The following is a 57,671-nucleotide window of genomic DNA, read 5'->3' as shown; positions in this document are numbered from 1 at the left end:
TCCCTAATCAGCTTCCCATGGGAGGTGATTTTACCCTCCGAAATGGCTCCTAATTCTTCCAACAATTCCCTGGCTTGGTTTAGTGCTCCTTGGGGAGGGGGGGTTAGCCAAGTCATTTTATTTATATCATCAATTCCCCATTGAACCAGGTCCAAAAATAAAGAGGCTAAATCTGCCTCAAGGATTTCCGGAACTCTAAATGGTTTCATCCTGTCTTCAGTAGCCCTGGTCCAAAGCCTATAGCAAGTGCCTGGTCCCAAACGCCCCGCTCTCCCAGCTCTTTGGTCTGCAGCATCTTTGGTTATGGGAGTTGTTACCAACCTTGAAAGTCCTGAACGAGGATCAAAAAGGGAGGAACGGCCAAATCCGGAATCCACCACCGTATGGATACCTTCAATGGTCAAACTGGTTTCTGCAATAGAGGTAGCCAGGACCACTTTCCTTTTACCCTTTGGGTGGGGAAATATGGCTTTTTGTTGTTGATAAAGGGGAAGTTGGCCAAACAAGGGACAAATTTCCATTTGGGGCAATTTGGTTTTCAGGATGTCCTCACATTTTTTGATTTCACCCTGCCCTGGTAAAAATGCCAATATATCACCATGCTGTTCCGTGCAAGCAGTCTGAATTATACTTGCCGTGGATTCAGGAATTGACCATTCATCCGTTTCATGGGTATGGATAATATTAACAGGATACTGCTTTCCTTTACTTTCTACTATAGGTGCCTCTAATAACTGGGACAATAGGGGCAAATCTAAGGTGGCCGACATAACCAATATCCTTAGGTCAGGTCTAAGTATTTGTTGGACTTCTCTACACAAGGCCATAGCAACATCCGCATGGATATTTCGCTCATGAAATTCATCAAAAATAACCAAACCAACATCCTCCAATGCGTTGTCATTATGGATCATCCTTGTAAGAATACCTTCCGTAAGCACCTCAATACGGGTTTGACTTGTAGTTTGATTTTCAAATCGAATCCGAAAACCTACATTTTTTCCAATGTCTTCTCCCAATAAGTCCGCCATCCTCTTTGCAATGGATTTTGCGGCTAACCTTCTAGGTTCCAACATTAAAATTTTTTTTCCTGCCAACCATAATTCCTCTAATAAGGCCAAAGGAACGACCGTACTTTTCCCTGCTCCAGGAGGTGCATTTAAAATCAAGGTATTATGGTCTGATAGTTTTTCCCGGGCCTGGGGTAAAATTTCTACTACAGGTAGGTCAATTGTTTTTGGATGAAAAGCCAAGTGTATTCAGGATTTTTGCTCAAAGGTACTCTTTGAAAAATTGGAATTCAATAGGCCTGAAGTATAATCCTAAATTGAAAAGTAAAAGAAAGAGGAGGGATATAAAAAAAAATCCGACCAGCTTTGGGTCGGATTTTAAATACTGATTTAATGTATGCTTATTCTATGATTGCTTTGAATTTGGTATGATTCCATTTTACTTCAATCCCATCATCAACAATTTTATAAACTAACATTTCTTCCATTTCATCCATTTCTTCCACAGGAACAGTTACCCTTAATGCATCTTTGGATTCATCATAATCATATGCTCCCCATTGTTTGGCAACGGTATTAAAGATAAAAACTGACTCTTCCTCACCAGGGAGTATGAAAAAGCTATATTTACCGGCAGGTAAGGTTTCCCCTTGGATTTTAAGGTCCTTATCAGTTTCAAATGTAGTTGCGTTATTCGCACCGGCTCTCCAAACTTTTCCATAGGGTACCAAACCACCAAAAATTTCCCTTCCTTTTACAGATGGGCTATGGTAATGGATTGAAATTTTTGCCCCATTGATTTCACCTTCAACAGATTCCGGAGGACTGGCCATTTTCTTTTCTTCTTGGGCCATCACGCTCATGCATATAAATAAGCCGAAGATGGTTGACATCATTAGCTTTGCAACTGATAATTTTTTCATGGTTTATTTTTTTTTAGGTTTTCGACAATATACCTAAAATTCAATTGAAATCATTAGAGATATAAATGGGGAATCGGCAAAATTTTATTCCCATTTTCATTAGGAAGGTTAATGGTCTTATTTGATTTTAAATGGATATTACCACTTAAGCATAACACCTTTTCTTATAAGGATATGGGTATTCTTAAATAGATAGTCATAAAAAAAGAAGGTGACCATTTGGTCACCTTCTTTTTTTTCCTTTTGACTATGCTATCACTCCAGATCCAATACTTTCTTCACCATCATACCAAGCAACAAACTGCCCTGAAGCTATTCCTTTTTGAGGCTTTTCGAAAAGTACATATAAACCATTTTTCTTCATGATCAGGGTAGCCCAGCTCAATGGCTGCCTGTAACGGATCCTTGCCAAATACCTTTTGCTTTGACCTGGAGTCAACTCCAGGTCTTTCCTGATCCAATGGATATCCTTAGCAGGAACGAAAAGGCCATTTCTCATCAACCCAGGATGGTCTTCTCCAAGACCGGTATAAATTACGTTTTCCTGAGTATCCGTACCAATGACAAATAAGGGTTTCCCAGTTCCTCCAACATTCAGGCCTTTCCTTTGACCCACTGTAAAATAATGGGCTCCATTATGTTCAGCTATTTTTTTTCCCTGATCTTTTTGATAGTGGACCGGCAAACATATTTGCTCAAGGGCTTCCTGGTCCAAATCTTCAGGAGCCATCCCAGCAGGAACTTTTTGATGTTGATAAATTGGCAAATCTTCTGGTACAACCACAATTGGCCCTTTTTTGGGCTTTAATTGTTGCTGAAGGAATTCGGGTAACCTTACCTTTCCAACAAAGCAAAGGCCCTGGCTATCCTTTTTATCAGCCGTTACTAATTCTTGTTCCTTGGCAATTTGTCTGACTTCAAATTTTTGAAGATGGCCAATAGGAAACAACGCCTTTGCCAATTGATCTTGGGTCAATTGGCAAAGAAAATAACTTTGATCTTTGTTGGGGTCTGCACCTGCAAGAAGTTGGAATACTTTATGTCCATTTACTTCAATTTCACCTTTTTGGCAATAATGCCCGGTGGCCACATAATTGGCCTTTAACTTTTGGGCTGCTTTTAAAAAAATATCAAACTTAATTTCCCGGTTACAAAGAACATCCGGATTAGGAGTCCTGCCTGCTTCATATTCAGCAAACATATAATCCACAATTCTTTCCCGGTATTCCTCACTTAAATCAATAGCTTGAAAGGGAATTCCTAATTTTTCGGCTACCAACATGGCATCAGTACTATCTTCCATCCAAGGACATTCGTTGGAAATAGTTACGGATTCATCATGCCAGTTTTTCATAAACATCCCAATGACTTCATATCCTTGTTGTTGAAGCAAGTAGGCTGTCACGGAACTGTCCACGCCACCTGAGAGGCCAACTACGACCCTGGTCTTTTTATTCATACTTTAATCTATTTTCATGGATTAAAGGTCCATGAGGTTTTAATTATTTTCTAGCAACGAAAATTACTGTGTTTTAAGTTCAACAATCCCGTTTTTCTTTAGCAGGCAAAGTTAATTAAAATCATCAAGAGAGGGAATGGCCAGATTAATTCCTTAACAGGAAAGAAATATTTAGGATCAATATATTTCCCAATGAATCCGGTTTTAATTTTTATGAATCCCAAATTATACCTATATTAATATAAATACTTAGAAAAATATAAGTATTGAAAAATAAAGAAAAGATAAAAATAAATTAAGATTTTATAGATTCTTCGAAAGAATCTTTCCCATTGGGCCTCAATAATTTTATTGTTCTAACTAATTGAAATTGAAAAAGAAAAACTTATGAACATGCGACAACTAATTAAAGATGCCATTAAAATAATAAAAGAAAACAAGGAAAAATTTATCTATGTAGATAGTAAAGGCAAAGTGCTCAAATTGGAAGAAGCAGCAAAAAAAGGAATTCCGGTAACCCCAGTAGATGTGAGGCACAAAGCCTTGGGAAAATTGAAAGAAAAGGGGATAGACCTATTGGATGGCCCATTTAGAAAAGACCTTCAAGAGTTAATTGACCTTGTAGGGGGAACAAATCATAGCCATAAACCCATTGCCCTAAATGCTGAAGGCCTACCCAAAAAAGTTTATAATAAAGATGAAATTTTGGAAAAATGGTTTGAGTATGCCATGGAAGAAGAGAATGCCAGTGCGGAAGAATTTGCTGATCACCATCATATAGGTTACCAAACTTTGGCCAAATGGATTAACGATGTCAAACCCAGGTAAATAAATTAGTGGTTAAATGTTATGAAGGAGCCCTGGAGGGTTCCTTTTTTTATTTTAGATATTTTAGAAGAATAGATCTTTTAATTACTGGTTATCCATTTAATAAATTGCAGGGAAAATTTATCAGGAAAACCTGTGAAAAAAATGGAGTTCAACAATTCCTTTCAATCTGCGTTTATCTGCCCACCAGAGCAGATTCGTTGATCCTGTTCTAATTATTAGTGTTTGCAGACAGAGATTCGGGTTTACATATTTGATTTTACAAATCAAATAAATCCAACAAATCACCTAATTTTGTCAAATGATAGATTTTAAAGAAAAAGGAAAGGTAATGGTTACCTGTAAGGACCGGTTTGCTCCTTATTTAGAAGAGGAATTAATTGGTTTAGGCTTTAAACCAATCTTAGTTCATCGCACGGGAGTTGAAATTAAAGCAAGTTTAAATGATTGTATTTTTTTAAACCTGCACCTAAGGACCGCTAGCCATGTACTTTTTGAGATCAAATCTTTTTATCTACATCATGCTAAGGATATTTACAGAAGGGTTAAAGTGATTCCCTGGGAAAATTATATCAAAAAGGATGATTATTTTTCGGTGGTATCTCATGTAGAACATGAAAGTGTGGACAATCCTTTATTTGTTAATGTTAAAATCAAAGATGCCATTGTTGATCGGTTTAGGGAAATAACTGGTCAAAGGCCGGATTCAGGCTCAGAATTCAATGGGGCTGTATTTCAAATGTTTTGGAGGGAAACGCAAGCCTCTCTTTATATCAATACCAATGGAGATACACTTGCAAAAAGAGGCTATCGAAAAATCCCGGGAAAAGCTCCCATGGCCGAAAATCTTGCTGCTTCAACCATATTAGCAGGAGGATGGAATCCAGAATCACCCTTTGTGAATCCAATGTGTGGGGTAGGTACTTTAGTAATTGAGGCGGCTTTGATGGCTACCAACCGATTTCCTGGTTTATTTAGAGATCACTACTCATTTATGCATATTTTGGGCTTTGATAAAGAAATTTACCAACATATGCTTGATGAACTAAGGGCAAAGGTAAATGATAATATCACGGCCAATTTTATTGCTTCTGACATCAGCGAAAGGGCCATATATGCCAGTAAGGAAAATGCCAAAACGGCAGAGGTGGCCGACCATATTCAATTTGAGGAGGGAGACTTTGAAGAAACCTCTGTCCCGGAAGCTGATGAAGGGGTAGTGTTTTTCAATCCAGAATATGGGGAAAGGCTGGGAGAGGAGGATGCTTTGCTGGAAACTTATAGGAGGATTGGTGATTTTATGAAACAAAAATGTCCTGGATATACAGGGCTGATTTTTACAGGAAATAAAAATTTAGCCAAAAGAATAGGCCTTAAGCCCAAAAGAAAAATAGAATTTTACAACGGAACTATTGACTGCCGGTTGTTGAAATTTGAACTTTATAAGGGAAGTAAAAAAATAAAGTCCTAAAATTTCCTAATTAAATAAAAGTTTCATCCTTAATATTGAAAATTGAGATAATAGGGAGAGGTAATTTTGTTTTGAGCAAAAACTTAAGAATTTCATTAAAAAGTTTTTTCGTCCTATTAGTTAGAGGTATTTGGTGTGGTAGGATTTAAGGATTAACTCTAATTCCCTAATTTTCAGAAAGACTAGGAAATCTGCCTGTCGAGAGAAATATTGGATTTCACTAAACTTTATCAATAAAAAGCCCTTTTCCTAAATCAGGAAAAGGGCTTTAATCCAAAAAAATTGAATTAAGGTATGACGAGCAACGTTTTCTTTTTCAGACCTTTAAGCGATTCTTTTTCTTGTTATTTAAACGCTGTATACCCCTGAATTATTTCCTCATTTTATATCTTTTTCAAATTGACCCGGGGAAAATTATATTCCTATTTCTTGTACATTTTGGATACCCTTACTTGGTGAATTTCGATACCTTTTGGTTTTCAAATAACGGTTAAGTTCCTTTTCATCAAATAGAGGGCTTTTGGGGTCAAAGCTGCTTATCCTAACTCGTCCCCTGGAATGAATAAATGATTGATTACCAATCCACATTCCTACATGAACCACCTTTTCTTTTGAGGTTTCGGTAGCCGGTTGGCCAAAGAATAATAAATCTCCAACTTCAAGATTCTCCCAGTTCTTTAGCGTATCCACCAATGAACCTTCCCGAACTTGCTGAGATGCATCTCTTGGAATAATTTTTCCATTTAAATAATATATGGTCTTTGTAAAACCACTACAGTCCACCCCCTTAATGGATGTGCCTCCCCAAAGGTATGGGGTCCCCATCATAGTTTTGGCCGTTGAAATTAATTTTTCATCGGTAAGCTCTCCTCCCTTAATCCAATTTTGAAATAACATACCTTCAGATTTAGGAATAAACCCGGTCCTTCCATCAGGAAATACTATTTCGAAATGATCCTGGCTTATTTTTGCCAATTGCAAAATATTACCGGCTACTAGATCACTGATTTTTTCGCTTTCTTCTTTATCATTAAAAGCAAAGCCAGTTGTAGTGGTATAAATTACTTTTTCAGATTCTTTCCAATTATTCATTTTTAAAGAATCGCAAAGGGCAATTCCAGCTTCATCAACCCAAGCAAGGTATTGATCTGGTGTTTGTACCAAATACCACCCTTCTTTTTCTTTTAAAACTTTTAGGGGAGTACCCAATGTTGCTTGGGTGGACAACTCAGCGGAATGGTGTGGCTCGCTCCGAAGATTGGCAACTGATAGGGTGATTAAAGCTTGGGTTTGGTTTCCAAGACCCTGAGAAGGAAGAATACGAACCTTATCGGTAAACTTTATACCCTCATTTCCCAATTTGGCTTTTAGTTCTTGAAGGCCTTTCAGCTGGTCCGTTTCTCCTTTAAGGATTCCATTTTCGAATTTCAAGTCAAAAATAGCCACTCGTTTGTCCGGAGCATATTCATTTTTTAACTCTTCTATTATTGGGGAAACCTGTTCCTCTTTTGAAGAGGAACAGGAGCCCAATACAAGGAGTCCAATAATCAAATAAACGAAACTGATATTATGGTTTTTCATTTTTTATTCACGTTCAAATAATCCCTAAATATAACCAATAGGTAAATGCCGGACAGCTTATTCAACCAATCCAGGTTGTCTTTCCAAAAACTCCTGATACAATCTTATTTGTCTATTGGTCATAGGGATTTTATATCCTTCTATAAAAACATGTTTGATTTTGGTTTGGGGTTCAAATGGGTCTCCATTTGAAATAAAGAGGGTAGCGGATTTCCCAGGTTCAATCGACCCTAACTGATCATCCACTCCAAAAATTTCAGCAGGAACTATGGTAATAGCCTTTAAGGCACTTTCTTTCCCCATTCCATAATTTGCTGCAAAGCCTGCGTTAAAAGGTAGGTTTCTCACATTTTCTGCGTCAGAAGTCCTCAAAGCAACTTTTACACCTGCTTTTACCAGCTCACCGGGGTTAGTATAAGCAGCATCATAGCGATCAGATTGCCTTGGAGGTAGGGATAGGACAGGCCCGATAATAACTGGAATCTCAGCAGTTGCAATTTTTTCAGCCACTCTCCAGCCTTCTGCAACCCCCATAAAAATAGCTTTAACTTTTTTGTCTTTAACCCATTTGATGGCTCTGATAATGTCAGAAGCCTTGTTTACTTCAATAAGCAAGGGAAATTCTCCATTCACTACTTTTGCCAAATGACTCATCTCAGGGTAATATTGGAGTTTCGCTTTTTTGGCTGAAAGATCTTGGTAAAGCATGGCTTTTTCCCAGATTTCATTCAAGCTTTTCATCTCCTTTTCCAATTCTTTTTTGATTTCCTCTTCAGTTCTTCTGTCCCATCGGTTCTTTCTTTCAGAAGAAGGAAATTCCAGGACCACCCCCTTAAATCCAGCAAACATTTGTTCAGGGGTATATCCATTTAGATTAATAAGGGAAGCTGTACCTGGAAAAAGGCCTCCTGAAGGGAATGTCAATACCGTCGTTACTCCACTCACCCGGGTGATGGGAATAGATACCGAATTAGGGTTTATGGCATTTAAAGCCTCCATTTGGGGCGTAATTTTTCCAATTTCCTTATAATCCCTGGTTTCTGATAATGATCCTATTTCCACCAAACCCAATCTGGTCCCTGCATCTATAAAGCCAGGATAGATATATTGGCCTTCGCAAGGGATAATCTCCACATCATCAGTAGGAATTTCTTTTCCAATTTCTAATATTTTCCCATCTTTCAATAAAACGGAAGTATTTTCAAAGGTCCCTTGGGTTACTGTAATTACCGTTCCTCCTCTTAACAAGAACTTTCCTTTTTTAGCCTTAATAATTTCTCCTTCAATTTGTCCCCAGGAATGACCAGGGAAAAGCAAATAGAGAAAGCAGCCAAGGATAAAGTAAATTCTTAACATATTGTTTTAAATATCTTATAATCAGCAATATATGATCTTATTTTTTATGAGTTGAAAGATTGAATTTGTTAAAAATGTTCAGTTCCATACATGCAGCTTTTGCTTGAATTGTCTTTATAAACAGGCTCAATCAATTGTTCGGGATCTACTTTTAAACGTTGGTCATTTTTGTCATCCTGGATATCAAAATATTTAATTCCATCCACAAAAGTCATTTGAGGAATGGCATAAATGGATAGGGGATGTCCTTTAAAAATAACCAGGTCAGCCTGTTTTCCTTCCTCCAAGGAACCAACAAAATCATCTATTCCCAACTGTTTTGCTGGGTTGATGGTAATTAAAGCAAGGGCTTGTTGATCTGAAAGTCCTCCATAACGCTGGGTTTTGGCAGCCTCATGGTATAAATGACGGATTAATTCTCCAGAGTCTGAATTGATAGAAGTACTCACGCCATTCTCCGTTAAGATGGCTGCATTGTAAGCTGTGGAATAATATACCTCAAACTTATAGGCCCACCAATCACTGAAAACGGAGGCTCCCATGGAAAATTTGGCTAGCTCAGGGGCCACCTTAAAACCTTCGTTGGCATGTGAAAAAACAATTTTTTCCACTCCAAATTCCTGGCAAACTTTGATGAGCATATAGATTTCATCAGCTCTGTAGGAATGGCAGTGGATAATAATTTCCTCATCTAAAATATCCGCTAGGGTTTCCAATCTTAAACTGTAATCAGGAGGAGTTACTTTCCTATCATTTTTATTTTCCCGGTAGTGCTCCCATTCATTTTGGTATTGCAGGGCCTCCTGAAATCCATTTCTAATAACCTCTGCCACTCCCATTCTGGTATTGGGCTGGATATTTTGTCGGCTTCCATGAACCCTGATAGGGTTTTCTCCAAGAGCAAACTTTATAGTCCTGGGTGCATCCTCCATGATTAATTCTGAGGGTTTTCTGTGGCCCCACCTGTGTTTTAGGGTTACATTTTGGCCCCCAATGGCATTTGCAGATCCATGCATGGCATGGGAAATAGTAGTTCCTCCTGCCAAAGCCCTATAAATGCTGATATCATAAGGGTTTACCACATCCTTCATTTGAACTTCTGCAGTAATCGGATTGGTAGCTTCATTTATGTCATCCAGGGCAATATGTGAATGCGCATCAATAATTCCGGGCATTACATACATTCCATCAGCATCAATTGTTTCAATATTTTTAATCTTGATATCTTTCCCTATTTTGTGAATTAGACCATCTTTTACCCAAAGGTCCGTATTTTCCAATTCCCCTTGGGTAATGGTCAACAAATGGGCATTTTTGATCAATACATTCCCTTTTGGGATTTGTGCAAATCCTTCAAATAAGCTCAAAAACACAAGAATTGTCATCAGTAAGCTTCCCTGCTTTTTCATAATTTCCATGATTTAGCAGATGTTTCTGGTTTTTTCTTTGCTTTTATGGGGAAATTCCCAAAATCCTTCACTTTCATTTCACCTTCTATTTTTTCCGCTGACCATTTTCCTTCAATCTTAACCACCAGAAATTGCCCTTTCACCATAACTTTAAAAGAAAAATTCACCATTTCCCCATCCACTTCGATATCATCCAGCATTTTAGTGATTTTTCCACTTCCCTCCGGATCATCTATGGTAATAGTTCCCTTCCAATCATCTGTTTCTTTCCGAAGGGTAATGATTCCTGAAGATTTCCCTCCTGGCGTTTCTGATGTATATTCCCATTTTCCCTCTAGTGCTTTGGTTTTTGCAGATTTTGCTTCGCTATCTTCTAATTCAAAAACATAACCATCGGCCACAACAAATTTTATCTCGGAGTTTTCTTTAAAAAGACTATCGGTAGTGACCACCAAATTGGCCCATTTCCCCTTTTCAATGCTTCCACAGTATTCTGATATTCCTAAAATATTGGCTGCATTAAGGGTCAAAGCGGCAAGGGCCCCTGATTCACTTAGGCCTTGATTTATCATTAACCGAATATTTTTTATAAAATCCCCTTTATCTAGTCGCTGGGTGCTGAAACCAAAGGGAATTTTGGCACTTTCAAATGATCCAGCCAATTGAAGTGCATCTTTATAGGCTGCTTGAACCCGTAAAAGATTGGCTTTTTGGGTAGGAGTAGGATCTTCCAATTCTTTTTGGGAAGGTTTATCTTCCGGCAGCTTGAGGGAAAGTGCAACATGTGCACCCGATTGTTTAATTTCAGGAATTAAATGTTTTCCTTCATGTACATCAGTCAGTAGTAAAGAAAAGCCAAGTTCTTTCTTTAGCTTTAAGGCTCTTAACATTTCCAATTCATTGTCCACCTCAAATACCACTGGTGATTTTTTGTCAATAACTGGATATAAAGCTTCTAATACTGGATCCCTATTGGGTCTGGTTACTCCGGAAATTTCATTAATAAAGGTTTTGTCCCTTTCCAAGGCCAATTGAGCTTTTTGGTAAAGTTCTCTCCATTTGGCCATCATGCCCAAAGTGGTACCAGGATAAGTTCTGCGCCGGGTCCTAAATTGACTGAATAAACCGGAGTCTTTGATGACATAATTTGAATTGGAATTATCACCATGGATTACTAGGGCTGTTTTTCCAGGTAACAATTCCCCATAAGGAAGTATTTGTGCCATCGTAAAACCTAATCCCCTCCATTGGCTGATTTCCTCACTTTTCGGGTTCCAATAATCGATAGCATTTCGGTAGGGGGTGATTCCCCCGTAATCACTGGGAGGATTAATAGGGTCAAAATCATCAGGCTTTTTAATTTTCTCAGGTTCACATACAGCAATATTGGCTGCAAGGGAAATAAAACCAGGGTATACATATAAGGAATCCCCTTTAATTTCCTTGGCATCAATTGGGATATTGGGGTTTTTTCCTACTTCAATGATTAATCCATCCTTAAAAACCAAGGTGGCATTGGAAATTATTTTACCCGGAGAAGGAATAATAGTGGCATTGGTAATTGCATAAGTTCCTGTAATCCTTTTTTTGCCAGTATTATCACTTTGAGCTAAAGAAAGGCTGGACTGGAGGAAAAAGAACCAAACCAACAATTGAATTAAGGCATTTAATCGCTTCAACATACCTAATGTATTAGCTTGATTTATCAAACAGAAATGTCCTGCAAGCTAAACAAAAGATTTATTTTCTAATAAATGAAATTTTCTTATCGGTCGATTTCCCTATACAAAAGCAAAAATATAGATGTGAAATATTATTACAGGTATATGAAAAAAATAAGTTAGAGTTCCTTTTGTGACAAGTGGTATATTAGGTTAAGAAATGTTAATAAAAGTATCTATTTTTAAAGTGAAAAGAGGAATAAAATTGGTATATGAAAAATATTTTAGTAATTGAGGATGATCAGTTGATCTTAAAAATGGTGGAATTTCGCCTTAAAAAAGATGGGCATAATATCAAATTGGCTGATAATGGGAATGCAGGAATAGAGGCTATTGATGATATTAATCCCGATCTGATCATCACTGATATTATGGTTCCTTTTAAAAGCGGAATTGAAATCATTGAATATGCCAGAAACAAAAGACCAGACACCCCAATTATTGTTTTAAGTTCATTGGGTGAGGAGGAAGGCACTGTCATGGAAGCTTTTAACCTGGGGGTATCCGATTTTGTTCCTAAACCCTTTAACCCCAATGAATTAGCTATTAGGGTAAAAAGGCTTTTTAAGAATTAAATGATGCATGATTAGATTTAATGCATTTATTATTATAACAGTTTTCCTTGTTTTCGCCGGGATGAAACATAACAATGCTGCCCAGGCATTGCAGGATTCTGTTCAGACCTTGGATTATTTAAGGGCATACAGTCCCTTACAGGGATTAAGGTTTCAAGTAGTAAAGCCTGAATCTGAGGGGAAGGGTCAACCAGTAATAAAAGCAACCAAAAATTATAGGGAGGCAATTCGAGTTTTAGATTCCTTAAATGATTTTTCACAAAAGAAAGGCTCCATACAATTTTACATTTTTAACCAAATATCAAGTTTTCCAGAAGTTCAGGAATATGTGAATTTGCTGAGGAAAAATGAATTGGTTACGGAGAAGGCGGATCAAAATTTTGACAATTCACTTATTTTAGAAGCCAATAGGATTCCTTTTCAGCCTTTTTATAAATTAAAGTCCAAGATTTTTAATGATATCAAATTTGTGTTTTTAATAGGGATAATGGCCCTGTTTTTTGTAACATTTATTGTGCTATTATTTTTCCTGGTGGTGGTCAGGGCAAAAAATGTCCGGAAAAATACCCAGACCAAAAAATTCCAAAGAATGTGCCAGTCCCCATTGTCCTTTTTATTGATGGAAAGCAGCATGGAAGAAATGGAAGAAATGGATTTTTTGAACATGAGTAAATTATTTCCTGCTCAACATTTCCCAAAAAAATTATTCAAGGAAACATTACTTAAGGAAATCATCAGCTTAAACAAGAACTTGAAGGGAGAGTTCAAGGACCGGTTAAAGTTAATTTATAACTGTTTAAACCTTAATCATTTAACCATAAATAAGTTAAAAAGCAGGAAATGGGATACCCTAAGTTCCGGAATTGTGGAATCTAATGAAATGGATGTTATAGCTGCAATTCCTTATATAGAACCCTTGGCATCAAACAAAAACCATATCGTAAGGACCAATGCTGTTATTGCATTACTTAATCTTTCCCCGAATAAGGATTTACAATTTTTAGCTAAACAAAAATACCCTCTTTCCAAATGGCAGCAAATGTCCATTTATCGGGTGATTAAATATATTGCCACTGAGGAAAAAATTGACCTGATCCCCTTATTGGAATCCAAAAACAACACTGTTAGGGTTTTTGGGATTAGGTTGGTCAGGTATTTGGGGAAATTTGAAATTATTCCCCACTTATCCAGAATGTTTTTCCAATCCACTGAAGAGGAAAAGCAGGAGATACTTTCAACCATTAAATCTTTGTCTGCCTTCACCGAGGTGGAATTGGTCAATGAGGCTTTTTTAACCCAATCCAAAGAAATTGCCATTATTGCTGCAGATGTATTAAAAGATATTGGAAATGAGGATTCAGTACAATTAATGGTAAATCGACTAAAAGAAGGAAACCTAGGTTTTGAACTGACAAAAACCATTTTAACCGGCTTATTGGCCTTGGCCCCGGATAAATTTGAAGAATTTACGGAAAATATGCCTTTCAAAGAGGTTATTGCCATCAGAGACCACCTGAAAGACCCCATGTTTGATTATGTATAATTTATTATTTGATTGGATCCTCCATTTTATGGGGATATTTTTCTTGCTGTACAGTTTTGCGGTCATCTTGATTTATATGGTGATTACAGGACTATCAGGCTGGGAATTAATGGAACAAATCAAGAAAAATAAATTTGTCGATTATAAAGATGTCATCACAACCCCGGTTGGCCCTGGGGTAAGTATCATCGCTCCTGCCTATAACGAGGGTAAAACAATAGTACAAAATGTAAGAAGTCTTTTATCCCTTCACTATAGCAAATTTGAAGTGATTGTTGTAAATGATGGGAGTAAGGATAATTCCATGGACATTTTGATCGAGCATTTTGACCTTAAGAAAACAGCTTATGCTTTTGAAAAGGTTATTTCCACCAAACCCATTAAAGCCATTTACAGATCCTCCAACCCTTCTTTTAGTAAGCTAACCATAGTTGATAAAGAAAATGGAGGGAAAGCGGATGCCTTAAATGCAGGTATCAATATATCTTCCAAAGAGTTAATTGCCAGTATAGATGTGGATTGTATTCTAGCCAATGATTCCATTGCCAGGATGATCCGGCCTTTTTTGGAGGAAACCAGAAAAAAGGTAATAGCCGTGGGAGGAGGAATTGGCATTGCTAATAATTGCGATATTAAGGATGGAACCGTGGTTCGGTACAGGGTTCCGGAAACTACCTTGGGAAGGTTTCAGGTAGTGGAATATTTCAGGTCATTTTTATTAGGTAGAATGGCATGGTCCAGGGTAAATGGTCTTTTGTTGATCTCTGGAGCTTTCGGATTTTTTGACAAAGAAACGGTGATCAAAGTGGGAGGTTATTTCCCCAAACGGTTGGAGAAGACATGGAATTGGTCGTGAGAATGAGAAGATATATGGAAGAACAGAAACTTCCCTACAAGGTTGGTTTTGTTTCAGATCCACTATGCTGGACAGAAGTGCCGGAATCTGGAGAAATTTTAAAAAGGCAAAGGAATCGCTGGATGCGTGGTACCATTGAAACCCTTCAGCTCCACAAAACCATGAACTTTAATCCAAAGTATGGGTTTTTAGGAATGGTTTCTTTCCCTTTTTGGAGTATATTCGAAAAAAATGCGCCATTAATTGAATTAATAGGGGTACTTTATACATTTGTCCTAATTTTGAAGGGAGATTTTAGTGCCCTTTATTTCATTGGGCTTTTCACCTTAATTTATGTTTTCTCAGTGATGCTTTCCTCTTTGAGTATATTTTTCGAAGAGTTAGCCTTTAACCGATACAAACATAAGGGAGGTTTGAGAAAACTGATCATTACCATTTTGAAAGAGCCCTTGCTGATTCATCCCAGGTTAATGTGGTGGTGCATACAGGGGCATTGGAATTTTATTAAAGGAAAAGGCGGATGGGGAGAAATGGTCAGGACCGGCTTTGCAAGGAGTACCAATAGAAGAGTAAAACCATGAGGATAATATTTATTTTTATTTCCACTGCTATATTATGGATTCCCCTTTCTATAAGTACCTATGGCCAGGAGATTAATAATCCGGATAAAAAATTTGGGGAAGCAAGGGAATTGGCTTTTGATGGAAAAAGGAAGGAAGCTATCCAGCTGTCCAAGAGGATAGTCGAAAAATATCCAGGTTACAGTGATGTTTGGATCCTAATAGGAAGGATATACAGTTGGGAGGGGAAAAATGATTCTGCCTCTGTATATTTTGAAGAAGCATTGGAAAAAAGTCCAAGCTATGAGGATGCCTATGTTGGATATTTGGATAATTTATTTTGGGCTGGACAATATGATAAAGCTGAAATTGTGCTTGATAGAGCTTTTGAAAATTTAAAACCACCTTCATCCAAAATTGAATACAGAAAAGCCAAGTTGGCGTATTATAGGGAATCATATGGAAAAGCCCTTAGGTTAACGGAGAAGCTTTATGAAAAAAATCCAAAAATGGAAGGGTTACTTTCCTTTATCCAAAAACTAAAGCGATTGTCCATTTCCAATGCAGTTGGGCTTCTATTTGACCATGATAGTTATGATGGTCAAATTGCTCCCTGGCAGACTTATAGATTTTATGGAAGAAAGACCATCAAAAGCTTTGGAAGTGTAATTGGCCGGGTCACTCATTCCAACCGGTTTGGAACCAATGGAAATCAATTTGAGCTTGATGCTTATCCTAGTTTGGGTGAGAATAGTTATGCCTATTTAAATGTTGGCTTTTCCAAAGCATCTTTTTTTCCTGATTTCCGATTTGGAGGGTCAATTTATTGGAATTTACCCAAAGCTTTGGAGTTGGATATTGGGTACAGAAACCTAAAATTCACCTCCAGTACCCATATTTTTACAGCCTCTTTGGGTAAATATACTGGCAATTGGTGGCTCAACCTGCGTGGAAATCATGTCCCTTCACAGGAAGGAGGGGCATTCAGCGGGAATTTCCAAGCCAGGTATTATTTCAAAGGGGCAGAGGATTTTTTCAGCTTCCGGATAAGTTCAGGGATTTCAGCTGATGAGGAGGAAGGATATCTTCAAAGGGAATTATTGGGCTCATATGGTGCTAGAGTTGGCTATCAGCAACTTTGGTCAAGTCATTGGATGGGATTTGCTAATATAAGATATTCCCAGGATGAAATCAGCTCAGGCAATTTTCGACCCAATTTTAATATTTCTGTAGGATCTGAATTTCGATTTTAATGGAAAACCGAACTCCTTATATTTATATTAAAAAGAAATGGCGATGGTCCCTTTTTGTCATTTTAATAATTTCGATTCCCATATTTATCATCCCTGCTATTAGCCATTTAATCTGGAAAGTAAAACCTTCCTTTTCCCATCAATTTACCATTTTGGACAAAACTGTGCCCGATGAGGAAAGGTTAGAACATAGGGCTATTTTTTGGACTTTAAATCATTTGAAAATTAATAAACCAAATGGCCTTCCCTATAACTTCAAAGAAGATTATTTGGGTTTTTTTCCAAAGGAAAATGCTCCACATACCATAAGAGATTTGAGTGGGTATTCCGCCAAACAAATAGATAGCTTGGCAATAAATACGGATGCTTTTTATTTAGTGGATTCCTACGGGGTTTATGATGCTGATTTTAGCGATCAAAAGACTGGAAAAATTTCAAAAAAAATATATGGTGGATTGACTGAAAATGATCTAGAACTTTTGGACCAGTTGATCAAAAAGAAAAAGCTTGTCATTGCTGAATTTAATTCCATGGGGGCACCGACCCAGGAAGACCTTAGGTTATCCTTTGAAAAAAAGATGAAGATTCGTTGGACAGGTTGGATCAGCAGGTATTTTGATGAACTGGATACCTTGGTGAATGAAGAATTGCCAAATTGGCTCATTAAAAATTATAAAAACCAACATGGGAATATCTGGCATTTTAAAGGTTCCGGACAGGTATTTGTTCATGAATCCGGACAGGTGGAAATTCTTAAATTTGGTGAAGACCTTACCATTGAGGTTCCGCATGTAACCAGTCCATATAATAGTCAAACTGAAATTCCACTTCCCAAATCTGTAAATTTTCCATATTGGTTTGAGATCATCCGAATTTCCCGCGATTATGAAGTCATTTCTTATATTGATTTAAGTCCCAATAAAAGCGGATTGAAAAAACTGCAGGAAATGGGGCTTCCCCAATATTTTCCAGCTACCATCCACAGAAAAAATGGGGAAGGGGATATCTATTATTTTACCGGGGATTTTGCGGACAACCCTATTGGGATGAAAACATCTTCCTTTGCAGGTTTTCCCTGGTTAAAAAAAATGACTACCCACAGGTTTGATTATTCCAACAGGACATCATTTTACTGGAATTATTATTTTCCATTATTAAATCATATTACAAAAAAGCATTTAAGGAAATAGCCTATTGGTTAATTCTGATTCCTCAGGGGGAATGATCCGGTTATTACTCATAGCATAGTTATTCTTACTTTTGAAATCATTAAACTTGATCTGGAGTTGGTCAAATTTCCTTTCATTTTCCAGGGGTGTCAAGCCCATTTGATCCTGAATTTTATAAAGCTCTTGGTTGGATAAAAAATACTCACCATCAATGTATTCCATCAATTGGTTTTTATTCCTCATAAGGGCATGATCCATTCTGGATTGGAAACCTACGGCAGTATCCAAAACATACCCTCTCCAGGCTACATTTTCTGGCAATTCCAATGGGTATTGATTTTCAAGAAAACTCAATAGGGTTGGAGTGATTTCAAAATGCGTATTAACGGCATTCATTGTTCTCCCTTGCTTAAGTTTTGGAGAATAAATGATTAATGGAACATGAAACCGGTCTATTTTCGTAGAAATGGGGATTTCAGGCAAACGGTGATCCCCGGTTATGATAAACACTGAATTTTCTGCTCCAGGCCTTTTCATGTATTCCTCAAAAAACGCTTTTATGGCCTCATCAACATAAAGGATACTTGCAAGTTCTTTCTGATAATTTTGATGATTAATAGAGGAGTGCGTGTAGCCCTGTTTCCTTAAAAAATCATTAAATTTTTGATTATAATGACCTTGATTTGGAAGTACAAAGGGGTCATGGGAAGATTGGGTTTGGAAAATATTCAATTGGGGCATTTCAGTTTCAGGGAGATGCCGGAGTCCATTTTGGAATAAAGCTTTGTCAGGATACCCCCATGAAAAACCAGAGGAGGAAGGAGTCTGGGAAAAATCAGGATCAAAACCTCCCATATCTATAAGTTGGTCCACATTCTGGTAATTTAAAAATGGGCCTACATTATCAAAATTTTTATCTGCACCAATAAAATAGTTCACCTGGTAGCCATTGGCTTTTAGCAAAGACAATAACGTATAATGGTCTGGGAAAGGCATTGCTTCCTGAAATCCATGTTTTCCAAATGGCAGGGAACCAAAAATCCCAGGCAAAACACCAAAAGTTCTTCCAGTGGTGGAGAGGTTATTTTCCCAATTTAAGCTCTTTTCAGCCAGTGAATCCAGGAAAGGAGTAAAACTACCCAAATAAGCATTTTTACCAGAATATGCCTTCCCCAACCCCTCTACCAATACAAAAACAATATCGGGCAAGGTGTCAAATTCATGAAAAAAGGGTCCCAACACATCAGGGTATTTATTTTTATGTAAGAAAGGGTAGGTGGAATTGGTAAATTCTTTTTCCACTAATTGATTTTTATTACCCTCATTGGAGAGGTAAAAGTCGAAATAAATATGGGAGGAAGTTGAGAAGTAATTATATGTAGCCTCATAAAAGTACAGGGATTTATTTTGGCTTAGGTTATTTTCTATTTCTGAAAGATCCTTTGCTTTTAATTCCGGAAGCAGGTAAAAAAACAACAATAAAAAATAAGTCAGTCCCGAAAAAATAATTACAAAAGAGTTTTTGTATGGGATTATTTTCCCAGCTTCCAACAAAAGGTAAATTACTAAAATCAACCCCGCCAATCCTATTAACATAAAGTAATTGAGCGCACCTGATGCAGCCACTGTATCATATAAATCTTTTACTGAATAGGCAAATAAATCAGACCCCAAAGGAACGAGAGTTTTGGAAAAATAAAAAATAAGCCCCAATTCGAAAATCACCAACAGGCTTAATATCAATTTCAATAAGAAATAGGAAAGCTTAGGAAGTACCAAGCCCATAAAGAACTGGACTATTAAAAAGAAACCAATTACATAAATTCCCCATTGGAATGTTTCAAAAACATTGAACCAAATAACCTCCTGATCCTCAATATTAATGTCATGGATTTCACTGACCCAAAACACTTCAAAAAGACCAAGTGTCAGCATCATTAAAAGAAAAATTACGCTTATTTGCCAAAACCTAGTCAAATTCCTCGTAATATTGGCAATTAATTTGGATTGAATCGCTGCTTTTTGGTCCATCTTTATTTGAAAATTGACGTAATTTTGAAGTGCTAATTAACTAATTATTTAAATATTTATTCTTATAAATTAGCTATATTGTAAAATAAATTAGATCATCAAAAATGAATAAAGGTTCCCTAATTAAAGAACTGTTTTCAAACATCAAAACAACTGGGGCAGTTACATTTAGTTCTAAGTCATTGGTGAACAAAATGCTGTCCTTTGCCAACTTTAAGGGGGCAAAAACAATAATAGAACTTGGAGGTGGAGATGGTAGTATTACCCGTGGGATTATTGAAAGAATGGAAGATGATGCTCAGTTGTTGGTATTTGAAATTAGCAAGGCTTTCTGTGACAATTTAAGGAAAGAATTTAAGCATAAAAATATTCAAATTATATGTGATTCGGCAGAAAATATGGATCGATACCTTAATGGTAAATCTGCCGATTTGATCTTTTCCTCTTTGCCTTTTAGCTTAATCCCCAAGGAATCCAGGATTGAAATCTATAAAAAATCAAGAACTCATCTTGATTCACAAGGTTACTTTATACAGATTTGCTACTCTTACCTATTAAAATTCCAATTTGCCAATTACTTTAAAAGCATCAAAACTGCTTTTACCCTAAAAAATTTCCCCCCAGCATTTATTATGATTTGCAATTAATCAACCTATTTGGGAAAAAATAAAGTGGTAAATTAGAATATTTGTATAGCTAGTAAAAGGGCAATTAATATAGTTGGTTTAAAGGGCTACCAGATTGGATCAGTTGGTTGGAAATTGCAAGTGGGAACCTGGATTAAGAAGGATATATTATCTTATTTGAAGAAAAAATATCTTTATCAAAATCCGGCTTTTTTGCAATCAAAATTAATCTTCAAAGTTTTTTAGGGTTTAAAATGTTTAAGTAAAAAGCTTCCCCATCCTTTTGAGACAATCCATGTCATGGGGTTTTATCCCTCGGGATAAAAAGGTAAATTGGCTTTGATGAAAGAGGATAAATACAAAGGAAGAGGTGCCCACTCTCACCCCCACAATCCCTATATAAAGAGGAAAATAGTTGTTGAACATGATGAGGGGGTTGATGAGGAAAAATATTTGGACAGGCCAGTTACCAAATATTTTTCTGAAATGGCCAAGCAGGGGATCAGCAAAAACAATAGCCCGGATCTTCCATTGGATTATTCTGTTAACCCCTATCAAGGTTGTGAGCATGGTTGTGTTTATTGTTACGCCAGAAATTCCCACCAATACTGGGGCTTTGATGCTGGTTTAGGGTTTGAGACCAATATCATGGTCAAATACAATATTGTGGAAGCTTTGGAAAAGCAATTTTCCCAGAAGAATTACCAACCCAAGCCTATAATGCTTTCCGGAAATACAGACTGTTACCAACCGGCAGAAAAAAAGTATCAACTTACCCGAAAAATCCTTGAACTTTGTCTTAAAGTCAAACATCCCGTAAGCATTATTACCAAAAACACCCTAATTGCCAGGGATTCAGGTATCATAGAAGAATTGGCCAGGAATAATTTGGTACATGTTTATATGTCCATTAATCATTTGGATCAAAAGCTTAAGTTAAAACTGGAGCCCCGAACAGCACTACCCCAGAAAAAAATAGATTTGATAGGAGAATTTACACAAAAGGGGATCCCATGTGGAGTAATGGTGGCACCGATCATTCCTTCCCTCAATTCTGAAGATATCCCAAAAATCATTGAGAAAACGGCAAATGCAGGAGCTTTAAAAGCTGGGTACACCATTGTGAGACTCAATGGAACGGTAAAGGAAGTCTTTTCCCAATGGATTTGGGAAAATTTTCCTGATAGGGCCCAAAAAGTTCTTCATCAAATTGAAGAAGTACACGGTGGCCAATTAAACGATACCGATTGGGGAAGAAGAATAAAAGGAGAGGGGCCCATAGCACAAATGATCAACCGTGTATTCCAACTTTCCGTAAAGAAATTTATGAATGGCCGTAAAATGCCTCCATTTAATCTACAAGCATTTTGTCCTGACGGCCAAACTCGTTTATTTTAAAAGGAAACAATATGACTGACATTCTTGAAATTGCCATCTTGGAACTGGGAAGACAAAGAAAAAAAGAACCATTTTTAGCCTTAGAAATAATTAAATGGGTTTATCCCCAGGATTGGCAACGGTTTATCCCAGACCTTTTGGAAACTTTGGATAAATTACAAAAGGAAGGTAAAATTGTTTTGCTAGATGAGCAGGGAAAAAGTGCCAGAGAAGAACCTAATGAAAAAACAAAAATTCTCGTGAAAGGCTGATATCGAACCTTTAAATATATTCAATCACTTTAAACTAACCATAAAGAAATAATTACAACCCATGAAGGAACTACCGAAAACAGAAACAAGAGAAATTCCGGAAGGTTATGAGCTTGCCACTTTGGGAGCTGGATGCTTTTGGTGTGTCGAAGCAATATTTGAAAAACTAAAAGGGGTGAAAAACCTGCTTCCCGGATTCAGTGGTGGACATATCGAAGATCCAAGTTATCAAGATGTGGTAACAGGAACTACCGGCCATGCGGAGGTTATACAGTTTGCTTATGATCCCCAAATCTTGCCTTTTTCTGAAATTTTGAAAATATTTTGGTCCACTCATAATCCCACCACTTTGAACAGACAAGGGGCAGATGTTGGAGCTCAATACCGTTCTGCAATTTTTTATCATTCTGATAAACAAAAAGAAATAGCGGAAGAGTTGAAAAAACAATTGAATAATTCTGATGTTTTTTCTGATCCCATTGTGACAGAAATCACTCCATTTTCTAATTTTTATCCAGCAGAAGATTACCATAAACAATATTATGAAACCAACAAACAGGCACCCTATTGCCAAATGGTTATTCGACCAAAGGTGGAAAAATTCAAACAATATTTTGGGGAGAGGATAAAATGAATTAAACCTTTTTCTTTTTGCCCTCCCTTAAAACGAGGACCAAAAGTTGCTATATCAAATCTTTTTAAAACAAGGATTCGTAATCTTTTCAATAAGGTTTTTTTCAAAGGGGAATTTTATTTTAACTCTCTTAAAAATGAAAACTAAGTACCTTTATCAAGTTCATTCCTTAAAAGCATACCCATTAAATGATTCGGTATTTTTAACAAAAATCTTATTTTTATAAAGAAGGAAATTTATTTTCAAATCAAATTTGATCCAACAGTCGACTGTTGACAGATTCCCAAGGAGGTAAAAAAAATTCATAAATTAAAGGTCTATGAGAACTAGAGCCCAAGAGTCCAGGTCTGCCATTGAGCGGTTATATATTACTATGAGACATTTGTTTATCCGTGGATCCTATAAACCGATGGGGGTCTCAGGGGAATCCCTGGTAAATGCTTTGCTGGTACTGCGCCCGGAAATCTATGGCCTGGTCACCGACAAAGAAAAAGTAGAGCTGGATGGACTTTTATATGTAATGGAACGGCTTCCCAGAGGCATCGAAGAATGTCAATATGTTAGATTGATAAGTAGGGAAGGGTATGAACATTCTGATTTTGAAACCCTGGTTCCCAGTAAAAGGAGGAGAAACTGTTACAGGGTGGATCATGAACAGATGTATGTAGAAATGACAAGGGGAAAAAGTGATATTTATGATATCATGACCCACCTCACTTTTTTATACATTGAATCCGAAAAAATCAGAACCAACAGCACAGATGCAAAGGGTAAGATCAACCTGAATTGGTTGATGCTTTCCAAAATAGTCGAAAAGGAAGAGAATGGCGAGGACTTTGATGAAGAAGCGGCTTGTTCTTATTTAAGCCATATTACCGGAAGGACTTTTGATGAAACTCACCAGGCTATTACAGCTTTTAACAGGTCTAGGAATTCAAATAGTATCTTTTCAATAGTTTATCACTTGGGGAAACTGGCCTTTGATGAGGTATTGGATGATCAGGATCGAGAAATTTCCTTTTCTGCCACACTAAGGGAAAGGATTGGTCACCATGTATATGGTGAAATGTGGGCCAACCGCATCAAAACCATCTTGGATGAAGAGGATTTACTCCACCGGCCCATTCATATTATCAGCGCTAATCTGCATAGTGTGATGAATACCATTTATGGTCATCAAGCTTTGAACTTGGAATCTTTCGAGGAAATAGAACAGGTGGCATTGGATATCAGTACCCATAGCAAACATAATAGGGCAAAAGACATCAGGGCATACGCCAACCATCATGGATTTATTGATATCCCCGACCTGTCCGGAACCAATATTGGTGCCCAGGTGATTGACACCAGCAAGTTTGTGAAGGACACCCTAATTCCTGGAGTAAAATTACAGCAGGAGGAGCGGAAAAAGCCTGTTATCCTAGTGATGGATTATGCCTTTGGAGAACAAGCTTATGAATGTTTTGATGAATTGTTAAAACCTTATGAAAAGGAGGGTCAGATGATTCCTCTGGATGTGGTTTCAGCGTCCATTATGGGAAAAGCAGGAATACTAAAAGGGAACAAAGGGGATCTAATGATTCCCTCCAGCCATGTTTTTGAAGGCACGGCAGATAATTATCCCTTTAAAAATCAATTAAAAGCCAAAGATTTTGAAGGGTTTGGATTGGGCATCTATGAGGGGCCAATGATTACTGTTTTGGGAACCTCCCTACAAAATACCGATGTGTTGAAATACTTTATGGAGTCCTCCTGGAATGCCATTGGGCTGGAAATGGAAGGGGCCCATTACCAAAAAGCCCTGCAATCCGCCAGCAAAATAAGAAGAAGCATAAGGAAAAATGTAAAAGTCCTTTATGCCTATTATGCCTCTGATAATCCACTAAAAACAGGCAGTACATTAGCTTCCGGAAGTCTTGGGATGGAAGGGGTAAGGCCAACCTACTTGATCACCTATAAAATTTTGGAAAAGCTGTTTAAACAAAAAGTTAAAGAAATTCAGTGATTTTTTCGAAACAGCCCCCATTTAGAAGGAGGGCTGAATTACTCCGGGATTTGCAATGCCATCAATGTAATGAATGAAATCTGTTTGCTGAATCCTTGAAAACCCTATTTATTGGCTAAAGGCATTAGCGAAAATTTGTAAGCACCATTTAAAGGGTTGGCTGCTAATGACGGGAAAATTGTTGACCAATTCACCAAGGGCCTGCTTTTTCATGGCCCTTGGTTAGAATAATGATACTCCTTAAGGGTATTTTCGAATTCGATATTGAAAAACGCCTTATTTGGAGGAAATTAAGTTTGATCTTTTTATGATTTCGTCCAACTGATATTTAACCTTTGAAATCATTCAGAAAATATTCGTGCAGTTCGTGGTTCATAAAACAAAATAATAATTAAGAAAAATTGCCCATCCATTATAAAACAACTATTTTGTAATTGAATTTTTGGTATAATCAGAGGTGTTTCAAAATATTTACCAATCCGAAGACTTTTATTCAAACAAGGATATAATAAATAACACTATAATTTTTTTTCACCAATCAAAAATCAACGAATATGAACAACAAAAGCTACTATTTTATTGCGGTTCTTCTATTAACCTTTTTGGCATGTAGTAAGGAAAAGAAAAAAGGGACTGATCAGGCTTTGAAACAATTCACCTACCATGATGTGGAACCCGCTGATTTTCCAAAACTTAATATTGAAGGGGTTAATTTTCCTGAGGATTCAGTAATTCTGAATCAATGGATCCATGATTCAGACAAAAGCAAGATCTATTTGCATGGCTGGGGTATTTGGACTGGGATTACCTCATTAACCGATCAAAAAATTCCGGGTGATTCCAGGAATTTACGGGTTTTCGAGACCTGGCTTACCCCGGAGGAAATGATTGATTCCATTAATAATCAACCTATTAAGCGGTCCAATCGGGCCAACTTAAATAAACCGAATCAATTCACCCATTTTTCCTCCAGCCAACAAACCGTCAATGACAGTATTTTTGAGTCGGTTTCTTACAGTCCTGCAGCTTCGGATTTTGCCATTGAAAACAAAATTTTTATGGCGACCACGCTATATGATATCGCAACAAATAAAAACAAAAAGGAAATCCCCTTTTTCCCAAAGAATGCAATCACCATAAAACCGGTTTTTAAATTACTGCCCACCTCAGGTGGTGAAACCTTGTTCAATATCGCTTTCTGGCCAGGAACTACCAATAAATTGGAGGCTTATCCGGAGCAAGATTGGGATACATTTGTTACGGTGGATGTCACCAATCAGAGTGGTCAAAAGGATTCCATTTACAATGTGGATGATTTTATCCACTTTAAAATAAATGATGAGGACGCCTATTTTTTAAATAAGGAGTTTACCGAAAATAGCGGCAACCAATTTAATGCAAAGCCAGGGGATATAGCCATCCTGGTGGGAATGCATGTAGGCACCAGGGAAATCACCAACTGGACCTGGCAAACCTTTTGGTGGACGCCGGATCCTGCCAATCCACCATTACCTAGTTCAAAGGCTGTTGCCGATATGCGTCCAAATGAACTCCAAGGAGCACCAAGCAATTACGCGATGTCTGTAGCCTATTATATGGTGGATCCCAATGAACCCTATGAAGGGCAGGATATTACCGGAGAACCCAATTATGCCTTTAATCCTTATTTGGAAGCTGGCTTTGGCCCGGGAGTTTTTAATGATTCCATCAGTTATATACAGACGGGAGAGGAGCAAATAAAAACCTATGTAGGCGTAAGGACCAATTGTATGAGCTGCCACAGGATGGCCACTGTGGATCCCAATGCCCTGGGCAATAAGAAAAACTCGCAAACCCCTTATGTTGGGAATGCTTATATAAGCCGTTCCGATAGTCTATTTGATGGACAGCTTTTACTGGATTTCGCCTGGTCCATCCAGGGGAATGTGGATACCACAGGACTTAAAAAATATATTGAGGAGAATTAAGAAATAAAAGTAAAAAACCAAATGGCCCTCGTTTGCAACGAGGGCTTAATTAGTTTTGCATTTGCAATTCCATTACATAGGTATTGGTAAAAACTGGATAGGACTTTCTCCAGATATTGTGTTCGACCATAAATCTAATACCCTTTTTGGTTTTAATTGTTAATGGAAGGGCAAAATGATAATTACTGGGCATAACTTCAACAAAAATCTACCGCCAAAACAGGGGAAGAAAAACTAAAGAAGTACCATCGTTTTTTGGGAATTTATTAAACAAGAAAACCGAATATAGATATGCAAATTCGCTGTATTTGTTAGAAAAAACAGTTTCAATATACCAGTTGAACAAAACCTCCTACGTCGGTAGCTATTTGATTTTGAACAGTTAACCAATTTATTTTCAGTGATTTACCCTAAATTCACTCCATGTTTTACCATTAAATAAATAACATCATGGAAAAAAAAGTCTTCGTCAACGGATGTATGAGGAAATGTTGGTCAGGAACTATTCCCCCAGGACCATCAGTACCTACATCAGCCTTGTATCGGCAGTTTCCAAACATTTTGGAAAGATCCCCGAACAGATCAGTATTGGTAAGTTAAAGGAATACCTTTTCCATAAGGTCGAAGTCAACAAAATGTCCCCTTCAGGGGTGAATCAGACCATCAGTGCGTTCAAAATACTTTTCAAAGATGTCCTGGGCAGGAGCTGGGATCCGGTAAGAATCAAGCGGCCCAGACGGCCCCAACTCCTCCCTTCTGTTTTTTCGAAAGAGGAGATATCCCTTATACTGAACTCCATAAGGAACAGAAAGCATTATTGCCTGCTGGCCCTCACCTACGCCTCCGGTCTGAGGCTGAACGAGGTGATCAGCCTGAAGCCCTGTGATATCGACAGTGACAGGATGCAGCTGAAAGTAAGGGGAGGAAAGGGATATAAGGACAGGTATACCCTGCTGCCAAAAGGGCTGTTGGAAAGGCTCCGGGAATACTACAGGTACTACCGGCCCAAAACCTATCTTTTCGAAGGCCGGACACCTGGCAAACCCTACAGTGAAAAGAGTGCACAGTGCGTTTTAAAAAAAGCCATGGAATGCGCAGGGGTAACAAAGCATGCTTCTTTCCATACCCTTCGCCACTCCTTTGCCACGCACCTTCTTGAGCAGGGAACCAATGTCAGGTTAATCCAGGAGCTGTTGGGCCACAAATCCCTCAGGACCACTACGGTTTACCTGCATGTGACCAACTTGAATCCGGCACAGATCAAAAGTCCCCTGGACGAGCTGTGATGGATATCCTTAACAAGAGGAACAGCGGGGTAGAACTTTCCGATATCCTTCTGGGGCAGAAAGAATCCTTTCTTTCAGGAAACAGCCCGTGTACCGCCCAGTACAAGGCCTATCTGGACATCATTTCCTGCAGGACATCTGAAATGGGTTCCCATACCCTGGCATGTGACAGCTGTGGCCATACCAAAACGAGCTATAACAGCTGCCGGAACCGCCATTGTCCCAAGTGCCAGTATATCAAACAGCAGGTATGGGTAGAAAAGCTCAGGAGCAGGTTGCTGCCGGTGAGGTACTTTCACGTAGTGTTCACCGTCCCGGACTTTCTCAGGCCGCTTTTTTATACCAACCAGCGGTATGGTTACAAGCTCCTGTTTGAAGCCTCTTCGGCCGCAGTGAAAAAGGCTGCCCTGAACCCCGCTTTTCTGGGGGTTGAAAGCGGCTGTATGGCGGTGCTGCATACATGGGGACAGTCCCTGTCCTACCATCCACATATCCACATGCTTGTTCCTGCCGGGGGACTGGACAGCGATGGGCAGGAGTGGATCGTCGCCCATAAAAAGTTCTTTGTTCCGGTGAAGGCACTGTCAGCTATTTACAGGGGCGTATTTATGGAAAAACTTATCAGGGCGTTGGAAGGAAACCTTCTCAGGATACCGGAAAAGCAGGCAAAACTGTTTGCCGACCCAAGGCTTCTCAGGCGGGAAGCCTATGCAAAGTTTTGGCATGTCTACATCAAAAAGACCTTCAGGGGGGCAAACCAGGTGGTCAGCTATCTGGGAAGGTATACCCACCGCGTGGCCATCAGCAACAGCAGGATCCAATGGACTGATGGGAAAGCGGTCAGTTTCAGGTGGAAGGACTACAGGGACAACAGGAACAGGACCATGAGCCTCAGCTGCCACGAGTTTGTAAGGAGGTTTATGCAGCACATCCTCCCTTCTGGATTTTACAAGATCAGGTACTACGGGATCATGGCCTCGGCAAACAGCAGGACCAAAATGGAAACCTGCTTCAGCTTGCTGAAAAAGACAGGGTACATCTCCTTCTACCAGGGACTGACCACTTACGAGATACTGGAAGAGGTACTGGGCCCGGACTTCTTCCTTTGCCCCTGCTGTAAACGGGGAAAAATGGTGTTCGGGATTGCTTCACCAAAAGAAAAAGGCCCCTGAAACTTTATAAACGGGACGTTCATTGACATCATGAAGAACAGATTGGAGGGAAAAGGTTTCCCAGGGAAAAATATGCCTTTTTCCAGCAAAACCATCAATCAAACTAGAAGCTTTAAACAGCGAAACCAAAGAACCTCCTGAAAACTCCCGCCAAGAAAAGATCCATGAAAGACAAATGCCCATAGCAGTTCACCGGCTCCGTCCAACTATGTTTTAAACGCAATCTTGGTAGTCTTAAGAAAATAGTTTATTTTTTTACCTAGATTGCGTCTAAAACACTTTACGTTACCTGCAATATGGAAAAATTCGAATGGAAAGAAGACAGAATTGTCGAAGGAATTGAACCTTCTATTTATTTAACTGAGAATAAATTTTATTTAGCTGGAAAGAGATTAGATAGTTATTTTACAGAACCTATTGTCGTAAATCTTTCATTCTCAATTGAACTATATTTAAAGTGTTTGAATACAAAATCTACTTATTCGAAAAAAGATAATACTGATTTACCAATTCTTGAACGAAAGTTAGAAACTATATATGGACATAATTTTGAAGAAATATTTAAGAACTTAAAACCGACTGAGTAAAAAAATTTATCATTTCAATATTTGGAAAAATTTGGCACCGATTTTAAACAAGATTTGACAGAAATTAAGAATGCTTTTGTCGAATATCGATATTCTTTTGAAAAGGATTCTTTAAGCATCAATTTGTCAATTCTAAATCGAGTGGGTGATTTTCTAAAAAAATATATTGAAAATGAAATGAGACAAGAAAATATAGCAGGTAACAATGTATAACCGCAATTACGGCGGATTCGTCTACCCTTCGACTGTGCTCAGGGCAGGCTAGAATCCACTCGGAATAACTAACATCAGTGCCAAATAGAAAAACATTTACTTTAAACCCGTAATTGGCGTTAATACGAAACCGTTCAGTATGTACTGCGAATCTCCCACAGATGTACTCAAAACTCCCTAAAAGCCCCGCCTCAATCCCCCAATCTCCACCCCAACTGCTTTGATAAATGGAATACCTGCCTATCTTTGTAAGGCTACAAAAAACTTTGGGAATTAAATCAAATGCAATTGAGCAAGATTGAAATTCCTACCAACCCTAAAGGAAGCAACCGATTTTTTCAAAATTTACTATCTTGACCAAAGGTCAATGAATATTGATTGGAATTAATCGGTAAGAAAACAAGCGAATTATGATGGATGTTGTGAATTTCACGAGCTTTAATTTTAACGTTGCCCTGCAGGAAGGGCTCAATGCCATGGGCTTTGATAATCCAACGCCCATTCAGGCTCAAGCTATTCCAAAGATTATGGAAGGCAAGGACCTGATTGCCTGTGCCCAAACAGGAACAGGGAAAACGGCAGCTTTTATTTTGCCCATCATCAATAAAATTGCAGAAAGCGGAAAGGACGATCTTAATACTTTGATTTTGGCGCCCACCCGGGAACTGGCCATTCAAATAGACCAACAAATTCAGGGCTTGGCTTATTTTGCCGGAGTAAGCTCTTTGGCGATTTATGGGGGAGGGGATGGCATTACCTGGGAACGACAAAAAAAGGCCCTTGAACATGGGACCGGAATTATTGTGGCCACTCCGGGCCGGTTAATTGCCTTGATGGCAGGTGGAAAGATCAATTTCTCCACCCTTCAGCATCTGGTATTGGATGAAGCCGACCGGATGCTTGATATGGGATTTTCGGATGATATCTTGAAGATCATCAATTACCTGCCCCAAAAACGCCAAACCGTTCTTTTTTCGGCCACCATGCCGGAAAATATTCGGAAATTCTCCAAAAAGATCCTTCATCATCCTGAAGAAATCAATATTGCCATCAGTAAAACTGCTGAAGGGGTAACACAGATGGCCTACTTGGCTTATGATAATCAAAAAGAGGATTTACTTCAGCATATACTTGGACAAAAGGATTATGAAGCGGTAATCATTTTTGCTTCTACTAAGGAAAAGGTAAAGTCTATCTATAAAACCCTTAAAAAGAAATTTGAGGTGGAAGGCTTTCATTCTGATCTGGACCAAATGGAAAGGGAAAAAATCATGTCCCGCTTTAAAAATAAAACTTTGAAGATTTTGGTGGGCACGGATATTCTTTCCCGTGGTATTGATGTGGAAGGCATCGAACTGGTGATCAACTATGATACTCCTGGGGACCCTGAGGATTATGTCCATAGGGTAGGGCGTACCGCCAGGGCAGATATGAAAGGAGAGGCCATTACTTTTATCAATGAGAAGGATCAGGGAAAATTTTCTAAAATAGAGCGTTTGATTGGTCTGGATATTCCCAAAGAAAAATTACCCGAAGAATTGGGAAATGGGCCCGAATATTCCCCAGTCAGAAGGAAACCAAAGGGAGAACCTTCCAGAAAGCCCAACAAAAAGTTTGGAAATAAGCCCCAACAAAAAGCAAAGCCTTCTTCCAATAAAACCCAAAAGAGCCCTTCAAAAAAGCCGGAAGAAAGCCCCTCCAAGTCCACCAACTCCCAGGGTAAATTCAGAAAAAGACACAATGTCCAGGATATGAATAAGGATTAGAATTTTTAGTTGAAAGGGTTTCACGCTAAGGCGGTAAGGGCGCAAAGGTTTTTGTTTAGAAGTTAAGACAACTTATCGGTTTTGAGGATTGAAAATCCTTTGCGATCAGTAGGTCGGGATTTCAAATCCCGACCAGCACAAATATGACGTGGCAGACTCAACAATCAAAAACGAGATTGCCTGCCCTCCCTGACTACCGATCAGGCAGGCGGGAGGCGGGCCACACCCTTTTCCTTACCCCTCTCCACCCAAACAAGGCTTCTCAAAGACGTTACCGATCTTATTCCTCAAAATTTTTAATTCGAGCTCATTTTTTTAGTCCAATTCTTGAATCCCTTTTTTTTCACTCCGAATTTCGTGGAATATAATTCCTAAATTTCCTTTACTTTCTCTGAATTGATATTAATATTTGTATAAATACATAAAAAGATTTTTTGGAACAAGAATTAAGTATTATATGGAAAAAATGTTTTATTTATTCTTAAAAAAATCTAAAAAAATACCATTTATAAGCTTATTTGAGCCAAATTTCTATATGAAATAGTCTCAACTTTATATTTCAAAGGGTATATTTATTAATTCGTTAAAATTTAATAAACAAAAAATATAATTTTAGGAAATTAACTTTTTCCTATTGAATATTTGTTTGTTATCAGACAATCCCTAACTTTAGAATAGATTAATTTTGTAGAGTCGGTCCTATATAATAGGAAGTTCAAATTTTGGGATATTTAATTTTTGTGTGGTTTTACCTTGGTGATTTTAAATATCCTTCATCTATACGTCAGAAAGTTTTCTCCATTTTGGAACAAAAGGGAAGACATTTTTAAAGAAAGTTGACTTTTGGATTTATGGTTTTTGAAGTTTTAAAGATCATTTCAGAAGAGGTAAATCAATATTTCACCAGGTCAGGAATGGAAGACTCCAAGGTGATTTTGGAAAATATTGCCTTGATTGAGTCGCAACAGGAAAATGCAGAACTGTTGAAAAATAAAGTAGTCCTCAGTTTGATCAACTTTAAAGAGGAGACTACTTTAAAAAATTTCCCCAATCACCAGCTCGGGGAGAACAGAATCAGTTACAAACAGTCCAAAGTAAACCTCAATCTCTTTTTGATCTTTTGTGCCAATCGGTCCACTTATAATAAATCCCTCAAAGACCTATCCAAGATCCTTGAGTTTTTCCAACATAAAAAGGTATTTACCCAATCCAATACTGAATTTGACAGGGATTTGGATGAAATGAGTTCCATCAAAGACTTTAGGTTTACCATGGAGTTGTTTACTCCAACATTTGAAGAACTAAACTATATCTGGGGGACCTTGGGAGGAAGGCAATTACCCTCTGTTTATTACAAATTAACACTGATTGAAATTGAAAGGGATCAAACCCAGGCGGAAGGGGAGCTTATTTCTACAATCAATAGAAACTATAAACAATTTAAACCATGATTGTTTCATCTGTTTTTAGGCCAATTTTAGAACTTTCTATTTATCACAACTACTTTTTGAATGAGGGTCAAAATAATTTTTGGGCCATGGATGCTGAGGAAAAGGCAGAGAGGTTAAAGTCCTACGATTGGAGAGAGATATTTGAGGTAACTCCCACTATAAAAACCCAAAATATTCTTCAAGGTCAAAATATGGTGTTTTATGCTTCCAAATCTGGTTTTAAGCTCGGCATAAAGGTAAAACCGGAAGATGAGAAAATACCCTATATTTCCCTAAGTCCGGAAACTGGATTGACTTTCCTTATCCAAATTCGTGACCCCTATTTTTGGAATTACACAGGTTTGCAATGGGATCAGGATTCACTTTTATATTTTTCCAACAAAACACCGGATTTACCCGAGCCATTTTCTTTTGAACGTATCCTTATGATTCAGCAAAATAAGCTGGTTAATGGGGATTTTGTAATAAAAGGGAATAACAGAATTGATTTGTTGGACAAATATACTCACCAGCCATCTATCAATTTGGCCGGCTTGATCCATATTCAAATGAAAGGGGATACAGGACAATCAAGTTTGATCAATAATAATGGAAAACTAAAAAATAACCTCCCGCATTTTAAAATCCATTTTGATAATCAAAAAACGATTTGGAAATATATCAACAAGAAGAAGGCCATTGAGATGGAAACAAAAAATGCCTTGCCTCTGACAAAATATGGGTACATCCAACTTGACCCGCAGTCAGATTTGAAATCCACTCCACCGGATGTAGAGAATTATGCTCTTCCCAATCCCAATCCCTATCGGATTACTTTAGAATCAAATAAAATCTATTCAGAAATATTCATTTAAACCTTTTTTATCATGGCAACAACAATAAAAACTCCAGGTGTTTACATCGAAGAGATATCCAAATTTCCGCCCTCGGTGGCACAGGTTGAAACAGCCATTCCTGCTTTTATTGGTTATACCGAAAAGGCAAAAGATGGGGACAAAGACCTTCCTGCAAATGAACCAGTAAAAATATCCTCTGTGCTGGAGTTTACCGAACATTTTGGTGGGCCTCCCCAAGTGGATGTAACCACATTGGAAATCAATGCTCAAAACCAGGTATCTGATTTAGCGCTGGCAGAAAAGTTTTATTTATATGAATGCATTAGAATGTTTTATGCCAATGGCGGAGGAGATTGCTATATAGTTTCAGTTGGAAAATACACGGATACCGTTCAAAATGGTACTGCAGATGGATCCACACCGGGTTTTTTAGCTGGTCTTGCCAAAATTAAAAAGGTGGACAGGCCCACCTTACTGGTTGTTCCGGATGCTTCTCTAATGAGTCAAAGCAATGTTAATTCGTTGTACGCAGCCATGCTTGGCCAATGCAATGAATTGAAGGACAGGTTTTGCATTTTCGACCTCAAAGAAAGTGGAGCTGATTATGAGGATGCTGTTGAAGACTTTAGAAATGGCATAGGCATGAATTACTTAAAATATAGTGCCGCTTATTCACCATGGTTAAAGGCCAACCTCCCGCGGGTTGTCAAATATAAGGATATCAAAGGGAAAATTACCCAAAATGGCCCAGTGGTAGATCTGGCAGATTTAATCGCTGACCCGGATGCCAAAGACCTGGCCAATAGACTTGATAACCTTGTTGATGACCAAACTACAATAAATGGGGCACTGGATACTTTGAAGGGAAGTCATTCTTCCTATCAAGCAAGGTTTGAAGCCTTGGCCAATACCCTCAAAAACACTCCGAACAAAGCTAATTTGGAAGCATTGATCAACTTTTATACGGAAAGTATGGATTTGGTAAGGGATACCATCGACCTGGGGGGATCGGCCATTACCCTAAAAGATAAAAGCACACCAGCAGGAAACCTAAAATTCCTTTTTGATTTTCTGGTTTCAAAGCTGGGAACAGCACTGGATAATACCGAAAATGAAATAGCTAAAATTTCTTCCGATTCCAGCGCCTTATCCTCCGCTTTAACTTTAACTGCTTCAACTACCGGATTAGATTACACCACCACAACTTCAACTAATGTTTACTTTGGCAGTGGAACAACCAACCAGGAAAAGATACAGCCCCATGTTGGTGCTTTTAACAAACTGTGGAACAGCATTAAATCTTCCCTGGACCTTATATCTACATCAGCAGAAAGTTATACAGCTACAGTGGAGACTTCCACAGTAGAAGCCATTCCCGCTCTCAAAACCATTTTCCAACGTATAGCTAATGAGTATCTCACCTTACCCCCAAGTGCCACAATTGCAGGTGTTTATGCAAGAGTGGATTCCAATAGAGGGGTATGGAAAGCTCCTGCCAATGTTTCTTTGAATAATGTAATAGGGGTGACTGAACTCATCGACAACAAGGAACAGGAAAACCTGAATGTGGATGTGGTTGCAGGTAAATCCATCAATATTATCCGTCCATTCACAGGAAAAGGCATCATGGTATGGGGAGCAAGGACCCTTGCAGGTAATGATAATGAATGGCGCTATGTGCCAATAAGGCGATTTTTCAACATGGCTGAGGAATCCATCAAAAAAGCTACGGAACAATTTGTTTTTGAACCCAATGATGGAAATACCTGGGTAAGGGTACGGGCCATGATAGAAAACTTCTTAACCCTTCAATGGAGGGCAGGAGCTTTGGCTGGTGCAAAACCTGAACATGCATTCTATGTTAAAGTTGGCTTGGGACAAACCATGACTTCCCAGGATATTTTGGAGGGTAAAATGAACGTAGAAATCGGCATGGCGGTAGTTCGACCGGCTGAATTCATTGTGTTAAAATTCTCTCACAAAATGCAGGAATCTTAAAATTTTTAAATAACTCAAAACTATAATCATCATGAGCTATCCTTTGTCAAAATTCCATTTCTCCGTGGAGTGGGGAGGAACCAAAATAGGATTTACTGAAGTATCCGGGTTGGATGTGGAAACCGAGCTTATAGAATATAGGCACGGGGCAAGCCCTGAATACAGCAAAATAAAAATGCCGGGCATGCAAAAATTTTCCAACATCACCTTGAAAAGGGGGACTTTTGCTTCTGACAATGAATTTTATGACTGGTATAAGACGATTAACCTGAACAAGGTGGACAGAAAGGATATAACCATCAGTTTACTTAATGAGGAACACGAACCGGTGGTTTCCTGGAAGGTTAAAAATGCCTGGCCTCTAAAAATTCAATCGACTGATCTGAAAGCAGATGGAAACGAAGTGGCCATAGAAACCATGGAATTGGTTCATGAAGGGCTTACTATTCAAAATGAATAAGCATGAGTAATTATTATCCTCCAGTTGGCTTTTTTTTCAATGTAAAATTTGAAGACTTAGAATCTCAATCTGGGGACTCAGAGTTCCAATCCGTTTCCGGGCTTTCGGTGGACATAGAAACCGAGGAAATTGCTGAAGGCGGTGAGAATCGGTTCAAGCATAAATTTCCTGTCAAAACCAAGTATCCCAACTTGGTTTTGAAACGGGGTTTGATCGTCAACACAAAATTAATCAAATGGTGCAGGAATGCTATTGAGAATTTTGAATTCAAGCCAGTGAATTTAACGGTTTCATTGATGAATGAAAAAGTACCCGAGGGAAACCCAGAAGGGGAGCCTAAAAGAGAACCATTGATGAGCTGGAATGTAGTTCATGCTATTCCTGTGAAGTGGAGTGTGGATGATTTAAATGCAGAGGAAAGCAAGATGGTTATTGAATCTATTGAATTGTCGTATAACTACTTTAAAACTATTCCTAACAATGCCGATTGAAATTAAAGAGCTCCATATCAAAATAAAAGTGGATGAAAACCAGGATAGAAGTCCAGGAGGAGGTTTTTCCCCAAAGGAAAAACAAAAGTTGATTGACCAGTGCATTGAACAGATCCTGGAAGTATTGGGAAAACAAAAAGAACGATAAACCATGAGTGAAGGGAAGCTGGAAAAATTAAAAATCTGGGCATACAAAGACTCCAAGTTTTCTGAAAAAGTGGATGATGGGGAATTTGTCACCTTGCTCAATCCTGAAAAATATTCTTACAAGCACAAGGTAGAACAAAACGAGGACCAGGCGGCAGGAACGAGTGCTGCTCCAACCCGTTTCAATAAAATTCTGCCACAGACTTTGGAATTGGATTTTTTGTTTGACCGGACTGGGGTTATTCCAGGATATGAAAGCACAGAAAATGGAGTAATCGATGATATTGAGCAATTCAAAAAGGTAGTCAACGAATACAATGGTGAAAAACACAAGCCCAATTACCTATTGGTGACCTGGGGAAGTTTGCTGTTTCAAGGATACTTGACAGAAATGACCATTGAATTCAAATTATTCAGGCCGGATGGCACCCCCATACGGGCGTTGGCAAAGGCTAAATTGATTGAATTTGTCGAGGAAGAGAGGAGAGCTGCCCAGGAAAACAATCAATCACCAGATATGACCCATTATAGGGTGGTTCATGAAGGAGATACTCTTCCCCTCATGACTTATCAAGTATATGGAGATTCCAAATATTACCTGGAAGTGGCCAAAGCCAATGGATTATCTAATTTCAGAAGGCTTAAAACTGGAACTGAATTGTTTTTTCCACCCCTTCAAAAACAAAAATAAATGAACAATAGCGGTACCATACAGACCAGCCAAAGTGTTGACCGGGTCACTCATAAAATCCTGATTGATGGAAATGAAATTCCTGGTACTTACCAGGTTAAAAGTATCATGGTCAGTAAGGAGGTCAATCGCATACCTTTTGCCCAATTGGCGATTATTGATGGAGATCCTGCAGACCGGGATTTTAAAGGCAGTAATGCTGAATTGTTTGTCCCAGGTAAAAAAATCGAAATTACGGCAGGGTATCATTCTGATGATGCTACCATCTTCAAAGGGGTGGTCATCAAACAAAGCCTTAAAATCCGGGAAAGTTATTCTCTTTTGCAGGTAGAAGCAAGAGACGAAGCCGTAAAGATGACCCTTAGAAGAAAAAGTAAATATTTCTATGAATCGACTGATGCGGAACTTATAGAAGAAATTTTGGGCAACTATGGATTGGAAGCTGAGATTACCAGCACTTCTTACAGTCATCCAGAACTGGTTCAGTATGATGTTACCGATTGGGATTTTATGCTTTTAAGGGCCCAGGCAAACGGGCTGGTGGGGCTTATCGATGATGGAAACGTCACCTTCAATAAACCTGACATTTCCGGAAAGGAGGTAGAAACGGTCACCTTTGGGGCAACCCTTCTGGAATTTGATGCAGAAATGGATGCCAGAACCCAGGTTCCTAAAGTCATTAGCCAATCATGGAATGCGGCAGATCAGACCATCCTTGAAATTGAAGGGGCAGATCCCGGCTTTGCAACCAATGGAAATATTTCACCAAATGACCTGGCCACACTTTTAGATGAAGAGGAGGTAATTTTAAAACATGGAGGTCAAAAGAAAGAAAGCTCATTGCAGGATTGGGCTGATGGAAAATGGACCTATCAACAATTGGCCAAAACCAGGGGAAGGATCAAGTTTCAAGGTATTCCTGATGTAAAACCTGGGGTCTTGCTTTTGTTGGAAGGTGTAGGAGACAGGTTCAATGGTAAGGTTTACATTTCCGGAGTAAGGCACCAAATTACTGAAGGTAACTGGACCATTGATGCCCAATTTGGCCTGGATCCCCAAATGTTTTCTGAAAACCATGATATCCAATCTCCTCCTGCGGCAGGGTTAAATGCGGCAATAAAAGGCCTACATATTGGCATTGTCACCCAACTTGAGGAAGACCCTGAGGGAGAGGACCGTATTATGGTCAAAATCCCATTAATCAACCAGGAAGAACAAGGAATCTGGTGCAGGCAATCTTGTGTGGATGCAGGCAATGAAAGGGGAGTGACATTCAGGCCAGAAATCGAAGATGAAGTGGTAGTTGGATTTATCAATGAGGATCCCAATGATGCAGTGATTTTAGGTGTTTTGCACAGCAGTGCCAAGCCTTCTCCCATTCCTGGTTCTGATGATAATCATGAAAAAGGAATCCATACACGGGAAGGGATGAAATTGATATTTAATGATGATGAAAAGAGCATTTTGATAGAAACTCCAGCTGGTAATAAGTTGGAATTATCAGAAGATCAGGGGGGAATAACTATGGAAGATGAAAATGGCAATAAGGTATTGATGGACAGTAATGGCATAACCATGGAATCTGCCAAAGATTTGGTGCTCAAAGCTACAGGAGATGTCAACATTGAAGGCACCAATATTTTTGCAGCAGCTAATGCCCAATTTAAAGCAGAAGGTTCTGCCGGTGCTGAAATGTCCACCAGTGCCATTGCCGTGGTAAAAGGTTCTCTAGTTCAAATTAATTAAAGAAAAAAATATGGGAATGCCAGCAGCAAGAATCAATGACATGCATGTTTGTCCAATGGTTACGGGAACGGTACCCCATGTGGGAGGTCCGATTATGCCACCTGGGGAACCTACGGTATTAATAGGGGGCATGCCAGCAGCCCGGGTGGGGGACATGGCCATTTGTACCGGCCCGCCAGATACTGTAGCAATGGGTTCCAGTACGGTTTTGATAGGTGGAATGCCGGCAGCGCGTTTAGGAGATAGCACTGCTCATGGCGGAACAATAGTAATTGGTGAACCAACAGTACTTATCGGTTGAATATGGAAGATGAAAAGAAATTTTTGGGAACCGGCTGGAGTTTTCCTCCAGAATTTGACCAAAACCGGGGAAAACTTCAAACTACTTCTGGAGTTGTGGATATTGAAAAAAGCCTCCAGGTCTTGTTAAGCACCAAATTGGGAGAAAGGGTGATGCATCCCACCTATGGATGCAATTTGGAAGAGCTGTTGTTTAGTCCTATCAACAGGACCTTAAAAACCTACGTGAGTGAGTTGATAAAAACAGCAATACTTTACCACGAGCCCAGAATTGATGCGGAGAAAATTGACATTTCCCAGGGGAATGAACTAAAGGGGGAGCTCTTAATCAACATCCAATATAAAATCAGGGCTACCAATTCCAGACATAATTTGGTTTTTCCCTTTTATAAAGAAGAAGGTACAAATATTTAAAATGGAGATTGAATGAGTTCGGATTGCAACCATATTGTCAGTGTATTAAAAAGGGATGGTACCGACCGCCAGCAATTGGATTCTGCCAATCTGGATCCTAAAAACCTTAAGCTGCATGATTTTAAAATTAGTGATTGGTGCATTTTTGCCTTTAATTTTGCAAAAAAAGTTCGATTTTTTCCCACTGATTCCCCTGAATATTCCTTAGGAAATTGGACAAAGTTTTTTGGCTTTTTTACTCAGGAGGAATTTTTGAAAGAAGAACATAAAAAGGCAAAAACTCTTGAGGCATTAAAAGAAGCTATCAATGACTATTTGGACAATGCCTCTTCGGACCAATCATTAACGCCTCACCTTACCTTGTTTATTGCCTTTTTGAAGCTTTTAGAAAATAGCAGAGAAAGGTTTAACAAGTTGACCAAGAGGCACCTGGACTTCTATTATAAAGAATTACTTCAAATTGAGAAAAAGCCGCTAACTCCAGATCACGTTTACATTATTTTTGAGTTAGCAAAAAATCTGTCCCAAGGAAAAGTTGAAAAAGAAACCAGTCTTATAGGCGGTAAGGACAGTTCCGGTATCCAAAGGATTTACAAAACTTTGGAGGAAGGCATTATCAATAAAACCCAAATAGTACAACTTAAAAATGTATATAACGAAATATTAATAGATAAACCTGCAATCACTTTTGGAGTGGATGCGGAAAAATCAGGAAATATTGTGGCTTCCCCTGTTGCTAATTCCTTGGACGGGCTAGGGGCTGATTTTCCTGAGGGTTCGGCACAATGGTGGCCATTTGGCCACAGCAAAATCTGTCACGGGTCCACTCAACTTCCGGGACTTCCAAAGGCCAAAATTGGGTTTTCCCTTGCTTCCTCCATGTTAAATTTGCAAGAGGGAGAAAGAAGGGTAGCCCTTAAATTTACTTTTGAAAATGAACTGCCCCAAGTGGATGCCTCTTCCATTCAAAAAGCAATCAAATTAGAAATTACCCAGGAAAAGGGATGGGCTCCCTTTGATGGATTGTTGGATGAAAATACCTTTTTAGGTGAAGAAGGAAATCCCAAACAATTTCATATTGTTTTTAATCTAGAGATAGATTTTCCACCTCTTTTTCCTTATCAGGCTGATGTACACGGAGCTGGATATACAAGTGAATCTCCAATAATAAGAGTCATTTTTAATACTGAAACAATAGAGGGTTACAACCTTTACCGTATTTTAAATGATAACCCTTTAACAAAAATTGGAATCGATATCAATGCCTCCCAAATCAAAAATGTGCAGTTGGAAAATGACTTGGGAGCGATAAATTCAACTAAACCATTTTTTCCTTTTACTCCAAGACCTTTAAAAGGAGGTTCCTTCAAAATAGCTTATCCAGAAGCCACCGATAAACCTTGGACTTCTATCTCAATATCAATGGATTGGTTAAATACTCCAGATGATTTTGGCAGCCATTACTCGGCTTATGGAAGTCCTAATTCAGTTGGTGAAATAATTCCAGAAGTGGATGATTACAGTGATTTTAAAGTTATCCAGGAGCCTGGGGAGAGCGGCTCAACCACTTCCCAATTAAACCTTTTTACTGAAGGACCATCAACAACAGAGGATGGGCAAATTCTTTACCAGTCCAATTTTAGCTTCAACCCTCCCAGTAGTTCATTTTCAGCAGATAAAAAACTGAATTTAAGTTTGGTTAATACTTTTCTCCATGAAAAGTATGCTCATTACTATACCCAAGCGGCTATCAATAACCAAACCTCAATTAATGTCAATCAAATACCTAATGAACCTTATACCCCATTAGCAGAAAATTTCACCCTTTCTTATTCTGCAAGTTTGAATCAGGAAATTTCATCGACAACAGAAAACAATGATATTCAAATTTTCCATGAAGAGCCTTTTGGACAATATCAAAAGTTCCCTGTTAAAGCTGCCAACCCTGTATCAGAAGATTTTACGTTGAATCTTATTCCTGCCTTTTGCCATGGTGGAGAATTATATATTGGCTTAGAACAGGCCAAGCCTTTACAACAGATTTCTATTTTATTTCAGATTTTGGAAGGAAGTGAAAATCCAAACACCCCTACACCTTTTGAAGGAAAGCAAAAAATTGAATGGGCCATATTAAGCCATAATGAATGGCTGTCTTTGGATGAGGGAAATATTCTTTTAAATCAAACCCAAAATTTTCTTAAAACAGGGCTTTTCAAATTTTCCTTGCCCAAACTAGCTACCCAAAATAACACCCGTTTGCCCTCGGGCTTATTCTGGTTAAGAGCAAGTATGAAGAAAAATTTTGATGCCGTATGCCAAATCATTGACATTAAAACCCAGGCTTTGGAAGCCACTTTTGAGGATCAAGGGAATTCAGGGGACCATTTGAAATATGGTTTGCCGGAAGGTAGCATCGGTAAAATGAAAGAGCGTTTAAGCACCATCAAATCCATTTCCCAACCATTTCCATCCTTTGGTGGAAGGAAAGTAGAGGCGGATATTCCTTATTACCGGAGAATTAGTGAAAGGTTGAGACATAAACAGCGGGCTATTAATCTTTGGGATTATGAACATCTAATATTGGAATCCTTTCCTGAAATTTATAAAGTAAAATGCTTGAACCATACTTCTGAGCAAGGGTTTCAGTCTCCAGGGGATGTAACCGTAATATTGATCCCTGACACAATTCAGCAGGCCGTTTTCGATATTTACGAACCCAGAGTTAGCCAAGCTACCCTGGTTAAAGTGGGAGAATTTATAAACCAGTTGAATTCTTTTCATGTCAAAGCAGATATCATTAACCCCAATTATGAAGAAGTACAAATTGAATTGAAGGTAAAATTCCATGAGGGATACGATGAAAATTTTTATTTGACCCAAATTCAAGAAGATGTAAAGAAGTTTTTATCTCCTTGGGCTTACGATCAAAAGGCTACAGTGGAATTTGGGGTAACTCTTCATAGGAGCCAAATTATACATTATTTAGAGCAACTTGACTACGTGGATTATTTGGAAAATTTAAAACTATTGATTCTTGCTGAAAGTAGTATTGATCCCTGCAACCCTATTTATGAAGAAGTAACGGGAAAAGAAAGTGTAGCTCCTTCCAACCCGAAATCCATTTTGGTAACCGCCAAAAATCATAATGTCCAATTGGCAGAAAAAAAATGTTCCAATGAACCTATGGAAAACTCTGAACCATGTCAACAATAAATATAAATAGAGCCATACCAAAAAGCATCTCCACCAAAGATGATCTGGACTTTGATTTTTTGAGAAAAGAGGGAATCAGGTATATAGAGCAGTTTGGCAGCAAGTTGTGGACGGATTATAATACCCATGATCCGGGTATTACCATGCTGGAAGTGCTTTGTTATGCCATTTCTGATTTGGGAAACAGAATAAATTTACCCATCGAAGATATTGTTAGCAGGCCTGGTCAGGAAGACTATAAAGGACAATTCTTTACTGGACCAGAAATTCTTCCTTCCGCTCCCACTACTGCATTGGATTATAGAAAATTGATCATTGACCTTCCAGAAATCAATAATTGTTGGGTAAAAAAAGAAGAAATTACACTTTATGCGGACTTAAAACAGGAAAAGTTGTCCTACTCCCCCGATGATTTTGGTGAAACTCATGAGGATTTTATTAAAAGTTTTAAGATAAAAGGCTTGTACCGTTTTCTGGTTGAACCCCGGGAAGAAACAGAATCGTTAAGCGATGAAATCCGACAAAAAATCTTCCGTCAATTTCATGCCCACCGGAATTTGTGTGAAGATTTAGTCAAGGTGGAAAAAGTGGAAAGCTTTCCGGTTTCCGTGTGCGCCAATATAGAAGTGGCACCGGAAGTTGATGAGGAATTGGTTCATGCCAAAATGATTGTTGCCCTGGAAAATTACCTTTCTCCGTCACCCCGTTTTTATTCTTTAAAGGAAATGACAGAAAAGGGTTATCCTACTGAGAAAATTTTTGAAGGGCCCTTACTTCAACATGGTTTTCTGGATGATATCGAGTTGCTAAATTCAGAGCTTAGGGCAGAGGTTCGTCTGTCAGATATCATTAATATCATTATGCAAATAGAAGGGGTCAAAGTGGTCAAAGAAATCACCATTGGCCCTTGTAATGATGAGGATAAAGAGGATCATAAAAATTGGATCATCTGCGTTCCCAAGAACAAAAAGCCAAAACTGTGCAAAAAAACAACCTTAAATTATTTTAAAGGGGTTTTGCCGGTAAATATTAATTCTTCCAGGGTAGATCAATACAAAAAGGAATTACTTGCCGATCAAGAAGAAAAAGAGGCTTTGGCAATGAAGGACAGGGAACCAGATTTACCAAAAGGAAAAAGTGGTAAATGGGGAAATTTTGACTCTGTCCAGCATGACTTTCCTGAAACCTACGGATTAAGTGATAAAGGGCTTCCTCCTCATTTGGGAAATGCCCGCTTGGCTAAGGCCAAACAACTTAAAGCATATTTACTGTTCTTTGATCAAATACTCGCTTCTTATTTCAAGCATCTGGACAAAGTAAAGGATCTATTGGCTCTGGAAGATCATCCCAACAGGACTTATTTTACCCAGGCTATTAATGATATCAAAGGAATTGATCAATTGGTGGAAAATTATCCGGATCAGGAAAAATTGTTAACCGATCAATTATTGGGGTTTTTGGATAATTCCGTTTCCAGGAAAAATCAAATATTAGACCATTTGATTGCACGATTTGCTGAGCAATTTGGCAATTATGCCTTTTTAATGAAATTACTTTATGGGGAAAGTACTCCCGGAATTGTTCTTGACCACAAGCAGGAATTTTTGAGGGAATATCCACAGATCAGCAGGGAAAGGGGGGAAGGTTTTAACTATTATGAACAAGAAAAGGAAAATCTATGGGATACAGATAATGTATCAGGCTTTCAAAAAAGAATAGCCCGCTTGTCTGGAATCAAAAATTATAACCGTAGAAATCTATCCAAAAATTTTGTTGAAATCTATCGGTATGAAAATGTAGGCGGGAAATGGGTTTACCGCTGGAGAATCCGGGATAAAGAAAATCATATCATCCTATCTGCAACTGAATCTTATGCTAGTCATAGTAAAGCAGGTAATGAAATGTATTTTGCCATATTAAAGATTCTGGAAAGCTCAGGGGAAAAATTGAAATCACAACTCCAAAAGCCTTTTGAGGATGAGTTGACCTTAGACTGTTTCCAGTTTCATAAGGCCAGTACTTCGGATAAATACAGTTTTGATGTGATCAACCCAATAATTACTTCAGCTAGTGATTCTGACCGCATAATTGCTAAGCAATATAAATACTATGACGATCAAAAAGCTGCCATACAGGCTGCCTTGGATTTACATACATTTTTAAGAAAGGATTTTACAGAAGAGGGGATTTACCTTATCGAGCATATATTAACCCTTCCTTTTTCCACAGATAATGCCAATAACAAAATATGGGAGGATGAAGGTAAGACTTTCGAAAAGGGGAATTTTCTTCCTTTTTGTTCCGATGATTTTGATACCTGCAAAAACCTGGATCCCTATTCTTTTAGAGTAAGTGTTGTGTTGCCGGGTTTTACATACCGGTTTGCCAATAAGGAATTTAGGAATTATATGGAAAATCTTATCCGGGAGGAATTGCCCTCCCACATAGTGGCTAAAATTTGTTGGATTGGTTACCGGGAAGGAGAAGAACCAGAAATTTCCCAACAGGATGTGGAAAACCCTGAAGAACCCATTTTTAAGGAAAATCAATTAGTAGCATTTGAAGAGGCCTATAAGGCATTTTTAATGGAAAAAACAGATGTCCATAAAAAGATTCATCTTCCTATTTCCATGAACAAATACAATGAAATTTTAAATGAATTTGTCGATTCAATGACTGGCCTTCATACAATTTATCCTACAGGTAGACTTTATGATTGCGAGGATGAAATTGAGGAGCTGGATGGGAAATTAATTTTAGGCAAAACGAATTTGGGAACGCTTTAATCAGATAATGTCATGGCTAATAAACTTACCTCCATCACAACACAGTACCGAACCTATAAAGTGGATCAGGTACTTACTCATACCCAATTAAATGAATCCATTGCATTTTTTGAGGATCAGGACAGGTTAACCAGGGTATTTTTACAAGGTGTAGGGCTGGTTTGTGGATTTAAGGCAAACATTGTAGGTCCCAAGGGTAAAATCCGGATTACTCAAGGGGTGGGGGTAACCACAGATGGGGACTTAGTCAAACTGTATCAGAATATAAAGGGAAAGGATGAAAAAAATATGGATATTCCTTTTATAGATTACACCCATTTTAGGGTATTTGAGGATGATAAAGGGAAATATACTTCCCATTTTACCCATGAAGGGATTCCACTAAAATTATGGGAAATCATTCCAGAATCCAGGGTTACGGAATCGGATACAGTTCTTGAGGAATTGGATGATCTTAGAAATAAAGTTGTATTACTTTACTTGGAAAATTTCCCCAAGGAAGCTGAATTGTGCTCCGGCATCGACTGTGATAATCAGGGCATAGAACAAGTGGTTAGATTAAGGGTTCTATTAACAACACAGGAAGATGCCAAAAAAATCATCAATAAGGACTCGGTTTATCAGAAACTTGAAACCAGCCAGGTATATAAGAACTTAAAAAAAGTACCCCTGAAACGGGTACTCCTGAATGGTTCCAATACCAAAAAGTTACAAAGCCTTGAGGATAGGTATTATAAAGCCATTCATGAGCCAAATACCAGAGATATCCTTTACAAAGGCCTGAAAGACATTTTGACTTTTCTTAATGTTAGCAACTTTGACTTTGATTTGAAGCCGCACTTAGCCAAATTATTTATCCCAAAACCAAAACATTTTTTGCACCCATTCCAATATGATTATGATTGGTTAAAAGATCTTATTAATACCTATCATGAAATATTGGATACATTTTTTGAGTTTGATACTGCATGTATGCCGGATATTAAAGCTTTTCCCAAACATTTGATGTTAGGAATATTGGAAGATAGTAGCCAGTTCCCAGCTTATAGGCATGATTTTTATCCTTCCCCAATAACTGGAAACCCAGATACAACCAAAAAGATACATCAGCTTATTGAGCGTTTGGTATTAATTCTTAAATCCTATGGCATCTATGAAAGTGAGATTAAAATTACTCCTTCCAATTTGCAAGGAAAATTAGGGAGTAAGGCAATTCCCTATTATTACAAACCAAGCAGTCAGTTGGTTAATCATTGGAATTATCAATTAAAAATTAGAAACCAGCAAGATGGAGTTTACCGGTACTTTAGGGAAACTGACCCTATTAATAATCAAACCAAAACACCATTGGAATTTGATTTGGATGAGGTAGATTTTTTCAGGGTAGAAGGGCATTTTGGGCATCAATATGAAAATGCCTTGATTAACCTTAAGGACCAAGTTAAAAAATACAATTTAGATTTTGATGTAAAAGCGCTTGCTATCAATGAAGTGGATCAGGAGCTTGATTTGGATAAGTATAAATGTCATTTTGAAGATTTAATGGTCCTTTTGGATGCTTGGAATGATGAAATTAGTTGCATTACAGGAAAAATATCGGCTTTCTTTTCTTCTATAGATCTTAGGGACCCTAAAGCAGCTTCAGGAGAAATGACCGATTCTGAAGGAGAAACAGCGAAAGGGGAGGAAGCTGAAGCAGTAGAAGTGGTCAAAGCCAAGGAAAAAGCCCTTATAAGCACTTTCGAAAAAGAATCCCAGACTGTAGAGGAAAAGGAATGGGAAAAAGTAGCCATGTTAATAAGAATGGGTAAAATTACGATTGCTGAGGCCCAAAAGCTTTACCCTCATTTATTTGATTCTACAAAAGATTATAAAACAAAAAACAGGGAAGATATTCAAGAAAGTATTTCCCATAATATTAGTGATTCCACCGGTTCATTGGGAAAAGTATTTGAAAGTACCATTAAAGAGGAGGGGGCTAAGTATTATAGCTTTAATGATATCAAGGTCGAAGCAGAAAAGGCTGCCCAGGAATATGTGAAAGAATTTGGGTTAGAAGCTTCTTACCAGCAAGCCTTTGTTAATCAACCCATTGAAATCATAGCCGCATCGTATGACTTGTCAAATTATATACCAGAAAGGTTGATTGATTTGAATGAACAGATCCTAGCTGAATATGATAAATCCATTGAAAAACTTTGTAAAAAATTAAAGGAATTTAGTAAAAAAATAGAAACCCTTGACCTGGATGATCGGCAAATAGCTTATTATCAATCTCAGGCATTATTTTTTTCCTCTATCTGTTGTGCCTCAAAAAAATTAAAAATATTAAAGGCTGAGATTGAAACTAGAAAGGAAAAGATCCTCATGGAACTTCAACTTTCAAATTTTATAGAGCATCACCCTGGCTTGGAACACCAGGCCGGTGTTCCAAGGGGAGGGACTTTTATTTTAGTATATTTTAATAAAGCCAGGAAAAAATTTACTAAAGCAGAAGAGTTTCAGGAAGCCATTAAAGGGCAATTGGAAGGATCAGGGGAAGCAAAAGCAATTATTAAGGCTGAAGCCATTAGTAGGGAGGAAGCTCTCCATATGGAAAAAGTTACTGAGTTTGGTAGGGAGGAATTTGAAAAGGACTTGCCAAAGGGTTTTCTTAACCTTCTTAGAACCAAAGGCCTCTTAAAATCAACATTACCTGACAAAACCGTGGTAGCTGATTTTATGCTTCCCTATCGCTGTTGTTCAGATTGTAACCCTGTCAACTTTGTTGTTCCCAGGCCGGTAGTTTTCTTGGGGCTTAAATTGGATACCTATTGCTTGGGATTAACAGAGGGTCCTATCCCATTTGAGGTAATCCCGACAGATGGAAATGTAAAACCAACCCAGGAAGTTCCCGGCTTATTGATAAGTGGGCATTCCATGAGCATTGATCCTTCCGTATTCCCAGAGGAATTACTAGGTGAGGAGATTTCTTTTATGGTCAACGATGAGCCTACCAATGCCAAACTTACGGTTTACCAAAGCCCTGTCTTTTCTATAAATCCTTCTGGAGGTACCCTTACCAATCCTGAGATAACATTTTCTGCAACCCCTAATTTTGAAAACGCTGAATACCTTTGGGATTTTGGCGATGGTACCCATTCTACAGAAAAAACAGTTACCAAAACCTATGAACTTCCAATAAATGAGGAAAATAAAGTAACGGTATCCCTCACCATTACCCCTGAAAATGGAGCCTGTCCAAAAACCCAAACGCAGGAGTTCATATTCGAAGAAGCAGCGGAAGAGGTTAGCCTTGATTTAGAACCCAAGGTAATTTGCAGAGACCTTCAGCCTGACCCTATTTTATTCCAGGTTAAACCGGAAGATGGCATTGTAAAAGGAGAGGGTGTCCAATCCACAACTGATGGTTTTGTATTCAACCCATTGTTGGTAAGTGATATAAACCTTGGAAAAGCTCTGACCTTTACGGTCAATGGAAAATCCACTGATTTAGTAGTTAGGGTATTTGAAAAACCTAAATTGGAGTTTGAAGGAAAACATTCTGGTTCCACCGGAGAAACTGTTACTGTTAGTTTCACCGTCACCACACCTTTCCCTGCAGGAACAATTTATCATTGGACTATCAATGGAAAAGAACTGGAACCCATAGAGAAAACCAACTTCACCCAATCATTCCCAAGAGATATTGGGGAAGTCAAAGCCCAAGTTGCTGTTAATTTGGACAATGTTTGTGAAGAAACCCGATCTGAAATCAAATCTATTCCTATTATCATCATTGAATCGGACACTGGTAATTGTATTGAAGAAGGCAGCAACTTTATTCAGGCTCTAAGCCGAAAATACCAAACCTTAACCCAATCAACGGATTTTGAAAAAATTGATGACTTGGGTAGGGAAATTATCAGTCCTGCAGTAGATGTAATATTTAAAATAGGAGAAGAGGACCAAAATTTCCTTAATGGAAATCATAATGATAACCTGGCAGAAATGTTAATTCCTCATATTACTTCTTTCACCAAGTACATTATTGAAATGAATCAAAGTGAGGAGCTGGGAATAGTTGTTATGAAGGAAATATTGGGGGATTTTGTCAAGCTTTCTTATCAGTTGGTAAAATGTCAGGAAAGATCCATACTAAATGAAAGTCAAGAATTGGTGAATAGGATATTTGACAACATTACCCAGTCCATGAAAAGGTTATTAGAACAACAAATTAAATGGGATACCGAAAAAAGTACCCAAAGCTTCCTGGTGGATATTGTTCCTGCTATTGAAGATGTGGATTTTGTTCTAGAGGCCATAAAAATTCATTTGGACCTATTGGAAAACAGTTGATGAAAAGGGAATCCCAACATATTATTCATAAAGTCCAAGTGGATGTAGGTACCAACAAAAAAGGCACAGGGATATTGGTAAAGGATAATATTCAGGAAATATTGAAAAAAGAAATATTTCCTTTAATCGAATATTACTTGGATGAATTGGATGCTAAGTTTAATGGCCAATATTTTCAAATTCCAGAACTTAAAATAAACCTAAACAGCCACTCGAATATTTTTATAGAAGATTCTAATTCCCCGGCCATAGATCAAATCATAGGCCAACTAAAAGAACAATTGGAACAGCAGTTACAACAAGTAAGAAATGATTTCTATTACCTTTCAGTTGGGGCCAATCAGAAAACCGGAAATAATTTAAATCAAATTCAAAAAGATAAATATTCTAAAGAAGACCCATTCAATAAAAAAATTAAAAATGATTGGGGAAATCGAGGGGATGATGTGCAAAAGAAAAAACCAGAAATTATTTCTCCACTAAATAGAGAAATAAACTCCCTAATCAGCATACTTCTAAATGGGTTTAAACCATGGTATTTGGGAAATGAAGAAAAACCAAGCCTCTTTGACAAATGGAGTTCCATAGATCCAGTACGCCACATTTTGGAATCCCCTTTATTCCATCAATTGTTATTAAAAAATTTCAAAAATCAATTGTTTAAAACAAGATTAATCCGGCAATTCACCAACACCCAATTAAGCTTGATATTTAATGTCCTGATTACCCATTATTATAAATTGAATAAAAGTCAACAAGGAATATTTTTAAATACAATTCCTTTAAAGAAATCACCAAGGGAAGAATATTGGAGATTTGTTTTTGGAGTTTTTGATAAGGAAAAATTTAAGATCACTTATAAAAAGGACCTGGAAGGAATGCTTGCCAAAGATGGCAATAATAATATTAAAGATAATTTAAAGTCAGTATTAAGGGTAGCAGAAAATATCCATTCTGAAAAATTTGAGTGGATTTCCGAAAACCATAAAAGAAAAAGACTATTTAAACCGAAAAAAGGGGTTTTAACCCCAGGTAAAATTCAAAAGAAAGACTCCCTTCAAAATGAGAAGGACAATACTTTTAAAGAAGAAGAGCTGATTAATTCGAATTTTAATAAGGAACCCCTTCACCTATCTCAGGCAGGGTTGGTATTATTACATCCATTTCTGAAAACATTTTTCCAAAAAACTGGATTACTGGGTGAAAAAAATAATATCCAAGATCCGGAATATGCCACCCATTTATTGCATTATGTGGCCACCAAAGAAGAAAAAGGATTTGAACACCAGATGCTCTTTGAAAAGTATTGCTGTGGTATTCCATTAGAAAAACCCATCAATAGAGAGGTGGAAATTTCTATGGGACATCAATTTATGACAGAAGAATTATTGGAAGCCGTAAGGGACCATTGGAAAGCTCTCAAAAATACAGGGACAGATACATTGAGGGCTGAATTTCTTTGCAGGATGGGAAAATTGGATCTGAGGGGAGACCATCCCAAACTGCATCTGGAAAGAAAGACCCAGGATATACTATTGGACCAGCTCCCATGGAATATCAGCATGGTAAAATTTCCCTGGAAAAAAGAATTGTTATTTGTTGAATGGTAACCCAATTGGTTATGAGAGAATTCAAGAAAAAAAGCAAGGCCAATTCGCAGTTTGATTCCATATTACAGCAATCACATGAATCCAAGAAAGATTTTTTTGGGGTTCAGGCAAAATTGGAAATGGGACAACCTGGAGATAAATATGAAAAGGAAGCAGATGCTGTAGCCGACCAGGTAGTCCACCAAAGCCAAAACGGAGAAGGAATCCAGCAAAAAGGAAAAAAAGAGGAGGGAATTCAGAAAAAATCGATTTCCGAATCAATCAGTAGGGTTCAAAAAAAAGATATGGAGGAGGAACAAGTCCAATCCAAGTGTGCAGAATGCGAAAAGGAGGAAACTGTACAAAAAGCCAGGGAAAGGGATGAACCCGAAGAAATTCAAACAAAAAAAGAAAAAGAGAAAGAACCAGTTCAAAAGCAAGAAGAGGAAGAAGAGCCTGTTCAGACCAAATATCAGTCTAAAACAGACAATCAAAAGCCCCCCGGATTGGAAAGCCGCTTAAACCAAAGTAAAGGGGCGGGGAATAGCATGGATGTGGATACGAAACAGGAAATGGAATCCGGTTTTGGTGCAGATTTTAGTCATGTTAATATTCATACCGATGACCGTGCCATACAAATGAGTAAAGAAGTGGGGGCGCAGGCATTTACACATGGCAATGATATTTATTTTAATCAGGGTAAATATGATCCTACTAATCAAGCCGGAAAATATCTATTGGCCCATGAGCTAACCCATACCATCCAGCAAAAAGGGCGGGTCCAAAGAAAAGTTCAAAAAACACTGGATGATGGACATGATCTAACGGCAGCCCGTTTTGCCGGTAACATCAAATTGGAAGCAGCCTTTGATAATGAACATTACATTAAAAATGGTTCAAGAGGTGAATCGGTAAGAAAAATTCAAGCTGCCCTTATGGAAATTGGATATGATTTACCAGAATTCGGGGCTGATGGAATTTTTGGAAGTGAAACCAAATCCGCTGTAACTGCTTTCCAAAATGAATTTTCCTTGGCGGTAGATGGAATAGTAGGACCTGAAACCATGGGCACTTTGGATAACATATTCGGGTCGGTAAAAGACGAGGAAGTCATAGCGTTTAATGACGACAAAGAGGCTGAAGTCCTTGACGGTGATTCGGATGAGGGCCCAACTATCCCCACCCAAGAAAAATCTATCAATCAGCTTTTGTCATTGGAAGGCAATAATTTCAATCCTGAGGTGCAAACTGCCCCTCTAAAAAATCCACCAGATAAGGTACCCCCTCCAGCCATTTCCATCATAACCATCAATTTGACCAAACAAAACCTTAAGATTTTATGGAGCAATGGTGTAACCAGAGGCCCTTATGACATTTCCAGTGGAAGAGGATGTCCTAATACAAAAGGGAATCCATGTGTGGATCCCAAACGGGGTGATAAAGACACCTATTGTACACCGGTAGGCAACTTTGAGGCAGAAAAAATAGGCGGAAAAGATTATAAAAGTTCAGCAGGGGATGCCATGTCCTGGTATATGTCATTTGTACCCGAAAGGGGGATAGGAACGCATAATGCCCAAAAGGTAACAGGTACTCCAAGGTCCCATGGTTGTGTAAGAGTAGTGGATTCGGTAGCAAAACTTATTCACAATAATGTGACTACGAGTTCGAAAATAAAAATTACGGGTAAAGCAAATACCCCCAGTTGGAAATTGTCCAAAGCAAAAGCTAAGAAATCTTACAAAGGTTGCCCAGGGAAAAAAGCCAAAAAGTAGGAAAATTAATTCCAAAGAAAACTCAACGAAAAGGATTAGTTAACCCAAAAACCCTAATACTATGCATTACAGCCCCCAAACTTTTCATCCTCCGGCTAAGTCCAAAAAAGCAATTCATAAACCATTTTTTGAACCAAAGTCAACAGCAGTGTCTGTAAGAGAAAATAAAGAGAAAGCGTCCCAAAAACCCCATGCTTTAGATTTGGGAAAAGTAGAAACTGCAGAGGCGCCACAGGAAGAATTTCTGCAAAAATCAGATGATTCCCACTATTTTACCGGAACAGTAATTATTGGTGAAGGTTGCAGGCTGGAAGATTTTAAAATGATACCTGGTTTAGATAATGAACCTTTATACACCCCGACTAGCAGGGTGATCACCCATATTGATGGTTTTTGGTATCGACAGATGTCAGATTCCTGGTTTAAAATTCCCAATGGAGCCACCGTTAGTGTGGAATGTGATGAGTCCAGAAGACTTTCATATGAGGTAATTGTTAATGTCCCTTTCTTTTCACCCGAATGGGTAAGAGGTTCAGGATATCCCTTTTAACCAATGAAAAGTTTTAACTCCAAAACATATCGACCCAATAGCAAATCTTCTGCCCAACGGAAAGACAGCTTTTTCCAGGCAAAGCTTAATATGGAAAAACCTGGAGACCGGTATGAACAGGAAGCTGATGCCAAGACGGATCAGGTTTTGGCGGAGCTAGACAACCACTCAACCAAGGCAGCTATTGCAGAACCAGCCATTCAAACCCAACGCGAAGAGGAACATCAACTCAAATCAAAAGAGGATCAATCTAAGCTTGAGTCAAAGTCAGAACAACCTATAGCGGAAACTGTCACCCCTGTAGTGCAACAACAAGCTGAGGAAGATCAAATTCAGGAAAAGGAGGAGGAAGAGCTTCAAAAAAAAGAAGAGGAAGAAGTTCAAAAAAAGGAAGAAATAGGGTCTGGAGAAGGAGAAGATCCAGGGGAGGAAGAAACCAATGTCCAAATGAATGGGGGGGATGAAAACCAGGTCAGCCCAAGTTTAGAACAAAATATTCAACAGTCCAGCGGTGGACAACACATGGATTCCGAGGTGAAAGGTAATATGGAAAGCGGCTTTGGGGCAGACTTTAGCGGGGTCAATATCCATACGGATTCCAATGCCGTTAAAATGAACCAGGAGATTGGTGCAAAAGCCTTTACCCATGGGAATGACATCTATTTTAATGAGGGCCAATACCAACCTAATACTTCTTCTGGACAGCATCTTTTGGCCCACGAGCTTACCCATACCATCCAGCAAGGCAGCAGTCCTGCTGTGCAGGGGAAGATGGTGCAGAAGGAAGATAATGAAGATACTGAAACCTTCCCAGATTCTACTGAGAAATATAATTTAAACACCTCTCCTCCAAAGATAATTATTAACTCACTTCCAGTCCCACCCATTAAATCTGATGCATCCAAAATTCCAGGAGAACAATTATTCCGCGCAAATAATTTTAATAGAAGTGATGATAATGACCCTGCTCATTTGATAAAATGGAAAAATGAAGTGGATTCTTCCGGGGTAAAATCAAAAATGGAATCCTTAGGTTTTGAACCTAATCATAATTATGTCGTCAGGCATTATCGAAAAGCTAAAAGTTTAAGAATAGGGGATACCAATATTCTTTCTAATAGATTGTTACTTCCATATTGGAACCAAGCAGGCGATTATACCGAATTTGACGTGGATCACTATGTTGAATTACAAATTGCTGGCTGGCCAAAAAGTTCTTGGGGAAACAACCTCACTAATTATTGGCTTTTGAACAGTGATGCCAATCAAGCCTCTGGAAGGAAAATATTATCAAGTATCCGAAACAATACAGCCAATCAGGTTAAGAACGATGAAAATTCAAAAGAGGCACTTAAAAGCTTGGATATTGATGTAGACCGGCTTAGGACCAATACCAATATTTACAATGCCATTAAGGGAAGATTTGATATATATTTTAATTCTTTAAGTGGGAGTAGTGAGTATGCTGTGGGCGATTCCCACTCTTGGCCTCAAAGGAAAATATTAAGTGGTGACCATATTGATACTTTAATGGAAGGAAGGGCTAATAATAAAGGGGCCCGGGAAAGTAAATCCATCAAAGTTTACGATTTAGAAGATCCCCAACCACAAGCTTCCAAACCCTTTAATGACCATGATGACAAAGTAAATAGTGAAATTTTGGGTTCCAGCTCTGAAATCAAAATTTTTAGAGATTCTTTTGGAGCTTCTCCTTTTAATATAACCTGGGACACTGAGGAAAACACACTTAATTTGGAAAGTGGTGGATCCGCATTTGTTAATTTAAGAAGAGGTATAAAAGGTATTGTTTCACCCACTCAAGTCCAGTTTGACCGGGAAAATTTAAATTCAAATGCTGGCCATATTACTGTCAACTTGAAACAATTTGACGGGGCTGTTAAACCGGAAGTTAGACAAGGCTTAATTTGGCCAATTCATAGACTCCCCGGGGCCCAATTTGCGGGTTATTTGGAATTGAATGACTTAATGACGGCCATTAATGAAGCCCAGCCTAATGTTACAATTTTTAGCCCTGCAAATGTGCAAAATATTGGTTTTGATCCGGAAAAAGGAATTGTAGCTGGTGGAGAAATAGCATCCAATCTCCCAATTTTTGATCAGCTGGATTTACAATACTCCATGGAAGAAGGGGATTTTAAAATTTATAGGGTTTTTACAAAAGGAGATTTTAACTTCCCTTCACCATTTGAAATAGATGAAGTCACCTTGATTTTATCTGTTGGTACCCGGTCAGGGATTGGCATTTCTGGCCAAGTCAACTTCGGCATCGATCAGGTAGGGGAAGGTCACATTGGAGCGGCTGCTTCCACTTCCAGAGGCTTTGAGCTGGAGGGTGCCTTTAATTTTGATTCTGATCTTTTTGATCCTGCAGAAATCAATGTGGAATACAAGGACAATATCTGGACCATAGGCGGGGAAATCGGCATTCCCGAAGGAAAGGTCCGGGGAGTAAAAAGTGCCACTATCAATGCCAGCTACAGCGAAAATAATTTTACGGCCACTGGTGAAGCAGAATTAGATGTCCCCGGAATTGAACGTGGCAATATGACCGTGGAATATGGAGAAGAAGGATTTGCCATTAGCGGGGATTTTGATATCAGTAGTGATGTTCCCGGCATCTCAGGAGGGAATGTAGAAGCAAGGGTTGCCAAACCGGCAGGGGAGGAAGAATATGACGTTTTCGTCTCCGGAACCGCCCAACCAGACATTCCTGGAATTGACACCTCTCTGACGGTCACTTATGACAATGGCGCTTTGACCATAGAAGGGTCGGCCTCCTATAAAAGGGGAATGCTTAGTGGAACTGTAAATGTGGGAGCTACCAACAGACCCATTGGAGATGATGGGGAACCTGAAGGAGAACCTGATGATACCGTCCGGGTTTATGGGGGAGGTAGTTTGACATTACAGCTCACGCCATGGTTGGCTGCCACTGCAGGAGTGAATTTCTTACCCAATGGAGAAATTGAAGTTACTGCCAGGTTGGAATCGGATAGTTATGAAGTTTTCCCCAGAAAGGAAATAAATAAAAACCTCTTTACGGTTCCTACCATCGAAATCCCTCTATTCGCCATTCCATTGGGACCAAGAAGTATAGGATTAGTGGCCCAAATTGGTGGGGGATTAGATTTTACAGCTGGCTTTGGCCCAGGGGAACTAAGGAACCTTTCTGCTGAAATCACCTATAATCCGGAAAGGGAAGAAGAAACCACTTT

43 protein-coding genes (2 of these 43 running past the window's edge) are annotated in these 57,671 nt (G+C 38.5%); 35 read left to right on the top strand and 8 right to left on the bottom strand.

The features are described from left to right. The 3 genes from hrpB to mnmA form a co-directional block, all read right to left on the bottom strand. Nucleotides 1-1,253, bottom strand: partial view of an ATP-dependent helicase HrpB gene (gene hrpB / locus QWY93_RS16140; protein WP_290249446.1) — the 5' portion only. It extends 1,231 nt beyond the left edge of the window; only the first 1,253 of its 2,484 coding nucleotides appear in the window; it begins with the start codon at nt 1,251-1,253; its stop codon lies off the left edge, out of view. A 158-nt stretch (nt 1,254-1,411) separates the two neighbouring features. Continuing rightward, nucleotides 1,412-1,933: a DUF2911 domain-containing protein gene (locus QWY93_RS16135; RefSeq protein WP_290249444.1), complete on the bottom strand. Its 522-nt coding sequence runs from the start codon at nt 1,931-1,933 to the stop codon at nt 1,412-1,414. Nucleotides 1,934-2,180: 247 nt separating this feature from the next. Then, the gene (gene mnmA / locus QWY93_RS16130) at nt 2,181-3,392 is read right to left on the bottom strand and encodes a tRNA 2-thiouridine(34) synthase MnmA (protein WP_290249443.1); all 1,212 of its coding nucleotides are present in this window, start codon (nt 3,390-3,392) and stop codon (nt 2,181-2,183) included. A gap of 393 nt (nt 3,393-3,785) precedes the next feature. Between mnmA and QWY93_RS16125 the strand changes: the two genes are divergently transcribed. Together QWY93_RS16125 and QWY93_RS16120 are read left to right on the top strand one after the other, a co-directional pair. Continuing rightward, nucleotides 3,786-4,220: a hypothetical protein gene (locus QWY93_RS16125; protein WP_290249441.1), complete on the top strand. Its 435-nt coding sequence runs from the start codon at nt 3,786-3,788 to the stop codon at nt 4,218-4,220. Between the two features lie 301 nt (nt 4,221-4,521). Next, nucleotides 4,522-5,691, top strand: coding sequence for a THUMP domain-containing class I SAM-dependent RNA methyltransferase (locus QWY93_RS16120; RefSeq protein ID WP_290249439.1), 1,170 nt, complete (start codon nt 4,522-4,524; stop codon nt 5,689-5,691). 414 nt (nt 5,692-6,105) lie between these two features. On the opposite strand, the gene QWY93_RS16115 is transcribed toward QWY93_RS16120, so the two are convergent. The 4 genes from QWY93_RS16115 to QWY93_RS16100 form a co-directional block, all read right to left on the bottom strand. After that, a complete protein-coding gene (locus tag QWY93_RS16115; RefSeq protein ID WP_290249437.1) occupies nt 6,106-7,272 on the bottom strand; it encodes a C40 family peptidase in 1,167 nt (388 codons plus the stop codon). Between the two features lie 57 nt (nt 7,273-7,329). Then, the gene (locus QWY93_RS16110) at nt 7,330-8,628 is read right to left on the bottom strand and encodes an amidohydrolase family protein (protein ID WP_290249436.1); all 1,299 of its coding nucleotides are present in this window, start codon (nt 8,626-8,628) and stop codon (nt 7,330-7,332) included. A gap of 68 nt (nt 8,629-8,696) precedes the next feature. Then, nucleotides 8,697-10,037, bottom strand: coding sequence for an amidohydrolase family protein (locus QWY93_RS16105; protein ID WP_290249435.1), 1,341 nt, complete (start codon nt 10,035-10,037; stop codon nt 8,697-8,699). After that, complete coding sequence (locus QWY93_RS16100; RefSeq protein WP_290249433.1) at nt 10,034-11,719, bottom strand: amidohydrolase family protein; 1,686 nt, start codon at nt 11,717-11,719, stop codon at nt 10,034-10,036. Before QWY93_RS16100 ends, QWY93_RS16105 begins: the two co-directional genes overlap by 4 nt. 251 nt (nt 11,720-11,970) lie before the next feature. On the opposite strand from QWY93_RS16100, the gene QWY93_RS16095 reads away from it, so the two are divergent. The 6 genes from QWY93_RS16095 to QWY93_RS16070 are packed head-to-tail and all read left to right on the top strand — an operon-like array spanning nt 11,971 to nt 17,735. After that, entirely contained in the window at nt 11,971-12,333 is a 363-nt protein-coding gene (locus tag QWY93_RS16095; protein ID WP_290249432.1) for a response regulator transcription factor, read from the top strand. A gap of 7 nt (nt 12,334-12,340) precedes the next feature. Next, nucleotides 12,341-13,876, top strand: a complete 1,536-nt coding sequence (locus tag QWY93_RS16090) for a HEAT repeat domain-containing protein (protein ID WP_290249430.1) — start codon at nt 12,341-12,343, stop codon at nt 13,874-13,876. After that, complete coding sequence (locus QWY93_RS16085) at nt 13,869-14,732, top strand: glycosyltransferase family 2 protein (RefSeq protein ID WP_290249429.1); 864 nt, start codon at nt 13,869-13,871, stop codon at nt 14,730-14,732. The genes QWY93_RS16090 and QWY93_RS16085 overlap by 8 nt, the downstream gene beginning before the upstream one ends. Beyond that, entirely contained in the window at nt 14,717-15,313 is a 597-nt protein-coding gene (locus QWY93_RS16080; RefSeq protein WP_290249427.1) for a glycosyltransferase family 2 protein, read from the top strand. The genes QWY93_RS16085 and QWY93_RS16080 overlap by 16 nt, the downstream gene beginning before the upstream one ends. Further along, nucleotides 15,310-16,545, top strand: a complete 1,236-nt coding sequence (locus QWY93_RS16075) for a YaiO family outer membrane beta-barrel protein (protein WP_290249426.1) — start codon at nt 15,310-15,312, stop codon at nt 16,543-16,545. Before QWY93_RS16080 ends, QWY93_RS16075 begins: the two co-directional genes overlap by 4 nt. Then, complete coding sequence (locus QWY93_RS16070) at nt 16,545-17,735, top strand: hypothetical protein (protein WP_290249425.1); 1,191 nt, start codon at nt 16,545-16,547, stop codon at nt 17,733-17,735. The genes QWY93_RS16075 and QWY93_RS16070 overlap by 1 nt, the downstream gene beginning before the upstream one ends. On the opposite strand, the gene QWY93_RS16065 is transcribed toward QWY93_RS16070, so the two are convergent. After that, nucleotides 17,724-19,652 carry an LTA synthase family protein gene (locus tag QWY93_RS16065; RefSeq protein ID WP_290249424.1) on the bottom strand — a complete coding sequence of 643 codons (1,929 nt, stop codon included), beginning with the start codon at nt 19,650-19,652 and terminating at the stop codon, nt 17,724-17,726. The two genes, QWY93_RS16070 and QWY93_RS16065, sit on opposite strands and share 12 nt — an antisense overlap. A 197-nt stretch (nt 19,653-19,849) precedes the next feature. Here QWY93_RS16065 and QWY93_RS16060 point away from each other — a divergent pair, with 197 nt between their 5' ends. The 27 genes from QWY93_RS16060 to QWY93_RS15930 all read left to right on the top strand — a co-directional run. Further along, nucleotides 19,850-20,392, top strand: a complete 543-nt coding sequence (locus QWY93_RS16060; RefSeq protein ID WP_290249423.1) for a class I SAM-dependent methyltransferase — start codon at nt 19,850-19,852, stop codon at nt 20,390-20,392. A 321-nt stretch (nt 20,393-20,713) separates the two neighbouring features. After that, entirely contained in the window at nt 20,714-21,769 is a 1,056-nt protein-coding gene (locus QWY93_RS16055; protein WP_290249422.1) for a PA0069 family radical SAM protein, read from the top strand. Between the two features lie 11 nt (nt 21,770-21,780). Beyond that, a complete protein-coding gene (locus tag QWY93_RS16050) occupies nt 21,781-22,020 on the top strand; it encodes a hypothetical protein (RefSeq protein ID WP_290249421.1) in 240 nt (79 codons plus the stop codon). A gap of 61 nt (nt 22,021-22,081) precedes the next feature. Beyond that, nucleotides 22,082-22,654, top strand: a complete 573-nt coding sequence (msrA, locus tag QWY93_RS16045) for a peptide-methionine (S)-S-oxide reductase MsrA (RefSeq protein WP_290249420.1) — start codon at nt 22,082-22,084, stop codon at nt 22,652-22,654. 319 nt (nt 22,655-22,973) lie between these two features. Beyond that, nucleotides 22,974-24,659 (top strand): DUF6909 family protein, encoded by a 1,686-nt coding sequence (locus QWY93_RS16040; RefSeq protein WP_290249419.1) that lies wholly within the window; start codon nt 22,974-22,976, stop codon nt 24,657-24,659. Between the two features lie 554 nt (nt 24,660-25,213). Continuing rightward, complete coding sequence (locus QWY93_RS16035) at nt 25,214-26,626, top strand: hypothetical protein (protein ID WP_290249418.1); 1,413 nt, start codon at nt 25,214-25,216, stop codon at nt 26,624-26,626. A 476-nt stretch (nt 26,627-27,102) separates the two neighbouring features. Further along, entirely contained in the window at nt 27,103-27,912 is an 810-nt protein-coding gene (locus QWY93_RS16030) for a tyrosine-type recombinase/integrase (protein WP_290246383.1), read from the top strand. Further along, nucleotides 27,912-29,084 carry an IS91 family transposase gene (locus QWY93_RS16025; RefSeq protein ID WP_290248799.1) on the top strand — a complete coding sequence of 391 codons (1,173 nt, stop codon included), beginning with the start codon at nt 27,912-27,914 and terminating at the stop codon, nt 29,082-29,084. Before QWY93_RS16030 ends, QWY93_RS16025 begins: the two co-directional genes overlap by 1 nt. Before the next feature lie 296 nt (nt 29,085-29,380). Further along, a complete protein-coding gene (locus tag QWY93_RS16020) occupies nt 29,381-29,671 on the top strand; it encodes a hypothetical protein (RefSeq protein WP_290249417.1) in 291 nt (96 codons plus the stop codon). 626 nt (nt 29,672-30,297) lie between these two features. After that, entirely contained in the window at nt 30,298-31,650 is a 1,353-nt protein-coding gene (locus tag QWY93_RS16015) for a DEAD/DEAH box helicase (protein ID WP_290249799.1), read from the top strand. Nucleotides 31,651-32,501: 851 nt separating this feature from the next. Next, nucleotides 32,502-33,101 (top strand): Pvc16 family protein, encoded by a 600-nt coding sequence (locus tag QWY93_RS16010; protein WP_290249415.1) that lies wholly within the window; start codon nt 32,502-32,504, stop codon nt 33,099-33,101. Next, nucleotides 33,098-33,955: a hypothetical protein gene (locus QWY93_RS16005; RefSeq protein WP_290249413.1), complete on the top strand. Its 858-nt coding sequence runs from the start codon at nt 33,098-33,100 to the stop codon at nt 33,953-33,955. Before QWY93_RS16010 ends, QWY93_RS16005 begins: the two co-directional genes overlap by 4 nt. A 12-nt stretch (nt 33,956-33,967) precedes the next feature. Further along, nucleotides 33,968-35,935, top strand: a complete 1,968-nt coding sequence (locus QWY93_RS16000) for a phage tail sheath C-terminal domain-containing protein (protein WP_290249412.1) — start codon at nt 33,968-33,970, stop codon at nt 35,933-35,935. 31 nt (nt 35,936-35,966) lie between these two features. After that, nucleotides 35,967-36,395, top strand: coding sequence for a phage tail protein (locus tag QWY93_RS15995; RefSeq protein ID WP_290249411.1), 429 nt, complete (start codon nt 35,967-35,969; stop codon nt 36,393-36,395). A 2-nt stretch (nt 36,396-36,397) separates the two neighbouring features. Continuing rightward, a complete protein-coding gene (locus QWY93_RS15990; protein ID WP_290249410.1) occupies nt 36,398-36,886 on the top strand; it encodes a phage tail protein in 489 nt (162 codons plus the stop codon). Continuing rightward, nucleotides 36,876-37,034, top strand: coding sequence for a DUF5908 family protein (locus tag QWY93_RS15985; protein WP_290249409.1), 159 nt, complete (start codon nt 36,876-36,878; stop codon nt 37,032-37,034). Before QWY93_RS15990 ends, QWY93_RS15985 begins: the two co-directional genes overlap by 11 nt. Before the next feature lie 3 nt (nt 37,035-37,037). Beyond that, complete coding sequence (locus QWY93_RS15980; RefSeq protein ID WP_290249407.1) at nt 37,038-37,724, top strand: CIS tube protein; 687 nt, start codon at nt 37,038-37,040, stop codon at nt 37,722-37,724. Continuing rightward, nucleotides 37,725-39,470 carry a type VI secretion system tip protein VgrG gene (gene vgrG / locus QWY93_RS15975; protein WP_290249406.1) on the top strand — a complete coding sequence of 582 codons (1,746 nt, stop codon included), beginning with the start codon at nt 37,725-37,727 and terminating at the stop codon, nt 39,468-39,470. 10 nt (nt 39,471-39,480) lie between these two features. After that, the gene (locus tag QWY93_RS15970; protein ID WP_290249405.1) at nt 39,481-39,771 is read left to right on the top strand and encodes a PAAR domain-containing protein; all 291 of its coding nucleotides are present in this window, start codon (nt 39,481-39,483) and stop codon (nt 39,769-39,771) included. 2 nt (nt 39,772-39,773) lie between these two features. Then, nucleotides 39,774-40,184 carry a GPW/gp25 family protein gene (locus tag QWY93_RS15965; protein WP_290249404.1) on the top strand — a complete coding sequence of 137 codons (411 nt, stop codon included), beginning with the start codon at nt 39,774-39,776 and terminating at the stop codon, nt 40,182-40,184. 12 nt (nt 40,185-40,196) lie between these two features. Beyond that, on the top strand, nt 40,197-43,397 hold the full coding sequence (locus QWY93_RS15960) for a baseplate J/gp47 family protein (protein ID WP_290249403.1): 3,201 nt from the start codon (nt 40,197-40,199) through the stop codon (nt 43,395-43,397). Then, nucleotides 43,385-46,183 (top strand): baseplate wedge protein, encoded by a 2,799-nt coding sequence (locus QWY93_RS15955; protein WP_290249402.1) that lies wholly within the window; start codon nt 43,385-43,387, stop codon nt 46,181-46,183. Before QWY93_RS15960 ends, QWY93_RS15955 begins: the two co-directional genes overlap by 13 nt. Before the next feature lie 12 nt (nt 46,184-46,195). Further along, complete coding sequence (locus QWY93_RS15950) at nt 46,196-50,521, top strand: PKD domain-containing protein (protein WP_290249401.1); 4,326 nt, start codon at nt 46,196-46,198, stop codon at nt 50,519-50,521. Next, the gene (locus QWY93_RS15945; RefSeq protein ID WP_290249400.1) at nt 50,521-52,131 is read left to right on the top strand and encodes a contractile injection system tape measure protein; all 1,611 of its coding nucleotides are present in this window, start codon (nt 50,521-50,523) and stop codon (nt 52,129-52,131) included. Before QWY93_RS15950 ends, QWY93_RS15945 begins: the two co-directional genes overlap by 1 nt. An 11-nt stretch (nt 52,132-52,142) precedes the next feature. Then, entirely contained in the window at nt 52,143-53,885 is a 1,743-nt protein-coding gene (locus QWY93_RS15940) for an eCIS core domain-containing protein (RefSeq protein WP_290249398.1), read from the top strand. Nucleotides 53,886-53,946: 61 nt separating this feature from the next. Next, entirely contained in the window at nt 53,947-54,435 is a 489-nt protein-coding gene (locus QWY93_RS15935) for a hypothetical protein (protein WP_290249397.1), read from the top strand. A 3-nt stretch (nt 54,436-54,438) separates the two neighbouring features. After that, nucleotides 54,439-57,671 carry the 5' portion of an eCIS core domain-containing protein gene (locus tag QWY93_RS15930; protein ID WP_290249396.1) on the top strand. Its footprint extends 484 nt past the window's final position, so the window shows 3,233 of its 3,717 coding nt (coding positions 1-3,233); its start codon is at nt 54,439-54,441; the stop codon falls past the right edge of the window.

It is taken from the genome of Echinicola jeungdonensis, from assembly GCF_030409905.1.
Lineage (GTDB): Bacteria > Bacteroidota > Bacteroidia > Cytophagales > Cyclobacteriaceae > Echinicola > Echinicola jeungdonensis.
The sequence above is the reverse complement of the archived record's forward strand: the minus strand, read 5'-3'. Positions and strand labels throughout refer to the sequence as shown.

Coding starts and splice junctions, on each gene's coding strand:
- QWY93_RS16135 (WP_290249444.1), bottom strand. CDS start 1,933: ATGAAAAAATTATCAGTTGCAAAGCTAATGATGTCAACCATCTTCGGC.
- mnmA (WP_290249443.1), bottom strand. CDS start 3,392: ATGAATAAAAAGACCAGGGTCGTAGTTGGCCTCTCAGGTGGCGTGGAC.
- QWY93_RS16125 (WP_290249441.1), top strand. CDS start 3,786: ATGCGACAACTAATTAAAGATGCCATTAAAATAATAAAAGAAAACAAG.
- QWY93_RS16120 (WP_290249439.1), top strand. CDS start 4,522: ATGATAGATTTTAAAGAAAAAGGAAAGGTAATGGTTACCTGTAAGGAC.
- QWY93_RS16115 (WP_290249437.1), bottom strand. CDS start 7,272: ATGAAAAACCATAATATCAGTTTCGTTTATTTGATTATTGGACTCCTT.
- QWY93_RS16110 (WP_290249436.1), bottom strand. CDS start 8,628: ATGTTAAGAATTTACTTTATCCTTGGCTGCTTTCTCTATTTGCTTTTC.
- QWY93_RS16105 (WP_290249435.1), bottom strand. CDS start 10,037: ATGAAAAAGCAGGGAAGCTTACTGATGACAATTCTTGTGTTTTTGAGC.
- QWY93_RS16100 (WP_290249433.1), bottom strand. CDS start 11,719: ATGTTGAAGCGATTAAATGCCTTAATTCAATTGTTGGTTTGGTTCTTT.
- QWY93_RS16095 (WP_290249432.1), top strand. CDS start 11,971: ATGAAAAATATTTTAGTAATTGAGGATGATCAGTTGATCTTAAAAATG.
- QWY93_RS16090 (WP_290249430.1), top strand. CDS start 12,341: ATGATTAGATTTAATGCATTTATTATTATAACAGTTTTCCTTGTTTTC.
- QWY93_RS16085 (WP_290249429.1), top strand. CDS start 13,869: ATGTATAATTTATTATTTGATTGGATCCTCCATTTTATGGGGATATTT.
- QWY93_RS16080 (WP_290249427.1), top strand. CDS start 14,717: ATGGAATTGGTCGTGAGAATGAGAAGATATATGGAAGAACAGAAACTT.
- QWY93_RS16075 (WP_290249426.1), top strand. CDS start 15,310: ATGAGGATAATATTTATTTTTATTTCCACTGCTATATTATGGATTCCC.
- QWY93_RS16070 (WP_290249425.1), top strand. CDS start 16,545: ATGGAAAACCGAACTCCTTATATTTATATTAAAAAGAAATGGCGATGG.
- QWY93_RS16065 (WP_290249424.1), bottom strand. CDS start 19,652: ATGATGCTGACACTTGGTCTTTTTGAAGTGTTTTGGGTCAGTGAAATC.
- QWY93_RS16060 (WP_290249423.1), top strand. CDS start 19,850: ATGAATAAAGGTTCCCTAATTAAAGAACTGTTTTCAAACATCAAAACA.
- QWY93_RS16055 (WP_290249422.1), top strand. CDS start 20,714: ATGAAAGAGGATAAATACAAAGGAAGAGGTGCCCACTCTCACCCCCAC.
- QWY93_RS16050 (WP_290249421.1), top strand. CDS start 21,781: ATGACTGACATTCTTGAAATTGCCATCTTGGAACTGGGAAGACAAAGA.
- msrA (WP_290249420.1), top strand. CDS start 22,082: ATGAAGGAACTACCGAAAACAGAAACAAGAGAAATTCCGGAAGGTTAT.
- QWY93_RS16040 (WP_290249419.1), top strand. CDS start 22,974: ATGAGAACTAGAGCCCAAGAGTCCAGGTCTGCCATTGAGCGGTTATAT.
- QWY93_RS16035 (WP_290249418.1), top strand. CDS start 25,214: ATGAACAACAAAAGCTACTATTTTATTGCGGTTCTTCTATTAACCTTT.
- QWY93_RS16030 (WP_290246383.1), top strand. CDS start 27,103: ATGTATGAGGAAATGTTGGTCAGGAACTATTCCCCCAGGACCATCAGT.
- QWY93_RS16025 (WP_290248799.1), top strand. CDS start 27,912: ATGGATATCCTTAACAAGAGGAACAGCGGGGTAGAACTTTCCGATATC.
- QWY93_RS16020 (WP_290249417.1), top strand. CDS start 29,381: ATGGAAAAATTCGAATGGAAAGAAGACAGAATTGTCGAAGGAATTGAA.
- QWY93_RS16015 (WP_290249799.1), top strand. CDS start 30,298: ATGGATGTTGTGAATTTCACGAGCTTTAATTTTAACGTTGCCCTGCAG.
- QWY93_RS16010 (WP_290249415.1), top strand. CDS start 32,502: ATGGTTTTTGAAGTTTTAAAGATCATTTCAGAAGAGGTAAATCAATAT.
- QWY93_RS16005 (WP_290249413.1), top strand. CDS start 33,098: ATGATTGTTTCATCTGTTTTTAGGCCAATTTTAGAACTTTCTATTTAT.
- QWY93_RS16000 (WP_290249412.1), top strand. CDS start 33,968: ATGGCAACAACAATAAAAACTCCAGGTGTTTACATCGAAGAGATATCC.
- QWY93_RS15995 (WP_290249411.1), top strand. CDS start 35,967: ATGAGCTATCCTTTGTCAAAATTCCATTTCTCCGTGGAGTGGGGAGGA.
- QWY93_RS15990 (WP_290249410.1), top strand. CDS start 36,398: ATGAGTAATTATTATCCTCCAGTTGGCTTTTTTTTCAATGTAAAATTT.
- QWY93_RS15985 (WP_290249409.1), top strand. CDS start 36,876: ATGCCGATTGAAATTAAAGAGCTCCATATCAAAATAAAAGTGGATGAA.
- QWY93_RS15980 (WP_290249407.1), top strand. CDS start 37,038: ATGAGTGAAGGGAAGCTGGAAAAATTAAAAATCTGGGCATACAAAGAC.
- vgrG (WP_290249406.1), top strand. CDS start 37,725: ATGAACAATAGCGGTACCATACAGACCAGCCAAAGTGTTGACCGGGTC.
- QWY93_RS15970 (WP_290249405.1), top strand. CDS start 39,481: ATGGGAATGCCAGCAGCAAGAATCAATGACATGCATGTTTGTCCAATG.
- QWY93_RS15965 (WP_290249404.1), top strand. CDS start 39,774: ATGGAAGATGAAAAGAAATTTTTGGGAACCGGCTGGAGTTTTCCTCCA.
- QWY93_RS15960 (WP_290249403.1), top strand. CDS start 40,197: ATGAGTTCGGATTGCAACCATATTGTCAGTGTATTAAAAAGGGATGGT.
- QWY93_RS15955 (WP_290249402.1), top strand. CDS start 43,385: ATGTCAACAATAAATATAAATAGAGCCATACCAAAAAGCATCTCCACC.
- QWY93_RS15950 (WP_290249401.1), top strand. CDS start 46,196: ATGGCTAATAAACTTACCTCCATCACAACACAGTACCGAACCTATAAA.
- QWY93_RS15945 (WP_290249400.1), top strand. CDS start 50,521: ATGAAAAGGGAATCCCAACATATTATTCATAAAGTCCAAGTGGATGTA.
- QWY93_RS15940 (WP_290249398.1), top strand. CDS start 52,143: ATGAGAGAATTCAAGAAAAAAAGCAAGGCCAATTCGCAGTTTGATTCC.
- QWY93_RS15935 (WP_290249397.1), top strand. CDS start 53,947: ATGCATTACAGCCCCCAAACTTTTCATCCTCCGGCTAAGTCCAAAAAA.